This window comes from Variovorax sp. 3319, assembly GCF_031456585.1.
Classification (GTDB): Bacteria; Pseudomonadota; Gammaproteobacteria; order Burkholderiales; family Burkholderiaceae_C; genus Variovorax; species Variovorax paradoxus_P.
On record NZ_JAVDUZ010000005.1, the window covers coordinates 108,339 to 163,391 of the forward strand.

Genomic DNA, 55,053 nt, shown 5'->3' on the forward strand with positions numbered 1-55,053 from the left:
GACCGTGGGCCTGAAGAGGCGCGTGCTCACGGTTCAGGAGTGGCCGGGCGCCGAGGTGTTTGAGCCTTCCCCAGCGCGGATCACGCCGCACACGATCTGGGCCGTGGTGGAGGCGCCGGCGCAGGCCATCCGCAACCACGGGGCCAACAATCTTCACTACGTCGGCCAAACAGTGGAATACGGGCCGGGCACGCGCTTCGGGCGGCATTCGGTGCGTACATACCGCGGTGTCCTATCGCCCAACTCGGTGGGGAACACCGCGCTGTACGGCACCGCGTCTGTGCAGTTGCACCGCCGCTACCTGGAGCCGGCCGGCATGCAGGCCTATCGCATGGGCTGGGTCATCGTCGGCGACGGCACGCAGTTCGTGAAGCAGTTCGGCGGTGCAGACATGCAGGTGTTCGGGCAGACGGCCGTGGCGCGTGGGCCGTACCTCGGGCCGCAGACCGTGAAGCCGGTAGGCTTGGTGCCGCCGGACTTCGGTGTGACCTGGATTTCGCTGCTGCACCGGAGCTTCCCGCTCATCGGCTTCAATGCACTCGGAATGGGCTCCTCGCGCGGTGACCCGCCGTACCAGTGGCAGTCGCTGCATGTGGGCCCGCTGATGCCCACCATACCCAGCGGGTTTGACGCGAAGCTCTTCGGGTCGGCGTGGATCTCGCTGCGCATCCGCGGGCTCGAGCCGCTCGGCTTCGAGGCCTTCGCCAGCGAGTACGACCCCGAGAACTTCGCCGCGCGCATGCACGTGCGCAACGCTTTCATGCCGCCGGGCCCGGCCACGCGCACCTTGGCGCCTGTGGGTGTGGACCTGCCCGCCTTGGGCGTGCCCAATGCCAAGCCCGCGGTGCACTTCATTCGTCCCGACGGCAACGCAGACCAGTACCGGAAAGGAGCCTTCTGATGGACGACATCTCCCTCATGCCGCTGGCCGGCATCAACAACGTGGCCGAGGACGAGGCGATGAAGCGCGGCGGGGACTCGGCCCGGGTGTACCTGCGCGACGCGGTGAACGTGGACATCACGCCGGCGGGCCGGGCGAGCGTGCGCGCGGGCGAGCGGCGCGTTTCGACGGTCCGGTACCGCGACGTGTGGCAGAGCCCGCTGCATCGCGATACCTTCGGGACGCTCGATGGCCAGTGGGTCAAGATCGACCCGGCAAACTGGACTCACGAGACGCTGGCTACCGTGGGCGAGGGAGCGGGGCACGTCGTACTCAACAGCCTGGTGTGCGTTGCTGGACCCGCCGGTCTGTTCACCTACGACGGCAGCGCGGCGCAGCGGCTGACCGTGGAGACACCGCCCGCGCCATTGCTGACGGCCGGAAGCGGCTCCCTGGAGCCCGGCACCTACGGCGCGGCGCTGGCCTGGCTACGCGGCACCCAGGAATCCGCCACCTCCGAGCTCGCCACGGTCGAAGTGGGAGCGAGCGGCGCGCTTGAGGTCGCGCTGCCAATTTGGCTCGACCCCGCGCTCACTGGCGCCCGGCTGTACCTGACACGACAAGACGGTGGTGAGCTGCTGCGCGCCGGAGATTGGCCGGCCGGCACCGCGACGATCCACCTGCCGCTGCTGCCGCAGCTTGGCGCGGCTGCGCAGTTCCGCCACCTGTCGCCGATGCCTACGGGGCGGTTTCTTGCGCAGTGGCGCGGCCGGCTGCTGACCGCCCGTGGCAACGTTCTTCGATGGTCCGAGGCGCTGGCCTATCACCTGCACGACGAGCGGCACGGGTTCGTGCAGATGCCGCAGCGCATCACGTTCGTGCAGCCGGTCGACGCCGGCGTGTGGGTCGGCCAGGTCGATCACGTGGCGTTCCTGCGGGGCAGCACTCCCGATGAGTTCTCGGTGGAGAAGAAGGGCGGCCGTGCGCCTGTGCTAGGCAGCGCCATCCTCGTGTCCCCGGATGCCCTCGGCGCCGATCTCACGTCCGGCGGAAGTGAGGCCGCGGTCTGGCTGGCGGACAACGGCTACGTGGTGGGCACGGCCGCCGGTGCGCTGGTTGAGCTGCAGGCCGGCGTGCTGAAGGGCATAGCGGCGCGGGCCGGGACCTCTGTAGTGTTTGGCCGCCGGCTGCTGACCGCGGTAGCCTGAGGCTTTCATGCCCGGCGAACTGTCGGGCCCATTTAGCTGCGCAGGAGTGCGGCATAGGACCACTGGAGCTTCCTATGACCCTGCGCAACAAGCTGGCCCGCGCGCTCGTTCGGGCCCTCGATCGCGAGATCTTCGACGTCACCGAGACCGGGCTCGCATTTCCGACCTTGGGCGTGCACGCCGCCGGCGAGTACTTCGACCGCATCAACCGTGGCGCCTGGCAGCGCACGCCCAATCTGATCGTGACGGAAGGCCTCGCGCATATCCTGAACGTGGCGCTGGGTGGCAAGGCGAAGCCTGCGGGCGCCTACTTGGCGCTGTTCAGCGGCGCGGCTGCACCTGCGGCGAACTGGACCGCGGCGAGCTTTGCCGCTGTCGCATCTGAAAACGTCAGCCTGACCGAGGGCTACACGAGCCCGACCCGCCCGGTGTGGACGCCGGTCGACACGGCCGGCAACAGCATCGACAACATGGCTGCGGTCGCAACCGTCACGATTGCCACCGCCGGGCAGCTGAATGTCACTGGCGCGGCATTGCTCACGAACAACACCAGGGGCGGCACCACCGGCGCGTTGGTGTCGGCGACGAAGTACGCCGCGGCGCGCGTGTTCCAGAACGCCGACACCTACGACGTGGGCTACCGGCTGAGCCTGACCGTCTGATCCATGCACGCGCCGCGCCCCTATGGGCGCTTTGCCGAGCAGGCGGAGCTGTCCCCCGAAGACGCCGCCGCTGTCGAGCGGCTGGCCAGGGCCGTGACCAACTTCAAGCAGTTGTCCGCGCTGGACAGCCTGAAGCGCGTCGCGGACCTGCCCAGCGGCCGGCAGGCGGTGGCGATCGACATGGGCGGCGTGTTCCGCGTGCTGGTGCTCGAGCGGCACGAGAGCCCAGAGCACGAAGTCACCGGTCTGGCCGAGACGAACGTGCCCATGCTGTTCTCGGGCGTCATCACGCGCGCACAAGTGCTGGAGGGCGAGGGCGTAGGTATCAAGCTGACCGAGCAGACGCGGCGGCGCCTCGTGGGCTACCAGGAGGATGAAGACTTGCCGCCCAAGGATGTGGCACTGCAGCGCTTCCGCATCGACTACCAGGACCGGTTTGCCTACTTTCGCCCCGAATACAGCGGCATCTACACCTTCACCCAATTCGTGAAGCACCGGCCGACCTGGTACAGCGGCGCGATGGCCGAGGTGGCGCAGGTTGTTGGTGGCTACGGCCGGCAGCTGTTGGTCGACCTGCCGGATGACCCGATCGAGCGGGCCCGCATGCGTGTGCCGGAGCGCTTCATGCGAGAGATCCGGCGTGAGATTGCGGGCCTGCGCCTGCCGGGCTACACGGGCTTCCCGGATCGCGAGGGCCAGTTCCAGTATGGCTATCAGCATGCGGAGGGGAACGCCGTGTCCTTCGACAGCGGCAACAAGCCATGGCTGCTGCGCATCAATGCCCGCGGCGTTTTCGCCATGCCCCTTCCGTTGGTGCCGGCTACCACCGCCGCGGCCTTCCGTGACTACGTGGAGGAGGTCGGCGATGGAGAGCTGCTGAAGGTGCTCGACCGCTTCGGAGGCCTTCCCTCGGGAGAGACCTTCCCAAACGACGAGCAGGACTTCGAGGCGTGGCGGCGAGCCGGGGTGTTCATCAAGGTTTGCGACTGTTCAGACTTCTATTCGCACCAAGCCTTCTATGCCGCCGGCGGATGGTCCTTCAACAGCCGCGGGCGCGAGGGCTTCAACACCTGCTGGGACCGAGACGGCACAGGCCTGCTGCGCGCGCACGCCTACAAGATGAAGCTGCAGCTGGGCGTGGCCGCCAACGGCGGGCGATTGAAGGCCTCATGGCAGTTCGACGGCGAAGACGAGACGGCCCGTGCTCAAGGCTACCTGACCCGCCTCTTCGAGCAACTGCGCGACGGATCGCACCGCGCGCGCGCGATCGCGTACAAGGTCCGCCGCGCGACGGCTGCTCAGATTCTGGCGCGAGCCGGAGTGTCGAACGGGCCCGACAAGGACTACTGGGACGCGCTCGAGCTTGAGCCGATCGCCGCTCACCAGGGCAACGTGGCGCAGGTTGGCTCGGGCCCGATGTATTGGCCCGGCAAGAACCCAAAGTCGATGGGGCGCCTGAAATTTCCCGAGCTGAGCGGCAAAGGCTGCGAGTCGTTCGTGATGGTGTCCGATGACTACGCGGGCCCGGCGGTGAAGTGCGACACCATCGTCTTCGGCTGCTACGTCGACGACGAGCTGCAGGTCGTCAAGTATTTCTACGACGAGCGCAAGGTTCAAGAGAAGGTGCAGAGCACCTTCGAGAAGTACATGATCGTCGGGCAGTGGGAAAAGACCGAGACCACCGGGCTTTCCGGCCTGATGGGCTACTTCTACACCTCGGCTTTCGACGACCGGCAGGTGGCGCCGCCGGTCAGCACCACGACCCACATCACCGGCACGGACATGGGCTATGGCCAGCCCGCGTTCGCGACGCCACCGATCCTGTACTGCGTGGGCTCGCTCTCGCGGGCCCGCTACTACATGCACCGCACTACGGTGAAGAGTACGTCGGGCTTCGGCATCGACGTGGCAGCGTGTGTGCCGGTGTTCGAGCGCGACTGCATCCTCTATCCCTACACCGCTGGCACTTCGGGCCGGGCTGAGACTGAAAAGACCGAGCAGTTCGCGATGGCGGACCCGACCTCCTACCAGCTCTGGTGCTACGACAACCTGTTCCATTGGATGGGCCAGACGGACAACCACAACAAGGGCGACCCGCCTTCGAAAGACGGCGTGCCCGTGTACATCGACACGCTGGTCTATTCGCCCACCGAGGTGAGCGACTACGCGGACAGCGGTAACTGGTACAACCTGCCTCCGGGCGGATTCCTCGACGTGACGGCCATTTGCGGCCCCTACACCTCTCGCTCGTCGGGCACGCAGCGCTGGCGGGGTTGTCATCGGAGGCGAGGCTCCGGGCTTCGAGCCGTTCTCCAGTGAGAAGCTGTTCCCCGCTGAGCAGTCGGGACGGCTGAGCGTGTCGATGAAGGGCGCTGGCTCTGTCGTCGCGCACCGGGACATTCCCCACTCTTGGTACTTCGGCTTCTCGCCGGAAGAGCAGACCTACTTCTATCGCGATGCGGTGCATGTGGCCATTGGCGACAGCAGCTACGCGAGCATCTACGAGCAGGACCAGAACGGGCTGCGCCGGCGTTGGGGATACACGGCGCTGGCCGACAACCGCAGCGCGCACCACTTCATCGGGGTCATCAATGAGTAGCTACCGAGACGACATTCAAGAAACCGCCGTTGCCAGCAGTTCCGTGTGGCTCGGGCTGGCCAGCGTGACCGAGGAAATCGCGCGCGCGTCGAGCGCGCTGCTGTTTGGACTCCTGGTGCTGCACACGGACATTGCCGTGGCATCCGACCTGGTGCTCGACCGGCCCGGAGGCATCGTGATCGAGCAGGCGATGCTGAGCGACCAGGTCATCGACGCCCGGACGAGCCGCGAGGCGATCGTGGAGCGCGCTGCCGCCTCCGACCTGACCCTCGGGCGACTGCGAGTCGTCCATGTCGACGGCGCACAGATCAGCGACCAGGTGATTGAGCGCACGGGCTCGTTGGTGATCGAGTCGGCTGTTGCGAGCGACCAGGTGCTGGCGCACCGCAGAGTCAGCAGCGTGGTCCTAGAGGTGGCGCGAATCTCCGACGCGGCGCCCAGCTTTGCCACGTCGCTGGTGCAGGAGACGGCGCAGGCCCAAGACTTCACCACCGGCGTGCTTCACGCGGCGGATTTGGCAGTGTCGGCGGCCGCGGCGACCGACGAGGTCTTCGACGCGCGCCAGACTGGCGCGCCTGTATCCGAGATGGCGCGAGTAGCTGACGAGGTGTTCGACCGACTCCGCGCCGTGGACGTGGTGCGCGACAGCGCGACGGCCGACGACCAGATGGTCGGGGAGCCGCTGCGAACACAGGCCTGGACGGCGAACACCGATTCCTGGGCGATGTCGCGCTATGACCCGGTGCCCTTTGCCGCGCTGGTGGTCATCGACGGCGCGCTCTATGGACTGGCCGAAGACGGCGTGTTCGCGCTCGACACGCCGACCACTCAAAGCGCTGTGCTGCGCACGGCGCCGGTCGACGTCGGGCAGGGCGTGCTGGCGCACCCGCTGCAGGCCTTCCTCGAATACGAACTGGAGGATGGGACCGCCACCATGGAGGTCACGACCACCCAGTCGGGCGAGGCCCAGACCTACGCCTATGCCCTGCAGCCAGAAGCCGCCAAGCGGCTGACCAACGGCCGCTTCGTGTTCGGCCGCGGCCTGCGCGGGCGGCATTTCAGCTTCGCGCTTCGGCTGAACGCCAAGCGAGGGCACATCAACGACCTGAGCGTCAATGTGGCGCCGACGAAAAGGAGAGTGTGATGGGTATTGCACCAGACAGCATCCTGGGTGTGGCGGTCGAGACCGTCACCGAGAAGATGGCCGAGATCGAGAGCTTGGCGAACCGCTACAACGCGATGCTGAGCAGCGCGCTTGCGCAGATCGGCGAGGTAAAGGTAGCGGACGTGCCCGCGCCGACGCGGCCGGCCGCGCCAGTGGCGAACCCGCCGACGATCAACCTCGGCGACGCACCGGTATTCAGCCCGCCAAACCTCTCGATGCCGTCGGCGCCCGACGACATCGACATCGACGCGCTGCTCAACGACCTGGATCTCGGCGACCTGGGCGACTTGCCCGAGCCGCCGACGGCCATCCCGATCAACATTCCGGAAGCACCTGGCATGGCCGACCTCGCGGCGCCGCTGCGGCCAGAGATCGACACCAATGTCGAGCTGCCCGCGGCGCCGGCGATCGTCATGCCGGAGATGGAGGCGCTGGAGCGCATCACGCTCCCTGCCTTCGAATTCCCGGAGTTGCCGACCTTCGACGCCGCACCGCCGAACGCCGATGGCATTACCGTGCCCAACGTCTTCATCAACTGGGCCGAGCCCGCCTACGAGTCCGAGGTCCTGGACGACCTGCAGGCAAAGGTGAAGGCCATGATGGCGGGCGGCACCGGACTACCGGCGCCGATCGAACAGGCCTTGTTTGCCCGTGCGCGCGAGCGCGACAGTGCGGAGACGACGCGCGCGGTGCAGGAAGCGGTCGACACCTGGGCCGCCCGCGGCTTCTCGATGCCGCCCGGCATGCTGGCGAAGCAGTCCGCGGTGATTCGCGAGCAGGGCCGCCTGAAGGCTTCCGAGCTGAACCGGGACATCCTGATTCAGGCCGCGCAGTGGGAGATTGAGAACATCCGCTTCGCGGTGCAGCAGGGCATGGCGCTCGAGCAACTGACCCAGAACCTCTACGAGAACATGGCCAAGCGCCTGTTCGAGGTCGCGCGCTTCGGCGCCGAGAGCCAGATCAACGTGTTCAACGCGCGCGTGAGCCTCTTCAACGCGCAGAACGCCGCGTTCGGGACGCTGGCGCAGGTCTTCCGCACGCGCCTTGACGCGGCGCTGGCCAAGCTGACGGCGTACAAGGCCGCCGTCGACGGCCAGGTGGCGCTGGGGCAGATCAACCAGCAGCGCGTCGAGGTGTTCAAGGCGAAGCTGGCCGGCGTGCAGTCGACGGTCGAGGTCTTCACGTCGCTGATGCGCGGCGCCCAGGTGCGCGCCGACGTCATCAAGAACCAGTTCGATGCCTACCGTGCTGACGTGCAGGCCTTCGCTGAACAGGTGGGCGCCGAGAAGGCGAAGTTCGATGCGTACGAGTCGCGCGTGAAGGGCGAAGCGGCCAAGGCCGGTGTGCTGGAGTCCCAGTCGCGTGCCTATGCGGCCACGGTGCAGGCCGTGACCAATAAGGCCGAAATCAAGGTCAAGGGCGCGCAGATCAAGATGGAAGCGGCGCGCACGAAGGTCTCGAAATTCCTGGCCGACGTGGACGGGTTCAAGGCACGGATCGACGCGAGCCTACGCGAGGTGCTCTACGGCACCCAGGTGTACCAGGCGCAGGTGGAGGGCTGGCGCGCGAAGACCAACGCGGTGGTGGCCGACGCCGAGATGCAGTCTCGCTTTGCCGACATGAACACGCGCACTAACATCGCCTACGCGCAGATGCAGATCAGCGAGTACCAGGCGCGCATTCAGAACGCGGTGCAGCAGGCGCAGATTGCGCTCGAGGCCGCCAAGGCGCTGGGGCAGTTCTCGGCGCAGCTCGCCGCTGGCGCGATGTCGGCCATGCATGTGTCGGCTGGCATCACTGGTGGGGGCTCTGCTACCTCGACTGAAACCAAGTCGTCGGGCACTAGCACCACCTACAACTACCAGTTCTGATGGCCGACGCGGCGTACGCTGATGGCAATTTCTACAGCGGGCACGTTGAGCTCACATACTTGGCATCTACGTTGGCTGTCTTGCACGTCCACGAGCCATTCAAGCCACGCGACCAAGTGATGGTCCCGGCGGGAGCCGCCTGCAACGGGCCGCCAGCAAGATTTCCGAATGTCGCAACGATGGTCGAAGCTGCAGTGGCAGATATGGTCACTTGAGGAACACCTGCACCCGATGTGGCAGCAATTGATGGCGCTGCGTTGCCTCCGGTAGCCTGGAGATTGGAACTGGTGGCTTGAGGGTCACAGTTAAGGGCAGCCGAAGGATCGCCAACACTAGTCTTGCCGCTTAACAAGCAAATATCCACCGCCGGCCGAATGGCACCAGCTTCCGCTACGACCCGTTGGACCTGCGATCGGAAAACATAAGCTTGATATTGAGGAATGGCGATCGCTGCAAGGATTCCGATGATCGCGACGACGATCATCAACTCGATCAGCGTGAACCCGCGTGCTTGTACATTGGCCCGATTCATGGAAGATCTCAAGAAGAATAAAAAAGCCGCCCTGAGGCGGCTTTACGAGCAGTGAAGGCTAAGCTTACGGAGCGACCGTGCAACCGACCGGAACATACTTTTGGTCGGCGTTGGTGGTGCAGGTCCACGTACCGGAGTCGCCCGCGCGAGTCCAAGTAATGGTCTTGGTCTTCAGCGGCTGAGCAGCAGCGTTGCCCAGAACTGCAGTGACGGTGGAGGTGGCGGCGGAAGTGGCGCCCAGTGCAACGGTCGGATAGCCGTTGACATTGGCAACAGCTGCAGGAGCACCAGCTTGAGCCGCACCGGTCAGAAGGGTCGAAGCGCTGGCAGCAGGGTCGCACTCACCAGCAGCAGTGCCCACAGCAGTCTTGCCGTCAAGCAGGCAGGTATCGACGGCCGTCTTCAGGCTGCCAGCTTCGCCCATTGCGCGGGTGAATTGCGACTTCGCAACGTAGGTTTGGTACTGGGGAATCGCAATAGCAGCCAAGATACCAATGATCGCCACAACGATCATCAATTCGATAAGGGTGAAGCCGGCTTGTGCGCGGTTGCGGATAGTGCGAACGTTCATGAGAGTCCTCAGTTTGTGAATTCACCAGGAGCCTTTCTCCCGGAGCGCATATCTAGTTGCAGAAGGTATGCCAGGTGCCAGCGGTGCCTCAAAATCGCGAAAAGTGTGCAAAAGTTCACACTCCAAGGGGCGGGGTGGGCGCAAAATGTCTTATGGACGCTGATGAAGTGCGACAAATTGTGTCTTGGAGTAACAATTTTGTCAGGTGGCCATCGAATTTGCGTATTACGTGATGAGGCGATCGCCGAGTTCAGCGCTCAGGTAAGCGCGCATCCCTGCTTCAAGATGGTTTCGCCCCCACGCGGCGGTCGGATAAGCAGCAGGCCTGGCTATCACGCCTTTTTCCATGCGCAGCACCCCATCGAAGGGAACACCAGATGGTGTCGGCGTGAAGTGCATGTCGAACTCCGACAGGATTGGCCCGGCATGGCTCCAATTGCTGCTGTAAGCTAAAACTGGCCGTGGAGCTCGTCCGGGGACCAAAACCACTGGTTCCCCGTCCAGCATTTCCGGGGAGTCGCCTTGGACCCTCGCGACCCAGAAATCCAGATTGCGCCCTGTTAGGTCCGACACTTTCGGCAGTGCGCCAAGGTCTTCTTCTGGGAGCAGTTCTCCAATCAATTGGTCGATGCTGACGCCAAAGTAGCGTGCCAGCGTCAAGAGGTCAGCGATGCCTGGCTCACCTTCTCCTTGTTCCCAGCGGACAATGGTACGTAGGGTTACCCCCAGCGCCTCACCCAACTGCTTTTGGGTCAGCTTGCGATCGTTTCGTAGCTTCTTTATGTTTGGTACGCGTGTCACGGGCATCCGACTAGGATACCTCTGTGGGGTTGGACAGCGATGGGCTTGCTTCGAAGAATCGAGTGCATGACTTCCCAGAGGCTGCCCATGCTCGGCTTTCGACCACAAATGAAGAGCGACCTATCGCAACACCTTGCCGAGGGAGGCCTCGTGCGGGGTCTCGTCCGTCGCGTGATGGGCATTCCAGAACCGGTCGACGCCGGTGCGGCAGCGCCAGCACCTGCGCCGATCGCGGCACCAGCTCCCGCCCCCGCACCCGAGAAAGCGTTGACCCAGTACGCAGGCATGAGCGCGACAGAGCGGCGCATGAAGGCGGCTGGCCTGAAGGACGGGGGGCCGGTGCGTGGGCCTGGCACCGGCACCTCCGACAGCATTGAAACCGAGGCCCGCCCGGGCAGCTACATCATGCCGGCCGACTCGACCGAGCAGATGGGCGAGCAGGGCGTTGCATCGTTGGGCTTTAGCCCGGAGAAGGTGCCTGTCAATCTGAGCAACGGCGAATTCCAGCTGCCCCCCGAGCAGGTGCATGCCGTCGGTGTGCAGGCGCTCGATGCGATCAAGGACGCAACGCATGCTCCTGCTGGCGCGCCGGGCGGCTTCCGCCCGGGCGGCGAGGACCAGGCGCTCTTTCTTGCCGACGGCGGCCTGGTTGACGAGGAGGCGCGCCGCCGGGCGGGCGGCGCGCCCATGAGAGGGGCGGATGTCAGCGCAAGCGTGCCGGCGCCCCTGCCGATGCTGACCGCGTCCATGGCGCCAAGCCCGCAGGCGCTTCCGGCACCTGCGCCCGTGGCCGCAGATGCACCGCGCTCCGAGACCAATCCGCTCGCGCAAACGCAAGGTGCTGCATTCGGCGTGTTCCGCCGCGAACCGACTGCGGGCACGCGCGGCGGCATGATGCAACCCTATGTGGCAACCGGACCTTCGGCCTTTGAACCGGCCAAGGTGCAGGAAGGAACGGGTCGCCTTGATGCATTCACCGACCCGCGCTCCACGCTGTTCAAGGGCGGCGACAGTGCCGCACCCGCGCCTACCAGCCGCGGGTTTGCCGGTGTCGGCGAGGGATGGGGCAATGGGGCACACCCGGCGGTTGCTGCCCCGGCCGCCGCCCCTGCCGTCCGACCTGCTTCGGCGGCACCCGTCGTTGCGCCGACTACCGCACCAACTTCGGCCGAGACGTCCGCGGACACTCCCGCCGCGAGCCAGGTCATGCCGGGCGTGTTCCGTCAGGGGAACAGCTACGGCGACTCGCCAGCTGCAGCCGCTGCTGGTTTTGCGCCGCGAAGCGGGCCCAGTGGCCAGAACATGGCCGCTGCAGATGCGCTCGATGCTCGCGGCGTGGCGGCGCGAGCCGGCGAGCGCGCGGCCGCCGCCGATGTTGCAGCCCGCGGCTTCAGCCCTGGCAATGGCCTCTCGGTGATCGGAGACGATACGCAGGCAGACCGCCTGCGCCGGAGCGCAATCGCGGCTGCCAGCACGGCATACAGGGGGTCGCCGAACGGGCAACTGACCGCGAATCAGTTGCGAACGCTGGCGGGAATGGACGAAGCCAACGGCCGCAACGCTGTGACGCGCGAAACCACCGCCGCCAACAACGCTTCGGCGCTTGAGCGCGAGGCCATGCAACAGGCCGGCGCGACCGGCCGTACGCTGGCCGGCGAGGCGGGCGCCAATGCGCGTGCAGGTGCCTCCAACGACGTTCAACGGGGAGAACTGGCGCTGCGCCAGGAGGCCCAGGGCTTCCAGACGCGCGGCGCGCAGCGGGTGGAGAAGCTGTACGAGCAATACGAGAAGGCCAAGCCTGAAGAGCGGGCCGCGATCGGCGAGCAGATCCGCACGCTCACCGGCAAGGACCACGCCAACCGCTTTACCGTTGTCGCCGGAGGCCAAGAGGTGGACCCGACCACGCAGCAGCTCACGACGCGACCGGCACGGGTGTTCAACAACCAGACCGGGCAGTTCGTCGATCAGCCGGCCGGCCAAGGGCAGCGCACCGCGATGCCGCCGGGCATGACGCGCCAAGTCGGCACGTCGGGGGGCAAGCCGGTCTACGAGGACTCGCAGGGCAAGCGCTTCATCGGAGGCTAAATTCGGCGCATTCCCGCTTGATTTCGAGGATTCCAATCCGAATTGGTTATCGCAGAGCCAACAGGTATGCCAATTGGGATTGCCGAACTCGATGGCCGAAACGCTCAAAGTAGAGCCGGTTGAAACGTGTAGCGTTACACGCTACAATTGACGAATGATAAGAACATGGCGCCACAAGGGGTTGGAAGAGTTCTACCTAACTGGCAAGAAGAAGGGCATTCAGCCACATCATGCGAACAAACTCAGTCGCCTTTTGGCTGTGCTGAATGCCGCTGCGGTCCCGGAAGCCATGAACCTACCCGGTTTCGGGTGGCATCCGCTAGACGGTGATCTCGCGGGGCACTGGGCCGTGTCGGTCAATGGAAATTGGCGCGTGACCTACAGCTTTGAGGGTGGAGACGCGATCCTGGTCGATTACCAGGACTACCACTGAAAGGAATTGAGATGGCTACTATGTTTAACCCCCCGCATCCGGGTTCGATTCTTCGTGAGGATGTGCTGCCCGCGCTCGGGCTGAGTGTGACTGATGCAGCGACGCAGTTGAAGATTTCGCGCCCGGCTTTGTCCCGTGTGCTGAATGAGCATGCAGCGATCAGTGCTGAGATGGCGATTCGTCTTGCTGAGTGGCTTGGAGGCGACGCCGGCACTTGGATGCGCATGCAGGCAGATTACGACCTGTGGGAAGCGAAGAAGCTGCACAAGGTCAAGATCAAGAAAGCAGAGGTCGCTGCTGCAGAAGACGAGCGCTTCGCACTAGCCGCCTGAGCAGAACGTTCGCGCGGCGCGGCGGCCCCATTGGGGCCGCTTTTTTTTGCCGCGGCGAAGCGCCCCCCGTAGGGTTCGACTCGTCCGCCCTCGGGAGGAAAACTGGCGCAATGGCCAGTTCCGACCTCAAACCCTTCGACGGGCAACTCGACGCCCCACCACAGAACCTCAAGCCGTTCTCGGGTGAGCTCGACTCGCCCGAGAGCCCGAAGCGCTCCGCCCTGGACGTCGCGAAGGACATTGGCGTCACTGCACTGAAGGGTGCCGTTGGGCTACCGCAGGCTGTCGTTGGCCTTGCCGACATTCCTACGGGCGGCCGAGTTGGTAAGGCGCTCGACGACGCAGGTGTCCGTTTCAAGGACACGCAGGACTTCCTCGCCGATCAGTACTCCGATGCCCAGAAAGCCGCGAACAAGAAGGTCGCTGCGGCGGATGGGTTCGTCGGTACCGCCCAGGCGATGATCGAGAACCCGAGCACGATCGCCACCAGCGTGGGTGAGTCCATCCCCCAAATGCTGGGTGGCGCAGGCGTTGCGCGTGGGCTGTTGAAAGTCGCGCCGAAGATCGGTGCCGCTGTCGCCGGCGCCGCCGGCGAAGGTGTGATCGGTGCTGGCTCGCAGGCAGAGCAGATCCGCGGCGAAACCAAGGACGGATTGCTCACGCCGACCCAGGCGGCCTTGGCTGCCGCGACGGGTGCCACGACCGCCGCCTTTGGCGCCGCAGGCGGCAAGCTGGCTCAGCGCCTTGGCATCGGTGATGCAGAAACGATGCTGGCCCAGGGCTCGATCCAAGGTCCTGGTCGCGCATCGCAGCGCTCCCTCGCGCGCCAGGTTGGTGAGGGCGTGCTGTCCGAAGGCGTGCTCGAAGAGGTGCCGCAGTCGATGGCCGAGCAGGCGCTGCAGAACCTTGCCCTGGACAAGCCGGTCGGTGAAGGCGTGGGCGCGGCCGCGGCGCAGGGGTTGCTCGCTGGCGGCGCAATGGGCGGGGGCGCGGCGCTGGTGCATGGTGCCGGGGCCCGCGGCGAGCCTGCGACGGCCGCGCCTGCTGACGGCATGGCGCTCGCGCCGCAGGAGCAACCACCCGCGGCGCCCGCTGAGACGCTTCCGGCCGTGGAAGGCGGGGCAGCCAGCATCCAGCGCACGTTCGATCCCCGCGACCCCGGCAGCCGGCCTCCCCTCGATGTGATGCCGCCGGTTCCTTCGGATGGCATGCCGTTCGAGGCGGGCCCCGCTGGTGCACGCCTCGAGTTCGACACGGGCGAACTTGCGCTGGCCGATCGCGCAGCACCACCGCGCCCTTCAGAAGCGATGGGCCTCGACCCGGCTGCGGGCCCGTTGTCCGCGGGCGCGGTGATCGCGGTAGATTCTGGTGCGCACGGCCAGCTGCTGCAGGATGCGCAGCGCCAGGTCGATGCGGCCGCACTGGCTGAACAAGAGCAAGCCGTGGCGGCGAACCGCGCCGCGCCGCCGGTGCTCGACTACTCCGACCTCGACGAGCGAGACCGCTCGCTCTACGACGACTACTACCGCACGCTGGACCGCGATACCGAAGGGCACATGGCCGCGGCGCTCGTGGACGACGTCCCCGACTTCGCTGACCAGCGCAACGTCACCGATGAACAATTCCTCCGCGCACTCGGCGCGAACGATCAGGAGATTGCAGATGCCATTCAAACTGCCCGCGGAGCCGCGGGCCCGGAAGAACGTGCTGGCGGCCCTATTGCGCCTGCGGCAGATGTCGCCGAAGGCGCGAGACCGGCTGCTGCAGCAGCTCCGATCGAGCAAGGACAAGCCCAGCCCGCGCAAGCAGTAGTCGCACCGCCTGCGGCCACGGCCGTCGCGACTGCTGCTCCAGCACCGGCCAGCGTGCAGGAGGGCATTGCGCGCGCGCGCGGCCGCCGTGCTGAGCAGGCGCCGGCAGCAGCGCCGGCGGCAGCGCCGACTGTGGCGCCAGTTGCGGCGCCTGCAGGTGTGGTTGGTACTGGCCAAGTGCCAGTGGCGAAGCGCGAGAAGGCGGTGCAGCGTGTGCAGCAAGGCAAGGCCTGGTTTCTGTCGCAGGAGAAGGCGGACGCCTTCGTAAACGATTCAGGTCTTGGCGACACGCACCAGGTGGTGCCCGACAACCGGCGGTTCGTGGTGCAACCGAAGTCCACCGAGCCGGTTGCCGCGACTACCTCCGAGGTAGCGCCGCCTGCTGAACCGAGCGGCAAGACGCCAAGCGGGGAGTGGGCGGCGTTCGCGAAGGACTCGGGCACCAGGGGCGTGCCGCGGGCTGAGATGCCGCAGATCAAGGCTGAACACCGCGGCGCCATGACCAACTTCATGAACGCGCGCGGAATCTCGCATGCGGAAGAGACGGTGCCGGCGGCGAGTCTCAAGCCTACGCAGGCCGAGTTCAGCCCGGCGCGCGTGCAGCAGGCGAAGGAGTTCCAAGGGGGCGACCGCGCCATTCTTGTGTCGCGCGACGGGCATGTGCTTGATGGCCACCACCAATGGCTCGCAGCGCGTGAGCGCGGCGGCGATGTCCGCGTCATCCGATTGGACGCACCGATCACCGACCTGCTCGCGGCTGCTCACGAGTTTCCCAGCTCCACAATCGACGCGGCGAGTGCGCGCGGTCCGGTACAAGCGGCTCCTGCGGCTACCGCCGCGCCTGCTGCCGAGCCTGCGAAGCCGGCACGAGGTGTTGTTGCCAAGGCTCGGGAGGCCAAAGCCAAGCGGGAACTGAAGGCTGACCGTATCGCTCGCGAGGCGGAGGAAGCCCGTGCCTCGTACTTCACGCCTGGCAACGTAGTGCGCAGCTACGGGCAAGGCTTCGATGAAGTTATCAGCCACAAGCCAGCCGACCAAGAGGGCAATTGGTCGGTCTCGGTGCGCGCCGTGCGCAAGATCGGCGCGGCGAAGTTTGAACCGATCCCGGGCGAAATTGAGCGTACGCACAGCACGCAGCCAAGCGAACGCGAACTGAAGGTCGGACCGGCGGCTCGCATGGCTGGGACGGCACCGAAGGCGCAGGTTCCGGCCGCGGCACCAACTGTTGCTCCTGCTGAGCCCGCGGCTGATGCCGGCAAGATTGTGGATTTCGGCGAGAAGATCGGCGGTGCACGTAAGGACCGTGCGGAGAAGACGGGTGCGCGCGGCGCAGCCGCGCCGAAGGACGACCGCCCGGCCTGGGCACGTCGCTTCCAGGTGTCGCAGATCGCGAAGAGCCGAGACGGCAGCGAGGACGGGCGATGGGTCATTCGTGATTCGCGTTCGCTCGATTTCATGAAGCAGCCCCGGCAGGTGGGCCGCGAAACCTATGCGACCCGCGAGGAGGCGGAGGCGGCCGTCCCTCTTGCGGCTGTTTCTCTGAAGCACCGCGTGACGTACACGCGAGACGGCAAGTTCGAGATCTGGCGCGACGTGACCGACCGAAAGCGCGTGAAGGTGGTGGAACAGTCCTTCGACACCCGCGAGGACGCACTGCGCCACCTGGCCGAGAACGCCTCGGCGATCATCGAGACCAACACCACTTTCGGGGAAGCGGACCTGCCACGCCCCGCCAGTGAGCAGCGTGTCGGTGCCGAGCGCCGCACCGGCGACGTGAAGGACGGCGACTTCGGCAGCACGTTCGGCTTCCGTGGTGTGGAGTTTGGCAACTGGAACAACCAGGCCGACCGGCAGCAACTGCTGAACGATGCATACGACGGCCTGCTGGACTTGGCCGATGTCATGGGCATCCCGCCGCGGGCCATCAGCCTGGACGGGGAACTGGCGTTGGCGTTCGGCGCCCGAGGCAGCGGCTTGAGCGGCGCGCGGGCGCACTACGAGCCTGAAAAGGCGGTCATCAACCTAACGAAGATGAACGGCGCTGGCTCCCTGGCGCACGAGTGGTTTCATGCGATGGACCACTACTTCGGGCGGCAGGATGGCAAGGCGCCCACCGAGTGGGTGACGGACAAGGACGGCACGCGCTCGCTGAAGGTGAACAACGACTTCGAGCGCAATGCCGCCAGTGGTGGCACGCGCGGAGAGCGGTCGGGCATGCGGGCGGAAGTGCAGGACGCGTACCGCAACTTGATGAACACCATCACGCGCAAGGCCGAGCAGTACACCGAGGACACGGCAAAGGCGGACAAGTTCGTCGGCACTGCGCGCAGTGAGGTGGAGGCCCGGCTGGCGGGCATCCGCAAATACCTCGCCGAGAAGCTGCCTGACTACTTCAAGCGCAACAACAAGCCGGCTACAGCCGAGCAGTTGGCCGAGTTCGACACCCTGGCCCAACAGATCATCAACGGCGAGGCACTCGAGCTCCGTGTGCAGTCGAAGAACCCCAAGGCCGCCGCGCGCCTGGCTGGATTCCGCTGGACCAATGACGTGCTGGAGAAGATGAGCGGCATCCTGAAGGCTGTGCGCGGCCAGGCTGGGTTCAGCGCAGATCAGAAGGGCACGCTGGATGCGCTGCGCGGCGACATGCAGCGCTACAGCCAGCGCCTGAAGATGCTGGCCGACGCACAGGGGAGCACCGAGAAGACGCGGGCCGTGCCCACTAGCTTTGCCATGGATGCGCGTGAGTTGGACCAGGGCCGCGGGCAAGACTACTGGACTACGCCGCACGAGATGGCCGCGCGAGCCTTCCAGGGCTACGTGGAGGACAAGATTGCAGAGCGTGGAGGCACGAGCCCATTCCTCAACTATGGCCCGGAGAATGCCGGCATCCTGACGCCTTGGGGGGTCAAGCGGCCGTTCCCGCACGGCGCCGAGCGTGTCGCCATCAACAGCGCGCTGGACAAGCTGGTCGACGTGATCCAGACGCGGGAAGGCGAGGGCGGCAACATGGCGTTGTTCCGCCGCTCCGACGACGGCCTGGCCAACATGACGCCGGCAGCCGCCGCGGCCATGCGTGCGCTCAGCCGGATGCCGTACTCGCCGAGAGCGCGCAGCCAGGCCGTGCAGAGCGTGCAGAAGACTGTCGATGCGGTTCGTGCGAACTGGGGCAATGCACCTGATGTGGTGGTGGCGTTCGACATGAACGATGCAGTCGTGCCCGAGGCAGCGCGTCGCGCCGACCTGCGTCAGCGCAGCGGCGGTGCACGCGGTGCGCCCGAGGGCTTCTACTACCGCGGCAAGGCCTACCTGATGGCATCGCGGCTGGCCAGCCAAGAGGACGCGGCGCGCGTGCTCTATCACGAAGTGCTCGGCCACCATGGGCTGCGCGGGCGGTTCGGCAAGCAGCTCGATGGCGTGCTCAACCAGATCGCGACGATGCGTCGCGCAGACGTGGACGCCAAGATCCGCGAGTACGGCCTGCGGGGCGTAAACAAGTTGGACCGCCGCGCGGCCGCCGAAGAGGTGCTGGCGGAGATGGCGCAGAACACGCCCGAACTGCACTTCGTGCGGCGCGCCGTGGCTGCCATCAGGACCTGGTTGCGCGCGCACGTGCCGGGTTTCCGTGGGCTGCGACTGACCGACGACGAGATCATCCGCAACTTCATCCTCCCAGCGCGCCAGTTCGTGGAGCGCGGTGCCGGTGCCGCCAAGCCAGGCGCGCAGCTCGCATTCAGCCGCGCAGAGGGCGTCGACGCGGATGCAGAGAGCCGCGTGTTCCTCGATGGCGCGCCGGTGGCGGAGATGAGCGGGAAGGAGTTTGCGTCCGACGGCGTGCCGCTGACCGAGAAGGTGACCCAGTTCTACGCGAGCACCGGCAACACGGAGGTGGACGTGGCGGGCATCGGCCTGGTGTCACTGGACCGTCAGGCGGTGAAGAGCAGCTTGTTCCACGGCATTGGTCGCGACAAGGCAACTGCCTTTGCTGCGGTGCCCGACGTGTTGAAGAACGGCAAGATCATCCACGCCGAGGCGATGGAAGGCTCGCGCGACGCTGGCATAGTCTACCACGTAGCCGCGCCGGTACGCATCGGCGATCGCGACATGGTGGAGGTGGTGCTGGTGAGGGCGGACTCGAATGCCAAGCGCATGTACGTGCACGAGGTAGTCCTGAAAGAAAAACTCCGGCAGACCGCCTTCAAAACTGGTGCAGATGCAGCGGAAGCTGGGGTGCAGGCCAGAGCGGGTGCCGGAGCAATCCGTAGTGTCCTCGATCGCATCTACAGCGTCAACCCAGCGGCCGAGGCCGCCGCGACCGATGACCAGACCGAGACGCCGGCGTTTCGTGCCTGGTTCGGGGACAGCAAGGTGGTCGACGCCGACGGCAAGCCGCTCAGGGTCTTCCACGGCACCGACCAATCCTTCACAGCCTTCGATGACGAATTCATTGGCGAGGGGAATGGAAACAGCGATTGGGGCAACGGCTTCTACTTCACCGACTCGAAGCAGGCGGCAGACGGCTATGCGCAGGGCGACGAAGGTCGAACACTCGAGGTCTACCTGTCGATCAAGAACCCCGCCCCGATGGAGGTGGTCAACGACGTCATGGAGCAGCCAGGGGCCGAAATGGACGCGGACTATGTCCGGCAGGAGCTGGCCAGCCGCGGCTACGACGGCATCATCGTGAACCACAAGGGCGGCGAGCGTGAGTTCGTTGCCTTCCAGCCGACGCAAATCAAGAGCGCGAACGGCAACATTGGCACCTTCGACGAGTCGAACCCGGACATTATGTTCAGCCGGTCGACCGTGGGCGAGTACGCGCGCACCGCGGCCGCCGAGTTGAACAAGACGTTCTCGGCGCCGGGCCGGCTCAGCTGGTGGCACAAGACGATCGGCACCATGTACAACCTGGCCGAACGCTCGCCGGCATTCAAGCCCGTGTTCGACGCTGCGCAGGGCTTCGTCGACGACGTGAGCCAATATGCGACCGACGCGGCCGAGCTGGCGCCCAAACTACTGCCGAAGCTGGAGACCTGGCGCGACATCAAAAAATCGCCAATCGCGGCCGCCGACAACACAGCGGTGGCCAAGCCCGTCTTCGAGGGCACGTTGACCTGGGCGCGAGACGAGCAGGGCCTGCCGGTGCAGGTGCAGACCCTGATCGACGCTGCCGCCGGCCTCACCGCCGAGCAGAAGGCCCAGCGCCTGCTGCGCAACGGCCAGATCGATGAGCGCATGCTGAAGGCTTGGCAGGGTATGCCGCTCGACTCCTACGAGAAGGCAGTGGCATCGCGCTACGAGTCGCGCATGCTGCAGCCCGGCGTGGTCTGGAGCGACGCCGAGCTGCGCAGCATGTTCCAGTTGAGCGACGACCAGATCGCGCTGTATCGGGAGTTCCGGGATGCCACGAACCGCAGCCTCGACACCATGGCGCGCGCCGACATGCTGCGCTTCGCAGGCGACGACGCGAAGGGCCTGCGCACGATGGTGATGGACGCGCCGGACGCGCAGACGGCGGCGGTGCTGATTCGCGACCACCTCGCGCAGTTGGCCAGCGACCAGCCGGACCGTTCCACGCTGCTGATGAACACCGCCAATGGCATCATCGATCGGGCCGATAAGGTGCGCGATCTGCAGGCCCGCGGCTACGCGCCTCTGTCGCGTTTCGGCCGCTACACCGTCGACGTGGTGGACGCGAAGGGCGAGCGACAGTACTTCGGACTCTTCGAGACCGCGCGCGAGGCGAACACGATGGCCGCGAACATGCGTGGCGAGTTCGGCGACGCTGCAGTGAGCCAAGGGACGCTGTCCGAGGAGGCCTTCAAGATGTTCGCCGGCGTGACGCCCGAGACGCTCGAACTCTTCGGCAGCGCCCTGGGCTTGGACGCGACCGGCGATCGCGCGCAAGACCAGGCGTTCCAGGAGTACCTCAAGCTCACGAAGACCAACCGTAGCGCGATGCGCCGGCTGATCCACCGCAAGGGCACCGCTGGCTTCAGCGAAGACGTGGGCCGTGTGCTGGCTTCGTTCATCTACAGCAATTCCCGCCAGACGGCGGCCGGCCTGAACATGGGCGACCTGGGCGAGGCGGTCAACGCGATCCCGAAGGAACAGGGCGAGCTGAAGGACGTGGCTGTGCGCCTGGCCGAGTACGTGAAGAACCCGCAGGAGGAGGCGCAGGCCGTGCGCGGCCTGTTGTTCGCGCAGTACTTGGGCGGCTCGATCGCATCGGCATTCGTGAACATGACGCAGCCAGCCGCCGTGACCTTCCCGTGGCTCAGCCAGTACGGCGGCGCGCGCAAGGCGGCCGCGGCGCTGGGGACTGCCGCCAAGCACATGGCCACTAAGGGCTTTCAGTACGAGCCGGATCTGGCGAAGGCGCTGAAGACCGCGGAGGAGGAGGGCGTGGTCAGCCCCCAGGAGGTGCACCAGCTGATGGCGCAGGCCCGCGGCTCGGGCTCGCTGCGTGCCGGCGACGGCACGCGGCTGGGCGAGGCACGCGCGGCCGGCCAGAACGCGCTGGCGCGGCTGTCCCTCGCATGGGGCAAAGTCTTCGGCGCGGCGGAGCAGGTGAACCGCCGCATCACCTTCATCGCCGCGTTTCGGGTGGCGCGCGATCGCGGAGAGACTAACCCTGCGGGCTTCGCCAATCGGGCGGTGAAGGAAACCCAGTTCGTCTATTCGAAGGCATCGAAGATGCAATGGGGACGCGGCGCCGTGGGCGGCACGCTGATGACCTTCAAGACCTATTCCATTGCCTATCTCGAGCTGCTGCACCGCATGTACACCCAGGGCGGCCCCGAAGGGAAGCGCGCCGCGCTTCTGGCGCTGGGCACACTGATGATGATGGGCGGTTCGGGCGGGCTGCCCTTCGCGGAAGACCTCGAGGACCTGGTCGACGGTCTTGCGCAACTGCTGGGCTACAACTTCTCGGCGAAGAAAGCGCGGCAAGAAGTTCTCGACGCCATGCTGCCGAAGGGCATCGCCGACTTCCTCGAAAAGGGCGTGAGCGGTCTGCCGGGCGCGCCACTGGACGTTTCGGGTCGGCTGGGCATGGGGAACCTGGTCCCGGGCACCGGGCTGCTGCAGCAGAAGACGAACCATACGCGCGACGTGCTGGAGATCGTCGGACCGGCCGGAGACTTCGCGAGCCGCATCTTTTCGGGCGCACTCAAGGTGGCGACGGGCAATGTGGGCGCCGGCCTTATGGAGGTTTCACCCGCGGCCGTGCGCAACGCTGCCAAGGGTGCCGACATGGCCGTGACCGGCATGTATCGGGATGCAAAGGGCTACAAGGTGCTGGACACCAACCACCTCGAGGCGGCGCTGAAAGCGATCGGATTCCAGCCGCAAAGCGTGGCCACCATCCAGGAGGCCAACAGCCTCAACCAGCAGGCGAAGGGTTTCTACAACCTGCGAGCACAGGAGATTCGCGCGCAGTGGGCGGCGGGCATCTTCGAGAAGAACGAGGACAAGGTGAGCGATGCGCGCGCGGCGGTGGCTGACTGGAACGCCAAGAACCCTGAGCAGAAGATGATCATTCGCATCCCCGACATCATGCGCCGGGTGCGGGAGATGCAAAAGTCCAAGGACCAGCGCATCGCTGATACCGCAGCCAAGGCGATGCGCGCTCAGATGCGCGAGGAGGCGGCTCGGGCGCGTGCTGAGGCTGCGTAGCGCGTCGAGGCTGTGGCCGCAGCCTCACGAGGTGCCCGACATCAGGTCGCAAGGGCTATGAGGTCCGGACTGTTGAGCAGTTCGTCGGCAAGGCGGCGAAGCATGCGAAAGTGATTGTTTTCGAGGGGCACCTGTGTTGTCGCGCCATCGGCGTTCGTCGTGTTCAAAAGCCACAGGTGTTCTCTGAAGGCTTTCAGGTCGTCATCTGCTTCATCAACGTGAGCACCGCCATCCTTGTGTGCCGCGGCGAGCGCAACCTGCGCGCGGTTAAAAGTCACTCCGTCGCGAAAGAAAATGGCTTCATTCCACCAAGCATCGGCGGCAATCGTAGGCGAGCCCGGAGGCACTGGCGTCGGGCGGATCGTATTGCCAAAATTCTGGCCTGCGAGAAGCTCGGCATAGTCGAAGTTGTGATTCGGAGGTAATGCCCGCGCAGTGGTCGTGACCTGCAGGGTGGCTTTTTGACCGAGTTGCTTCAGCAGCGACTTGCTTTTGCCGGTGTCGTGAAAGAGGACGCGGAGGGTCACTCCGATCCGGATCGCCTCCAACCCCGAATCGTCAGAGTCAAAGGCCGCGCAAGAGTTTTTGAGGAAAACTAGCTGACGCTTCAGGTGTTCGAGCAATTCCTGCTGGGTGAGAGCCATGGTGTGTTTCGACGGTTGGTGATCGCAAATTATGCGCAGACAACCGCTGGCATCCCCCTCTAGGGTTCGACGCCGAACGCCTGCCTCGAAATCATCGGGGCATGCGAAACGAAACCATCGACACCTTGGCCGCCGTCGGCGGGAAAGCATCCGTGACCGGGGTTGGCATGACCGGCGTAGGGTGGTTCCTCTCCAACGAATTCTTCGGGCTGGTCGGCGCTCTAGTCGCCGTCGGCGGCCTGGTGCTGGCGTGGTACTACAAGCGCGAGGCCAACTACCGGCAACTGGTCGAGCACGAACTACGTGTTGCGCGCCTGCGCCGCGGCATGAAGTCGGACACCGACCTTGGCGAACTGGGCAGGGTCGACTGATGAAGAGCGTGCGCACCGCGGTTGCCGCGCTCACCCTCTCGGCCGCAGGCTTCGCTGCCTGGGTGCAGCACGAGGGCTCAGGGCTCGTTGCCGTTCGTGCGGATGGTGTGGTGGTGTTGAAGCCCTACGTTCCGACTCAGGGCGATGTGCCCACCATTGGGCACGGCTCGACTCGCTACGAGGACGGCACGCGGGTGACACTGGCGGACCCGCCGATCACGCGCCGGCGCGCCGCGGAGCTGGCGCGCAACTTGAACCTGGCCGAAGAGCGCCGCTTCGCTGAGTCGCTGCCTGGTGTGCAGCTGACGCAGGAAGAGTTTGACCTCTACATGGATTTCATTGGGCAGTACGGCATGCCCAACTGGTTGAGCTCGAGCATGCGTGGCGAGCTGCTGGCCGGCCGGACGCGCGCTGCGTGCGATGCGCTGCTGCGCTATCGCTTCCAGGCCGGTCGCGACTGCGCGTTGCCGCAGAACTGGGGCCCGAAGGGCTGCAAGGGTGTGTGGCTGCGCCAGCAGGCGAGGCACGGCGCCTGCATCGATGCCCATTAGGAGAAGCGATGCTGCCCGACCTCAAGACGCCTCTGCTGTGGATTCTCGGTGTCGCTCTCGTGGGCGCCTTGGCCACGGCCGGCGTTGAGCGCACCCGTGCTGCTGGCGCACACGCTGATGCCGCCTCGGCACAAAAGGATCTCGCCGACTACCGCGCCACGCAGGCCGAATCCGGCCGCTTGGCTGAACGGGCCGCCCGTACCCACGAACAGACCTGGCGCGCTCGCGTCGATGGAGTGATTCAAGATGGTCAAGAACAAATTGCCCGTGCTCGGGACGATGCTGATCGTGCTGGCGCTGCTGAGCGCCGGATGCGCGCACAACTCGCCGCCTTCCGCGCCGCCGTCCGTGCTGCCAGCGCAGCGCCCACCATTGCCGGCGGAAGCCCGCCAGCCGAAGCCGCCCTCGATCTGCTTACCGACCTGCTCAGCGGGAGTGGAGCGGCTCTTCGGGAACTGGGGCGATTCGCTGACGCTGCCCACGGAGCCGGCGCTATCTGTGAGCGTTCCTACGACGCAATGACGATGGAGTAGGGCGCAGGCTCAATCTCGACGCATGTCGAGCTCTATTTGAGCGTCAAGTTGTTGCTTTGCCTGGTCGCGTTTCGCCGTTGCGGCTTCGAGCGCTGATGCCAATCTGACAACCTCTCGCTCGCATTCGTCGAATTCTTCTTGACGCTTTGTCAACGTTGCTTCGTGTCGCGCATCTTGTGCCATGCTTCCCATCTCTCGGTCCTCTTCAACTGTTCGTGCTGAATGACCTTAGCACACACTTTGGCGGTGCTGGTTGTGCGCTCGCACAGTATTTCGCGAGGGCCGCTGCCGCCTTGGACGGCCCCGTTGGTCTTCAGCGATGTGGCGGCGAGGCGCGTCGGCCTGGTGAGGATCCCCTCGGTGCCGCAGCGCGGCCGGTCAATGTGATTTCTTCCCATTTCCTACTTGTCGCCGGATCGCCGTCCGACATGCTGGGTTGGGCGTCGGAATATTCTTTGAATCCCCGCGAGGGGCGATGCGGGAAGCGCCATCCCTAGAACGAAACGCATCGAACAAAGATAAAAATCATGCCTTTGCTCTACTTGCTATACCTGCAAACCGTTGCTTTGCCGAAGGTGGTGACCAGACCTGAAGACGTTCAGTATGTGAGCGTTTTGAAGGCAACGGGGCTTATCGAAGCGGACATAGCGACCGCTTTGGACCCCGTAGGCAAGTACCACGTGGCTCGGACGGCCACGGTCACCCGCATCACCGAAGACGGCATTGTTGAAATCAACAGGTTGCTCGAAACTCCGCGGCGCAATGCAAGGACACTGCAGATAGCCCGGAACATGGCGCGGCGCCCTTCATTGGCCTGAGCGCCTACGGCTAACTGAACGGCAGTCTGGTCCGGCCAACTGGCCGTCTCTCAGAGTCACCTGATCCCCCCGCGTCAATCTCTTTGAGTCTCGCGAAGGTTGAGGGCGGCCGGGTTGCTGCGCCTCCTGACCTCTCGCAAATACAAAGACTCGGCCTCGCGGGCGAGCAGCATGAGCGTGTCGCTCGCTCGCTGCTCCAGTTGAGAAACGGCGGGGCGGGTCTGGGGGCTGACCAGCTGACGTGCGACAGCGCGTTGAAACTCGATGGCCACCACACGCAAGTGGGAGGCATGCCGCCGAAGCTCCTGAAGGGTCGATAGGCGTTCATTCATTGTCCGCCTCTCGGCAATGAGCGTGCCCGTGTTGACGGTGAACGGCAGCTCCGAGTGTTCGTCAGGGCGGATCTGGCGGCAAAACTTGCCGAAAAGCCTGCAGCAAAACTGCGCCGTGCGCTCCTGGTTCCGGCCGGCCGTGGATCGAAAGAGTGAAGCAGGCCCCGTGCGAGCAGTGGCTTCATGGGGCCGATAATTTGCTTTTAGCTGCAGCCTGGAACCAACATGAGCACCTACTACGCGAGCCACGGATTTAGCACCAACGATGTGTCAGGAGCGTTTGCGGTTGGCGTGCTGCGCGACCTGCATGTGAACGCACACGCTTTTCAAGGCTTTCCGTCAATTTCGATTCGAGACACCGAGGATGGATTCGATGTTTGGCTCGAGTTGGGTGGTCTCACCTCCGCAGTGCTGACGGTCCCCTTCAAAGAAGGAAAAAAGCTCGCAAAGGATTTTCAGAAGAAGCGCGAACTCTCGTCCGAATGGATGGGTAAGTTGCAGACGTTACTTGCCGCAATGGAGGGTGCTTATGGAAGCCGAAAGAGGGCAGAAGGCGTGTTGTAAAGTGCGGGAACGGAGGCTCGGCAGCCCGCGCCAGAGCGCATCGAAAAGTCTGATACAGTTCCCACAGGCACAGTCAGAACCCGCATGGATGTTGGTTTGTCACTACAGATTGTGATTCTGGTCGTCGTGGGTTCGAGTCCCATCAGCCACCCCAAAATACTTCCCTGACTGCTATTGCGCAATAGCGTCGTGGGGACCACAACGCCGGGCCAGTCCCGGCGTTGTCATTTCTGGCCGTTGTTGCCGTTGGGGCTTAACCCCTTGTATTCCTTCTTTTTGTTCGATAAAAGCGTCCGGATCTGGTGCGTTTTTTCATTGTGCGCCGTCGCGAGCCGCCGCCACATCCCGGGTTTTTCTTGTAGCGGCATGCTTGTTTTAAATTGGAACTGAATTAAAATCCGCCCGTTTCCAATTTTCAGGAGTCCATAATGGCTTCGACCCTTGCCGATATCAATTCCCAGATCAAGAAGCACGACGAACTGATTGCGCAATTGCGCAAGCAGGCGGAAGACCTTCGCAACCAAGAACGTGCGGGCGTCATTGAAGAGGTGCGCAAGAAGATCGCGGAATACGGTTTGACCGCTTCGGATCTGAAACTCAGCGCACGCGGTGTGTCGGTCAAGCGCGGCAACGCGGCTCCCGGAACCAAGTCAGCGGCTAAATACCGCGGCCCGAGCGGCGAAACCTGGTCAGGTGGCCGTGGCCGCAAGCCGCGTTGGGTTACCGAAGCTCTGGCGGCCGGCAAGTCGCTTTCCGAGTTCGAGATCAAGTAAGCGTTCCAAAGGGCGCTTGCCAATAAAAAAGCCCGCGTCTGCGGGCTTTTTTATTGCGTGAGTGGAACCAACCGGGCGGGGCACGCTCAGTTCACCATGACGAGTTTTCCTTTCACCCCACGTGAGCCCATGTGGGCGTAGGCCGCTTTCAATTGCGCCATGGGCATGGTGCTGTCGATCACTGGCTTGATCTTTCCCTGACCGTACCACTGCGCCAATTCGGCCATCATTTGTGCATTGGCCTTGGGCTCGCGCTTGGCGAAATCGCCCCAGAACACGCCGACCAGCGACGCGCCTTTCAGCAGCGTGAGATTCAATGGCAACGATGGAATCGGACCCGAGGCAAAGCCAACCACCAAATAGCGGCCGCGCCAGCCGATCGAGCGAAATGCCGGCTCGGCAAAATCGCCGCCCACGGGGTCGTAAATGATGTCCGGGCCCTTGCCATCGGTTGCAGCCTTGATGGCCTCCCGAAAACCGTTTGGAAGCGCGTGCGTCGTGTAGTTGATGGTGACGTCTGCTCCAATGGAACGGCAAAGCTCGCATTTCTCGTCGGTAGAGGCGGCCGCAATCACTTTTGCACCGGCAGCCTTTGCAATTTGTATGGCTGCGGTGCCAACACCGCCAGCTGCGCCAAGCACGAGCACGGTTTCGCCGGCTTTCAGTTGCGCCCGGTCCATCAGTGCATGCCACGATGTGGCATAGATCATGATGAACGCCGCGGCGTCGACGTGGCCAAAGCCTTCGGGCAACGGCATGCAAAGCGCTGCCGGTGCCAGGGTATGCGTTGCAAAGCCGCCAGTGCCCGAAAGGCACGCCACGTTCTGTCCGACCGAAAGGTGAGTCACGCCTTCGCCCACCGCCTGGACGATGCCAGCGTATTCCGAGCCCGGCACAAATGGCAGGGGCGGCTTGATCTGATATTTGTTCTGGACGATCAGCAGATCGGGAAAATTCAGGCTGGCGGCCCTGATTTCGATCAGCACCTGGCCCGGACCCGGCGTTGGTGTGGGCAGTTCTTTCCAGGTCAGCGCATCGACGCCGGTGGGGTTTTCGCAAAGCCATGCGTGCATGCTCGGGTCTCCTTGGATGAGTCGTGTGTGGGCAATGAATGCGAGGCGATGATAGGGGGCGCGGCAGGGCGCCGTTGTCCCTGCTGCGACGCACCCGCCGCCTACAATCCGGGTCACCGAAAAGCACCATGAAGATACTAATTTCCAATGACGATGGCTTTCAGGCACCGGGCATCGTCGCATTGCACGACGCCCTGAAAGACATCGCCGATGTCGAGGTGGTTGCACCCGAGCACAACAACAGCGCCAAGTCGAATGCGCTCACCCTGGCTGCGCCGCTTTACGTGCACAAGGCCCACAACGGTTTTCGCTACGTCACGGGCACGCCGGCCGATTGCGTTCATATCGCGCTCAAGGGTCTGCTCGGCTACCGCCCCGACCTGGTGGTGTCGGGCATCAACAACGGCGCCAACATGGGCGACGACACCATCTACTCGGGCACCGTCGGAGCGGCCATGGAGGCCTACCTGTTCGGCATTCCGGCCATTGCCTTCTCGCAAATCGAAAAGGGCTGGGCGCATGTGGATGCGGCTGCACAGGTGGCACGCCGCCTGGTGCAGCAGATCGAGCGCGAGCGCTTGCTCGATGGCGGCGCTTTCCTGCTCAACGTGAATGTGCCCAACCGGCCCCTGGAGGAACTCAAGCCGACCAAGGTTTGCCGGCTCGGCCGCCGGCACGCGGCCGAAAAGGTAATTACGCAGGAAAGCCCGCGTGGCGACACGATGTACTGGATTGCGGGCGCGGGCAGCGCCAAGGACAGCGGCGAGGGCACCGACTTTCACGCAACCGCTGCCGGCCATGTCGCGTTGACGCCGCTGCAGATCGACCTGACCGATCACGCCAACCTGGGGCAATGGCGCGAGACGGTTGCCCGTCTCGGCAATTGAGCATGGCCACGCAACGGCCTGGTTTTCCTGTTCGCCTGACACCCACCGCTTCAGCCGCCACGAGGGGGCGCCTGCCCGCCGTGCCGGCAAAGCCGATGGTGCCGGCCACGCCTTCAATGGCTTCCGACGCCGTGCGTGCGCGCATGGTGCAGAAACTTGCCGCGCAAGGCATTACCGACCCTCGCGTGCTGCGCGCGCTGGGCGCGGTGGAGCGGCATCGTTTTGTCGACAGCGCCCTGGTCAACCAGGCGTATGAAGACACGAGCCTGCCCATCGGCCTGGGTCAGACCATTTCCAAACCCAGCGTGGTGGCTCGCATGATCGAACTCCTGCTGGGTGCGCCCGCACTCGCAGGCAAGCCGCAAGACCGCCTTGGCCGCGTGCTCGAAATCGGCACCGGCTGCGGCTACCAGGCTGCGGTACTGAACCACGTGGCCGCAGAGGTCTACAGCATCGAGCGCTTGCGCGGGCTGCACGAGCGTGCGCGCACCAACCTGCGCCACTTCCGGCTTGCAACCGTGCACCTCATGCTTGGCGACGGCATGGTCGGCTACGCCAACGGTGCGCCATACGCAGGAATCATTGCCGCCGCGGGTGGCGAAGCGGTCCCGCAAGCCTGGACCGAACAACTCGCCGTGGGCGGACGCATCGTCGCGCCCACGCAATCGGCCGGGGGCGGACAGGCCCTCGTCGTCATCGATAAAACCGCCCGTGGACTGGAGCGCCGCATTCTTGAGGCGGTTCACTTTGTCCCCCTAAAATCGGGCATCGCTTGAAGGAACAACAAATGCAGGGTTTTGGCAATCGGAGTTGGTGCGCTGGTATCACGTTGGCCGTTGTGCTCGTGATCGCGGGCTGCGCCGCACCGCGGGGGCCGGCGCCGGTCGAAGACCGAGGCACGATGACGCGCGCGCCCAATTCGGTATCCGGCGGCCCGCTCATCACCACCGATGCATCGGGCAAGCCGCTCCCCGGCATCGAGAACTATGGCAAGCCAGGCTATTACGCGGTGCGCCCTGGTGACACCATTCGCCGCATCGGAAACGAAACCGGTCAAAGCTGGCAGAACATCGTTCGCTGGAACAATCTAGAGAACCCCGACCTGATCGAAGTCGGCCAGGTGCTGCGCGTGGTTCCTCCGGTGGGTCCGACGTCCACCACGGTGGCGGCTGCGGCCGCCCCCACGGAAGGTGCCGTCACCAAGCCCGTGACTCCGCCTGCGGTACTGCCCGCGTCGCCCGCGAGTGCGGCGGCCAGCAAGCCGGCAGTCACTGCATCCCCGTCGGCACCTTCCGCAAATTCGGGTGACGAGGATCTCGGCTGGATCTGGCCTGCACACGGTACGCTCATCGCAGGTTTCGACGACGCCAAGAACAAAGGCTTCGATATCGGCGGCAAGGCGGGCGATGCAGTCCTGGCCGCGGCCGACGGCCGCGTCGTCTATGCAGGCGCGGGTTTGCGTGGCTATGGCAACCTCATCATCCTGAAGCACAACAACACCTACCTCACGGCGTACGCGCACAACCAGACGCTGCTCGTGAAGGAAGACCAGTCGGTGCAAAAGGGCCAGAAGATCGCCGAAATGGGCAACAGCGACGCAGACCGCGTCAAGTTGCACTTCGAAATTCGTCGCCAGGGCAAGCCTGTCGATCCGGCGCGCTACCTTCCGAGCCGGTAATGCCATGGCTGCCTCTCGCCCCCGTCGCACACTGCCTGTGCGCGGGTCGGCGGGCCGAGGCGGAGCAGCACAAAACAATCAAGAGATCGCCCCTGCAAATCGTGGTCGCGCAGCCGCAGACGTGGCTGCAGTTGCCGGACCCGTCGGCGGCGAAGGCGCGGATGCGCTGACGATTTACCTGCGACAGGTGCGGCGCACCGAACTCTTCACCCCTGAAGAGGAATACCGGACTGCTTGCTCCGCGCGAGCCGGCAATTTTGCGGCTCGGCAGTCGATGATCGAGCACAACCTGCGACTGGTTGTGAACATCGCCAAGGCGTATCTGGGCCGCGGCGTGCCACTCTCCGACCTCGTCGAGGAAGGCAATCTGGGCCTGATGCACGCCATCACCAAGTTCGAACCCGAGCGTGGTTTTCGTTTTTCAACCTATGCGACATGGTGGATTCGGCAATCGGTCGAGCGCGCGGTCATGACGCAATCGCGCGCAATACGCCTGCCTGTGCACGTGGTGCGCGAACTGCAGCAGGTGCTGCGGGCCCGCCGCACGCTCGAAGGCGATTCAGGTTTCCTGTCGCGCCGACCCGACGGTGTGCGCGTGGAAGATATCGCCGCGTTTCTGGGGCGCGAGGTTCAGGCGGTTGCGGAGCTGTTGGCGCTTGCGGAGGCTCCGCGCTCGCTCGATGGCGGCGATGCGCATGGCGATGAAGGCTTTACCCTGGCCGACACCGTGGCGTCCGACGACGAGGGGGGCGACCCCACCGACGTCACCCACACCCATGAGGTCGAGCGTCTGCTCGATAAGTGGGTTCACGCCCTTGACGCACGTGAGCGAGAGGTGCTCGAAGGCCGCTATGGCCTGCATGATCGGGAGCCCGAAACGCTCGAGGTGCTGAGCGTTCGACTCGGCCTGACGCGGGAGCGGGTGAGGCAGATCCAGAACGAGGCGCTCGCCAAGATGCGCCGCCAGCTGATCCGATCCGGAGTGGGACGCGATGCCTTGTTCTAGGCTGATCCGTCGAGGTACGGGGAAGCGCGGCCGGCGCTGAGACAATCGGGGAATGACGGAATCCATCGAAGAAAAGAAAGTCCCCACCAAAGCTCCCGGGAAGACGCCGGCGACCGCTCCCGATGAATGGCTCAAGGTCGAATCGCTCGACCTGGACGCACAGGGCGTTGCGCACAATGCCGAAGGCATGGTCGTGTTCATTGAAGGCGCGCTGCCTTTCGAGGAAGTGCAGTTCAACGTTCACCGGCGCAAGAACAACTGGGAGCAAGGCACGGTCACGGCCATCCGGCGTGAATCGTCGCAGCGCGTCCAGCCGGGTTGCCCGCATTTCGGTTTGCACACCGGCGCTTGCGGCGGCTGCAAGATGCAGCACCTGGATGCGGCCGCGCAAGTGGCTGTAAAGCAGCGGGCCCTGGAAGACAACCTGTGGCACCTCGGCAAGGTAAAGCCCGAGAACGTGCTGCGGCCAATGGAAGGGCCGGCATGGCATTACCGCTATCGCGCCCGGCTGTCGGTACGCCACGTGATCAAGAAGGGGACGGTGCTGATCGGCTTTCACGAGCGCAAGAGCCGTTATCTTGCAGACATGCAGGTCTGCCCGGTGCTGCCGAAGCAGGTCAGCGACATGCTGATGCCGTTGCGCGCACTTATCGGCTCGATGGATGCCCGCGAGACCTGTCCGCAGATCGAACTCGCCTGCGGCGATGCGCCCGGCACCACAGCGCTTGGCACCATCGCCCTGGTGCTCCGGCACCTGGAGCCCCTGTCCAATGCCGACATCGACCGGTTGAAGGCCTTTGCGGCGCAGAACGCCGGAGTGCAGTGGTGGCTGCAGGCCAAGGGCCCCGAAACAGTGAAGCTGCTGGAAGAGGGTGGTACGCCGCTGTCGTACGAACTGCCCGAGTTCGGCGTCACCATGCCTTTCAAGCCGACGGACTTCACGCAGGTCAATCCGCACATCAATCGCGCGCTCGTGGGCAAGGCGCTGCGTCTTCTCGATGTGCAGCCGCAAGAGCGCGTGATCGACTGGTTCTGCGGGCTGGGCAATTTCACCTTGCCATTGGCCAGCCGGGCGCGCGAGGTGCTGGGTATTGAGGGCAGCGGCACCCTGGTTGCACGTGCTGGAGACAACTTCAAGAAGAATCAGCCAGCGACACCGGCCCGGCGGGCGCTTTCGCCTACCCGCTTTGTCGCGCGCAATCTCTTCGATATGACGCCCGCCATGCTCGTGGCGGATGGCAGTGCCGATAAGTGGCTGGTCGACCCGCCGCGCGAAGGCGCCTTCGCGCTCGCCAAAGCGATGGCCGATTTGCATCTGCAGCCGGAATTGAGGACGAGCGGCTGGACGCCGCCAAAGCGGATTGTGTATGTGAGCTGCAATCCGTCCACCCTTGCGCGGGACGCCGGCCTGCTTGTGCATCAGGCCGGATACCGCTGCACCTTTGCCGGCGTGATCAACATGTTTCCGCATACGGCGCACGTGGAGTCGATTGCGGTGTTCGATCTGGCATGAAAAAGGGCCCCTCAGGGCCCTTTTCAATTGGCGCCGAAGGCGCCGCTCGTTCGAAGATCAGTCGCGTTCGCCGCCGGCAATTCCCAGCAGTGCCAGCAGGCTCTGGAACACGTTGAACAGGTCGAGGTAAAGCGCGAGAGTGGCGCTGATGTAGTTGGTTTCGCCGCCGTCCATGATCTGCTTCAGGTCATAGAGCATGAAAGCCGAGAAGATGGCGATGGCTGCCACCGAGATGGCCATCATGCCGGCGCTCGAACCGACGAAGACGTTGATGATGGAGCCCACCATCAGCACCATGGCGCCCACGAAGAGCCACTTGCCCATGCCGGACAGGTCGCGCTTGATCACCGTGGCCAGCGATGCCATGACGAAGAACACGCCGGCGGTGCCGCCGAAGGCAGTCATGATGAGTTCGGAACCGTTCTTGAAGCCGAGCACCATCGCGATAAGGCGCGAGAGCATGAGGCCCATGAAGAAGGTAAAGGCCAGCAGCACAGGCACGCCGGCGGCCGAGTTCTTGGTTTTCTCGATGGCGAACATGAAGCCGAAGGCGCCGCCGAGGAAAACGATGAGGCCCAGGCCGCCCGTAAGGGAGCGGGTAATGCCGGTGCTGACGCCGATCCAGGCGCCCAGCACGGTAGGTAGCAAGCTCAACGCAAGCAGCCAGTAGGTGTTGCGCAGGACGCGTTGGCGCTCAGCCTGCGGCAGCACCTGGCCGTAGCCGGTGGAAGTGTCGAGGGTGGTAACGCGGTCGTTCATGGCCGTAGCTCCTTTGGTTGCTGCAATGACGCAGTTGGGCGCATTCTAGGGGGCTGCAAGAGGGGGGCGATACAAAGACCGTATGGATGATGGTCCTAAGAGCGGCAGGGCCCACCGCTCCATTGGCCCTTTGGCCGTTATGCTCTTGGCTTTTACAGCAACCGACGCCCAATATGAAGACCAAGTCCTTCCTCGAACTCGCCGACGTCAAGGCCATTGCCGCGGCTGCCGAAGCAGAAGCCCTCAAGAACAATTGGGCTGTGACCATTGCGATTTCCGACGATGCCGGCAACCTGCTGTGGCTCCAGCGCCTGGACGGGGCTGCGGCCCTGTCTTCGCATATTGCCCCGGCCAAAGCCCATACGGCGGCCATGGGTCGCCGCGAAAGCAAGGTCTACGAAGACATCATCAATGGCGGCCGCACTGCGTTTCTCACGGCGCCTGCGGTGCAGGGCTTGCTGGAGGGCGGCGTGCCCATCGTGAAGGACGGCCAGGTCATCGGCGCCGTTGGTGTAAGCGGCGTGAAGTCGAATGAAGATGCCCAGATTGCCAAGGCGGGCATCGCAGCGCTCGGCCTCTGAGCATCGCCCCTGTGCGCTGTTCAGTGCGCGAGGCAAAACGCCGACTTGCAGGTCGGCGTTTTCTTTTTCGGGTGCTCAGCGTGAAAAAAAGCTTGGCTAGTCGGCGAACCGTTGGCTAGCAAAAAACGACCCTTCGGAGATGAATCTCCTGGAGTCGCCCCACGATGAAACTTGCGTGAAGGGCGGGCTGATGCTTACTTGGTAAGAATCAGCTTGCCGAGTTTGGTTGCCTGCAGACGATAGAGAGAACCGTTGTGCATGATGCCCACGGTCTTGCTCCCCTTGAGAAGCTCCGTGCTCTCGACCATCGGCGCCGGGCGGGAAGCCTGGATGGACGCATGTCCGCCACCCGATTGGTCGAGCGACGGATGGCTCAGAACAGAAAAGGTGTTCGGTTTGGCTTGCATCTGAAAATCCTCTTATCGAAGCGATGAGTGAATGATAATGATTCTCAATAAAAAGTCAATCGCGTCGATCAGGTTTTTTAATAAACCTTCAGCGGCTCACTTGGCGTCGGGTTCGGTGATGAAGCCGATCTTGCGTACGCCCGCCTCCCGCGCTGCCGACATGGCCTTGGCTACGCGTTCGTAGCGAACCTCTTTGTCGCCGCGAATGTGCAGCTCGGGTTGCGGGTTCTTGGCGGACTCGGCGGCGAGCCGGCCAGGCAACTCGGCGTCGGCGATCTTCTGCTCGTTCCAGTAGTAGCTCCCGTCGGCGGAAATGCTGAACAGGATGTTCTCCGGCTTGGCCTGTTCGGGCTCGCTCGTGGCGCGCGGCAGGTCGATGTTGACTGCGTGTTTCATCACCGGCACGGTGATGATGAAGATGATGAGGAGCACCAGCATGACGTCGACCAGCGGCGTCATGTTGATCTCGTTCATTACCTCATCGGGTTCGTCCTGGGTGCCAAAAGCCATGATGCTCAGCCCTTCTTCAGCGGAACCACGATGGCGTCGCCGCTGCCGCTTTGCACGCGTGCGCCGGTCACGAAGTAGGCGTGCAGGTCATGGGCAAAGCTGTTGAGCTTGGTCAGCACGAACTTGTTGCCGCGGACCAGCGCGTTGTAGCCCAGCACTGCCGGAATCGCCACCGCCAGACCCAGCGCCGTCATGATCAAAGCTTCGCCGATCGGGCCCGCAACCTTGTCGATAGTCGCCTGGCCAGCAGAGCCGATGCTCATGAGCGCGTGGTAGATACCCCAGACGGTGCCGAACAGGCCGATGAACGGAGCAGTCGAACCGACGGAAGCCAGAATGGCGAGGCCGGTTTGCAGGCGCGCCGTGAACGCATCGATACCGTTGCGCAGGGCGCGCGTGATCCAGTCGCTTACATCGAGCGCGTCGTGCAAGTGAGCCTTTGTGTTGCGATGGTGCGCAGCCGCCTCGCGGCCTTCGAGTGCCAGCGCGCGAAACGGGTTGCTGTCGTCCTTGCCGAGCTTGTTCAATGCGGTGGCGAAATCTTCGCTGTGCCAGAAGTCCTGCGAGTGCTTGGCAAGGCGCTTGTATTTGATGACATCGAGGGCCTTGATGATGATCACGATCCACGACGCCAGCGACATGCCGATCAACAGCACCGCGACGGCCTTGGTGACGAAATCGCCCTGGTTCCAGACGTTCATCAAGCCGAATTGGGAATCCATACAAAGTTGCTCCAGAGAAAATTAGTTCAGTTTGAATGAGAAAGGCGCCCGCAGCAGGTAGGTCGTCTGCGCGTTCCCTCCTGTTTGCCTGAAGGGCGTGACCTGGGCGGTTCGGGCGGCACTCAGCGCTGCCTCGTCCAGGCGTTCGAATCCGCTGGATTTGTAGAGTTCGACCCGTTTGGCGAAGCCTTCGCTGTCGAAGTAGATCGAGACGACGGTGGTTCCCGACTCGCCGAGGCGTTTGCTCATGCTAGGAAATACCAGCTTGGGCTCTCTGACGTAGCGGGTCTGGCCCTCAGAGATCTCGATCATTCGCGGCGCCGGCGGCGCGGGTGGCGCCGGCGGCGGAGCGGGCGGCGCAGGCGGTGCCGGAGCTTCGACCGGAGGTGCAGGCGGAGGCGGCTCGGTCACGCCCACGGGGGCGCTTGGTGCGGGCGTCGGCTTCGGTTCGCGTATTGCCACCGGCCTGGGAGGAGGCTTGACCGCTTCAGGCTTGCGTTGCGGCGGGGGCGGGGGCGGAGGGGGAGGTGGCGGCGGAGCGGGCTTGGGCGGCTCGACGAACTGGCTCAATATTTCGACGGGAATCACCACTTCGGCAGCTCGACGCAACAGGCCGCTTTGGAGCGCCCAGAGCGCTGCTGCATGAAACAGGATCACGCCTCCGGCAATGAGTGCGTTGCGCGAAAGGCCCAGAACGGAGGGTGGGGGAGCAAAGCGGTCAGACACGATCAACCAATTCGAATGCGGACACGCGTGGAGCGTGCCCCGATTGCAGCAAAACCGCTACGACTACTGTTTACTTACGAAAGATCCACCAGACCGAGCCTGCGACAAGAATCAGGCTGCCGCCGAGCGCCGAGAAGAGTTCCATGCCTTGCTTTCCGAAATGGAGGTGGCAAGCTGGATCGCACTCGTTCCCGATTCGCGGTTCAACGCGGCGACAGGATGCGAGGCACTGCATTGCGCAACGATGTCTCGCGCACAGCCTTCACATTGGCCACATTGGGTGGCCACGCCAAGCTCGAATTGGACTTCGTCGAAAGTCAGGCCCGCCCGCACGTGACGTGCGATTTCACGGTCGGAGACTCGGCGGCAGACGCAAACGATCATGGCGGTGAAAGCAGCAGTTGGCTGGCTGGTTTGGTTCGGACAATTATAAATACGAATCTCTCGCATTTTCAATAACTATCCCGGCGAGAGGCCTTTCGCAGTGTTTTGGGAGCAAGTCGCATTTTCGCCACAGCGAATCTAAGTGCGAATGATTACGACTACGTTCGAACTACACTCCAGCCAAATTTTCGGCAAGCCAAGCACTTCGACCGCGCGTCGTCGGACCCAGCCAGCCATTCAAAACTAGCCGTTTCCTGGCTTTCTGGAGGTTATCTTGGCCAATGTCGCCCGTCAGCGCGCTCGCATGTCGCGCTCCGTGTCTTCCTCAGTTATTGCGGCGGGCGCCGCGACAGGCGGGCTGCCGCGAGAAGCGGCAATGCTTCCTTTTGGAGCCTTGATGCTTGCCGCCTCCGTCAGTAGCTGGGCGCAAACGGCGCCGACAACAGTGCAGGGCGGAACGCTTGGCACCATCACGGTCACCGAACAGGCGGAGACGCAGGGCAAGGACCAGGTCCAGACCAAGAAAACCAACATTGGCAAGGGGACGCAAGAGATTCGCGATATTCCGCAGTCGATCAACGTCATTACCGAGAAGCTGATCGACGACGTCAAGCTCGATACCCTCAAGGATGCCTTGCACTATTCGGCCGGCATTACCTTTGCGGCGACTGAAAACGGGACAGACCAGGACATTCGGCTGCGTGGTTTTCCGGTGGCGACGGTTGGCGACCTGCTGATCGACGGCATGCGCGACCCATCGCAATATGACCGCGACACTTTCAACCTCGAGCGCATCGAGGTGCTGCGCGGTTCAGCTTCGATGATTTTCGGACGCGGCTCCACAGGTGGCGTGATCAACCAGGTCTCCAAGAAGCCGCTGCTTGCAGACCAGACGGATGTGGAGGCCACTGCGGGCACGCGCGGCTACTACCGCACGACGGCCGACTTCAACGTGCGCACCGGCGAAACATCGGCACTGCGAATCAACGCGATGTGGAACAAGGCCGACAACGGCGGCGCCAAGATCGACAAATACGGCATTGCGCCTTCGTACAGTTGGGGCATTGGCACGGACAACGAATTCACGGTGGGGCTGTTCCACCTGAACGTCGACAACGTTCCGTTGTCGGCGGTTCGCTGGGTGGCCACCGGCCGGCAGGGCATTACCGGCTACACCGCGGCCGGTGTACCAACCATCGGCAGCCTGGGAACCCTTGCACCGGTGAAGCCGGGCAGCTTTTACGGCACCGCTGCCGACAAGGTCCTCGGCAAGGCCACTTACGGAGCGGCCTCATGGCTGCATCGCTTCGACGACGGCGGCGAGCTGCGCACGCAGGTGCGATCGGGCACCTTCGACCGCAACCAGTGGTCTACCGCCGCAGGCGCCAGTACCACGCTAGGCGCCCCCACCACGCTGGCCAACTTCAGCGAATACACGTTGCTCACGCGCAGCGGCCTCACGCCGCGCAAGGACGAGTACAAGGGCACTTACTTGCAAAGCGACTACAGCAAGGAGTTGAACTGGGGCGGCGTAAAACACCAATTGCTGGCCGGTGTCGACGCCTCGAAGGAAGAGGCGAGCCGCTACCAGAACGACGCCTTCTTCAACAACAGCTTCCGCGGGCGGGCGCTGGGCTCGCGAGCCAACACCTTCGTCGGCACGCCAAACGATGGCGCAGGCTTGAGTGGCACTTTCGTCGAGCCGGTGTACCGCGATTCGAGCGCCTATTCCGCGAAATCGATTGGCGTCTATCTGCAGGATCTGGTTCAGGTTGCGCCCGACTGGAAAGTTCTGGGTGGCCTGCGCTACGACCGGCTCAGCGGCGATTTCGACCAGTACAACTATTCGAACCCGGCGTGCGTGAGACCGACTCCGGCCCCCCGCGGCTATACGCAAACGGCGAACTGCAGCGATCCTCGTGAACGCTATTCCGCCGGAAGCCCGTTGCCAACCGTCACCAGCACCCACTTGTCCCAAGGTGCCTGGAGCTACCGCGCCGGCGTTCTGTACCAGCCCTCGACCACGCAGTCGTATCACCTGTCGTACAGCACCTCGTTCAACTCGTCGGCCGACACCTATCAGTATGTGTCGCCCCAGACCGCGGGGACCCCGCCGGAGAAGAGCCGCAACATCGAACTGGGCGCCAAGCTCGACTGGCTCGATGGCAAGCTCTCAACGCGCGCCGCCATCTTCCGCACGGAAAAGACCAACGAGCGCACCACCGACTCGGACTTTGCAGGGAGTTCCTATCTGTTGTCGGGCAAGCGCCACTCCCAGGGCCTTGAGCTGGACGTGGTGGGCCGCCTCACGTCGCAGTGGGAGGTTTATTTCTCGTACTCCTACATCCCGACGGCAACCATCGACAAGGTCGGCAGCACTGCCACTCCGGGAACGGTTGGTTCGCGTGTGGGCCTGACGCCCAAGCACAGCGGAGCCGCATGGGTCAGCTACCAGGCCACGCCCAAGTTCCGCATTGCGGGGGGCGTGCGCGGCGCGTCCGAGAACCGGCCGCTGCAAGGCGCCAGCGGCGCCGCCAGCCTGGCCAACAGCACACCCGGCTATGTTGTCGGCGACATGATGCTCGAGTACAAGTTCACGCCCGATCTGTACGCACAGCTCAACATCAACAACGTGACGAACAAGCTCTATGGCGATCAGCTCTACCCCGGCTTTGCCATTGCCGGCGCGAAGCGCACTGTGCTTGTAACGGTTGGAGCGCGGTTCTAAGGCCTGTTGAGTTTCTAGAATAGCCAAAGCAGTTCTTCCTTTCACATGCTCTTGCACATTCGCGAAGTGCTCTCGCCCGACGAGGTTCGTCAGGCGAGGGAAATTCTGGGCCAAGCTCCCTGGGAGGACGGCCGCCTGACCGCGGGCGAGCAGTCCGCCAAGGCGAAGAACAATGAGCAGTTGCGGGAGGACTGCGAAGAGACCCGCGCCGTTCAGCAACTGCTGCTGCGCGGCCTGGAGCGGCACCAGGTTTTCTTCTCGGCTGCGCTGCCGAAGCAGATTTCACCGCCGCTGTTCAATCGCTACGGCGGTGCGTCCAACAGCTTTGGCAATCACGTTGACAGCGCGGTTCGTTTTCTTCGCGACGGTTCGGGGCGGGTGCGCACGGATATTTCGTGCACCGTGTTCCTGGCCGAACCCGATGAGTACGACGGCGGCGAACTCGTGATCGAAGACACGTTCGGCGTGCAGCGAGTCAAGCTGCCGGCCGGAGACATGGTGCTCTATCCGGGCACCAGCGTTCATCGCGTGTTGCCGGTAACGCGGGGCTTTCGCACTGCCAGCTATTTCTGGATCCAGAGCATGGTGCGCAGCGACGAGCAGCGCCGCCTGCTGTTCGACATGGACAACCACCTGCGGCATCTTCGCAGCCAATTTGGTGAGACAGACCCCGGCGTGATCGGTCTCACCAGCACGTACCACAACCTGCTGCGCATGTGGCTCGACGTTTGAGCCGCTGCGTGGTGCCTGCAAACGCCAGGAGATTCATTCATGAACAAGTCACTTCTTTTTGCCGCGGCCACTGCAACTGCAATTCTCTGGTCAGCGTCCGCATCTGCTCAGTTCGTCGACCACGACGCCGTCAAATGCGCTGCGTTGCCCAAGGAAGAAATGCGCCCGCAAATGGAATTGCAGCGCAAGCTAACCGGCGAAGGCTGGAAGGTTCGCCAGATCAAGAACTTCAACGGCTGCTACGAGGTTTACGGCTTCGACGAAAAGGGCCAGCGCACTGAAGCATTCTTCGATCCCAAGACCTTCGAGAAGGTCGGACAGGTGAAGCAGCCATCCTGAGGATGCGCGAGATGCGTGCGGTTCCGGCGCGTCCGTCGGCGCAAGTCTGGGCGTTCTGGCTGCGCGCAACACATTGGGCACTGGTCATGGCCATTGCTATGGCGTGGTTCAGTGGAGAAGGGCTGCTGCGGCAGCACGAGCTGGCGGGCTACGCGGCGCTGGCCCTGATTGCCGGCCGCTGCATCGGCGGGTGGCTGGGCGGGCGCTATGCAAGGTTCAAGCAGTTTGTGCGGGCGCCCTCGCAGGTGCTGCGCTATGCGGCCGACGTGCTCGCACGGCGCGAGAAGCGCTACCTTGGCCACAACCCTCTTGGCGGCTGGATGGTCATTGCCCTGCTTGCCACGGTAACGGCTGTCGGCGTTACGGGCTGGATGTATACGCTCGATATGTTCTGGGGATTGGCGTGGGTGGAATGGCTCCACCGCACATTGGCCTGGACACTGGTGGCACTGATCGCCCTGCATCTGGCCGGGGTGGCCTTCACGAGCTGGCGGCACAGGGAAAACCTGGTCGGCGCCATGCTCAGCGGGCGCAAGCGTCCTGAAGAGCCGGGCGACGTAGCCTGACGGCTACGCCTGCCATGTCGGAAAGCTGGAGAAGTTGAAGGCTGCTCCGCAGCCCCGCCGAAATTCAGCCGAGCTCGCCCATCTGCGATTGCAGGTAGTTCTGCAACCCGACCTTGTCGATAAGGTCGATCTGGGTTTCGAGAAAGTCGATGTGCTCTTCCGTGTCGTCCAGGATTTCTTGCAGCAGATCGCGTGAAACGTAGTCGCGAACCGTTTCGCAATAGGCGATGCCGTCCTTGATGGTTGCTTGCGCACCGGTTTCGGCGCCCAGGTCGCAGCCCAGCAGTTCGGGCACGTCTTCACCGATGTTCAGCTTGCCAAGATCCTGCAGGTTGGGCAGGCCGTCGAGCATGAAGATGCGGTCCATCAGCTTGTCGGCGTGCTTCATTTCGCCGATCGACTCTTCATATTCCTTCTTGGCCAGCTTGTCCAAACCCCAATGCTTGAGCATCCGGTAGTGGAGGAAGTACTGGTTGATTGCAGTGAGCTCGTTCTTGAGCTGCGCCTGCAGGTGTTCGATGACCTTGGGGTCGCCCTTCATGATTATTTTCCTTGTTCTGAAAGTAGGGATTGTGAGAGGGGCGAGCGAGCTCTTGCAAGCAATCCCATGCTGCACTGGTCTGCATGCGTTTGATGGTGATACACGTTCGTATTCGACGGCGGGGCGAAGGTGGCCGCGCCTTTGTCTTTCATAGGTCGCAGTGATGCAGTTGATAGTTCATTACTATCACTTTATCCTATTTGGTAGTTATACTCATGGCTCGCAGTTTTTTTGTCCACCCGCAGCATCCAAGGAATCAACATGTCCCTGATCAACACCCAAGTCCAACCGTTCAAGACCCAGGCCTACCTCAACGGCAAGTTCATCGATGTGTCCGACGAGACGCTCAAGGGCAAGTGGTCCGTGCTGATCTTCATGCCGGCGGCCTTCACCTTCAACTGCCCGACCGAAGTCGAAGACGCGGCCGATAACTACCCCGAGTTCCAGAAGCTGGGTGCCGAGGTCTACATCGTGACCACCGACACGCACTTCTCGCACAAGGTCTGGCACGACACGTCGCCTGCCGTCGGCAAGGCCAAGTTCCCGCTGGTGGGCGACCCCACCCACACGCTGACCAACGCTTTCGGCGTGCACATTCCTGAAGAAGGCCTGGCGCTGCGCGGCACGTTCGTGATCAACCCCGAAGGCATCATCAAGACCGCCGAGGTGCACTCCAACGAAATCGCTCGCGACGTCAAGGAAACCCTGCGCAAGCTGAAGGCAGCTGTCTACACCGCCGCCCATCCGAACGAAGTCTGCCCGGCCAAGTGGAATGAAGGCGACAAGACCATCGCCCCCTCGTTCGACCTCGTCGGCAAGATCTAAGCGTCCCGCGCGAAAGCCCGGGCGCTCACGAGGCCCCGGGCTTTTTTGCCCCCAGTTGATAGTTTTCAGTTATCGAAAGAGAGTCCCTCATGCTCGACGCCAGCACCAAAGCCCAATTGAAGAGTTACCTCGAACGCGCCACGCAGCCGATCGAGATCGTCGCCTCGCTCGACGACAGCAAGGCCTCGGGCGAAATGCTGTCGCTGCTGAAGGACGTTGCAGAAGCGTCGCCGCTGGTCAAGCTGACCGAAAGCCGCGACGACAACCATCGCAAGCCTTCTTTCTCGGTCAACCGCCCGAGCGAGAACCACGGCCCGCGTTTTGCCGGCCTGCCGATGGGCCATGAATTCACGTCGCTGATCCTTGCGCTGCTGCAGATCGGCGGCTATCCCCCGAAGGTCGAAGAAGCCGTGCTGGAGCAGATCCGCGCGCTCGACGGCGACTTCGAGTTCGAGATCTATGTCTCGCTCACCTGCCACAACTGCCCCGACGTAGTGCAGGCGCTGAACCTGATGGCCATTCAGAACCCGCGCATCCGCACGACGATGATCGAGGGCGGCACCTTCCAGGAAGAAGTGAAGGAACGCCAGGTGATGGCGGTGCCTACGGTGTTCCTGAATGGCACCGAGTTTGGCCAGGGTCGCATGAGCCTGGAAGAAATCCTCGCCAAGATCGACACCAGCGGTGTCGAACGCGAGGCGAAGAAAATTGCCGCCAAGGACCCGTTCGACGTGCTGATCGTTGGCGGTGGTCCGGCAGGTGCCGCGGCTGCCGTGTATGCGGCGCGCAAGGGTATCCGCACCGGCGTGGCATCGGAGCGCTTTGGGGGGCAGGTGCTCGACACGCTCGGCATTGAAAACTTCATCTCGGTGAAGGAAACCGAAGGGCCCAAGTTCGCCCATGCGCTTGAAGAGCACGTGCGCGACTACGACGTCGACATCATGAACCTGCAGCGCGCCAAGGCGCTGGTTCCGGGCAAGGACCTCATCGAAGTGCAACTCGAGAGCGGCGCCTCGCTTAAAAGCAAGTCGATCATCATCTCGACGGGCGCACGCTGGCGCAACATCAACGTGCCCGGCGAGCATGAGTTCAAGAACAAGGGTGTGGCTTATTGCCCGCACTGCGACGGCCCGCTGTTCAAGGGCAAGCGCGTCGCGGTCATCGGCGGCGGCAACTCGGGTGTTGAAGCGGCCATCGATCTGGCCGGTATCGTCGGCCACGTCACGCTGATCGAGTTCGACACCGCGCTGCGTGCCGACGCCGTGCTGCAGCGCAAGCTCAAGAGCCTGAAGAATGTCGACGTGTTCACCAACGCGCAGACCACCGAGATCACCGGCGACCAGAAGGTCAATGGCCTGGTCTACAAGGACCGCGCGACGGGCGAACTGAAGAAGGTCGAGCTCGAGGGCGTGTTCATCCAGATCGGCCTGGTGCCCAACACCGATTGGCTCAAGGGAGTGGTCGAACTGACGAAGCACGGGGAGATCGTGGTCGACGCGCGGGGACAGACCTCGGTGCCTGGCGTGTTCGCGGCAGGCGATGTGACCACCGTACCGTTCAAGCAGATCATCATCGCGGCCGGCGACGGCGCCAAGGCCGCGCTGGGTGCGTTCGATCACCTGATCCGGACCTCTGCCCCCGTGGAGCAGGCCGCGGCGTAAAGACCGGCCGAGGCGGCCGGCTGACGGCCGCCTCAGTACGTCAGCCGTTCGGGCTTCAGTTCCTGCAGGATGGTGGTGGCAATTTCCTCGATCGACTTGGTCGTGGTCGAGAGCCATCGGATGCCGGCCCGGCGCATCATGGCTTCGGCTTCGCTTACCTCATTGCGGCAGTTTTCGAGGCTGGCATAGCGCGAATCCGGTCGGCGTTCATTGCGGATCTGGCTCAGCCGCTCGGGCTGGATGGTGAGCCCGAAAATCTTCTTGCGATGGGGCATCAGCGCCGGCGGTAACTGTCGGCGCTCGAAATCTTCCGGAATCAGAGGGTAGTTGGCCGCTTTCAGGCCGTGCTGCATGGCCAGGTAGAGCGAGGTCGGCGTCTTGCCGCTGCGGCTCACGCCCACCAGGATCACGTCCGCCCCCTCGAGGTCGCGGTTGCTCTGGCCGTCGTCGTGTGCCAGGCTGAAGTCGATGGCCGCTATGCGGGCGTCGTACTCCTTGCTCTTGCTAACGTCGCTGAAGCGGCCGATGCGGTGGTTCGACTTCACCGCCAGTTCAATCTCGAGCGGGCGCACAAAGGTGCCGAACATGTCGAGCAGCATGCCTTTGCAGCCGGTTTCGATCACCTCCAGCACTTCCATGTTGGCCAGCGTCGTGAAGACGATGGGGCGCACGCCCTCAAGTTCGGCCGTGTGGTTGATCTGCCGTACTGCCTGGTGCGCCTTGTCGACCGTGTCGGTAAAAGGCAGCCGAACATGGCGCGGTTTCATCTCGAACTGGGCGAGCACGGCGTTACCGAAAGTTTCGGCAGTGATGCCGGTGCCGTCTGAAATGAAGAAAACAGTGCGTGTATGCATGGTGTAGCTCTCGCGGCCTTGTCCTGCGGCGCGTGCAATCTCGCCACGCCTACAATCCGGGCCATTATCGGGAATCCGCTTTCCCTCGACCCAATTCTTTCCATGCACGCCGCGCCAGCACCCAAAGCAACGACAACGATCGTGCTGCCCCGCCTGCATGCAGCACCGGTTTCAACTTCTGGAGCTTTCCCATGTCTGCACTTTTCGACGCGACCGCCCTGGTCGTACCGTTTGAAAACCTGAGGATGACCGACGTCGAGTCGGTCGGCGGCAAGAACGCCAGCCTCGGCGAAATGATCTCGCAGCTGCCCCAGGGCGTGCGGGTGCCCACGGGTTTTGCGACCACGGCCCACGCATTCCGCCAGTTCCTGGCCCATGACGGATTGGCCGACAAGATCAGCAAGCGCCTTGCGGCCCTGGACACCGACGACGTGCGGGCGCTGGCCGTCGCGGGCGCCGAGATTCGCGCCATGGTCGAGGCCCAGCCTTTCCCGGCCGATCTGCAGAAAGCCATTGCCGACGCTTTTGCGAAGCTGAGCGCAGGCAATCCGGCCGCGTCGTTTGCGGTGCGTTCCTCGGCTACCGCCGAAGATCTGCCGGACGCTTCGTTCGCAGGTCAGCAAGAGACCTTCCTCAACGTGGTCGGCATCGACGACGTGCTGCACAAGATGAAGGAGGTCTTCGCCTCTCTCTACAACGACCGCGCAATCAGCTACCGCGTTCACAAGGGCTTTGCGCACGACGTGGTCGCGCTCTCGGCGGGTGTGCAGCGCATGGTCCGCTCCGACCTGGGCGCCGCCGGCGTGATGTTCACCATCGACACCGAGTCGGGCTTCGAAGACGTGGTGTTCATCACCTCGAGCTACGGTCTGGGCGAAACGGTGGTGCAGGGCGCCGTGAACCCCGACGAGTTCTACGTGCACAAGCCGACGCTGCGCGCCGGCAAGAAGGCCGTGATCCGCCGCAACCTGGGCTCCAAGCTAATCCAGATGGAGTTCGCGACGCCCGAAGAGAAAAAGGCCACCGGCAAGCTGGTGAAAACCACCGACGTCAAGGCCGAGCAGCGTAACCGCTACTCGTTGAGCGACGCGGACGTCGAACAGCTCGCCAAATACGCGCTGGTCATCGAGGAGCATTACGGCCGTCCCATGGACATCGAATGGGGCAAGGACGGCACCGACGGGCAACTCTACATCCTGCAGGCAAGGCCTGAAACCGTGAAGAGCCAGCAGCAGGGCAAGGCCGAGCAGCGCTACAAGCTGCTGGGCAAGGGGGCAGTGCTGGCCGAAGGCCGTGCCATTGGCCAGAAGATCGGCACCGGCCCTGTGCGGCTCGTGCATAACATCAGCGAGATGGACAAGGTGCAGGCCGGCGACGTGCTGGTCACCGACATGACCGACCCCAACTGGGAGCCGGTGATGAAGCGCGCCGCCGCAATCGTCACCAACCGGGGCGGGCGCACCTGCCACGCAGCCATCATTGCGCGCGAACTCGGTATTCCGGCCGTGGTGGGCTGCGGCGACGCCACCGACCTGTTGAAGGAAGGCACGCTGGTGACCGTGAGCTGCGCCGAGGGCGACACCGGCTTCATCTACGACGGCTTGCTTGAAACCGAAGTGACCGAAGTGCAGCGCGGCGTGATGCCCGAGATCGACATCAAGCTCATGATGAACGTCGGCAACCCTCAGCTGGCGTTCGACTTCGCGCAGTTGCCAAACCATGGCGTGGGCCTGGCGCGGCTCGAGTTCATCATCAACAACAACATCGGTGTGCACCCGAAGGCCATCCTCGACTATCCGAATGTCGACAACGACCTGAAGAAGGCCGTCGAGTCGGTGGCTCGCGGCCATGCCTCGCCGCGCGCGTTCTACGTGGACAAGGTGGCCGAAGGCATTGCAACCATTGCCGCGGCCTTCTGGCCCAAGCAGGTGATCGTGCGCCTGTCGGACTTCAAGTCGAACGAGTACCGCAAGCTGATCGGCGGCAGCCGCTACGAGCCGGAAGAAGAAAATCCGATGCTCGGCTTCCGCGGCGCAGCCCGCTACTTGAGCAAGGATTTCGGCGAGGCCTTTGCCATGGAATGCGAGGCGCTCAAGCGCGTTCGCAACGACATGGGGCTGACCAACGTGCAGATCATGGTGCCTTTCGTGCGCACGCTGGGCCAGGCCGAGCGCGTGACCACGCTCCTCGGCGAGCACGGCCTGAAGCGCGGCGAGAACGAGCTCAAGCTGATCATGATGTGCGAGGTGCCGAGCAACGCCGTCCTGCCCGAGGAGTTCCTGAAGTTCTTCGACGGCTTCTCTATCGGCTCGAACGACCTGACCCAGCTCACGCTCGGCCTTGACCGCGATTCAGGCCTCGAACTACTGGCAGCTGACTTCGACGAGCGCGATCCGGCGGTCAAGGCCTTGCTGAGCCGGGTCATCAAGGCCTGCAAGGCCGAAGGCAAGTACGTTGGCATCTGCGGCCAAGGCCCCAGCGACCATCCGGACTTTGCACTTTGGCTCGCGGAACAGGGAATCGAGTCGATTTCTCTGAATCCGGACAGCGTCATCGACACCTGGCAACAGCTCGCCAAGCGCTGAACCTTACGGAGGGAGGCGGGGCTTGCACCCGCCTTCGGCAACTCGCGGGAACTCCCCATTGGGGAAATTCCCGCCTTCGCGCTGGGTAAATGAATCAAAATGTGTTCTTAATGTCAAACTTGTGACCTCATAAGTTGGGCAATTCGCTTGCGGTATTGCGCATGGCGAAAAACGCTCGTATCCGCAACCGGCGGTATATCGTGGAAGAAACATCATGATTCTTGTCAAGACAGAAGCCGGACAGCAGGTCTTCAAGGACCGCTCGGTGTCACTCTCGCCACGCCAGCGCACGGCTTTCATCCTGTTCGACGGCAAGCGGTCGGTCGAGGATGTACTTGCCGCGGGAAATGGAATTGCGCGAGAAGAAATCGACCAGATGATCGATCTGGGACTGCTCCAGCCAGTCGCAGGGGCCAAGACAGCGCCGACCAAGGCGCCCGAGCCCGCGACTCCGGCCAAGACGGCAACAGCCAAGTCGCCAGAGCCCTCCACAGGGAGCAAGGCGCCCGAGGCTGCGAAGCCCAAGGCGGCTGAATCCGCTGCGCCGGCTGCCGCGCGCAGCAGGCAGCAGCGCTACAAGGACGCCTATCCCATTGCCACCCAACTGACCGGTGCCCTCGGGCTCATGGGCTTTCGGCTCAACCTGCAGGTGGAAGGCACGACCAGCTATGAAGACCTCGTCGCGCTGGCGCCCAAGATACGCGCCGCCGTGGGGCCCGAGAAGGCGGCCGCCCTGGATCGGGCCCTGAACGACTGAGCCTGGACCAGCGCCGCGCCAATACTGCTACAATAGCCGGCTTTGCCTTGCCACACTGCGCCCGACGCTGCAGGTGGCTTTTCCTCTTCTACGGAAGAATCCACAAGGAGTGCCATGCGTCACTACGAAATCATTTTGCTGATCCACCCGGATCAGAGCGAACAAGTTCCGGCCATGCTGGAGCGCTACAAGGGCCTGATCACGGCCGGCGGCGGCAAAGTCCACCGCGTTGAAGACTGGGGCCGCCGTCAGCTGGCTTACCAGATCAACAAGCTCAACAAGGCGCATTACCTGTGCGTCAACATTGAAGCCGAACAAGCCGTGATGGGCGAACTCGAACACGCGTTCAAGTTCAACGACGCCGTGCTGCGCCACCTCACCGTCCAGAAGAAGAAGGCCGAAACCGGTCCTTCGTCGATGATGAAGACGGTCGAGCGCGAAGAAGCCCGCAAGGCCCAGCAGGCCGAGTACGCCGCCAACAACAGCTGATAGCGGCGTGACCGCTGCCGCTGCTGCGGCAACCGGGGTCAATCAGCTGTTGCTGACAGCCTCCGTTGCCGAACTCGGAACCTTGCGATACACACCTGCAGGCCTTCCCGCCATCGACCTGAAGCTCGAACACGAGTCGACGCTCCAGGAGGCAGGGAAAGCCAGGCAGGTGAAAACGGCCCTCAAGGCTGTTGCCTTCGGCGCCATCGCCGAACGGCTCGCAACGCAGTCGATGGGGAGTCTCTGGTGTTTTCAGGGATTTCTCGCGACACCGGGCAACGGCAAGCATCCGGTCCTGCACATTCAGGATTTTCAGCAAAATTAATTTTCGACAAGAGGTCCCTCAATGGCCACGTTCAAGAAATTCAACAAAGACAAGCGCCCGAAGCGCAACACCCAGTCGCTGCTGTTCAAGCGCAAGCGCTTCTGCCGCTTCACCGTCGCTGGCGTCGAAGAAATCGACTACAAGGACATCGACACGCTGCGTGACTTCATCAGCGAAAACGGCAAGATCATTCCCGCACGCCTGACCGGCACGCGCGCGATCTACCAGCGCCAGCTCAACACCGCGATCAAGCGCGCACGCTTCCTCGCGATGGTGCCGTACAGCGACCAGCACCGCGTCTAAGGAGCAAGCACCATGCAAATCATTCTTCTGGACAAGGTTGTCAACGTCGGTGGCCTGGGCGATATCGTCAAGGTCAAGGACGGCTACGCACGCAACTTCCTGATTCCGTCGGGCCGCGCCCGCCGCGCCACCGCTGCCAACAAGGCCGAGTTCGAAGCCAAGCGCGCCGAACTCGAAAAGGCTGCGGCCGCCAAGCTGGCCGAATCGCAAGCCCAGGGCGAAAAGCTCGGCGGCACGACCATCAAGCTGACCCAAAAGGCTGGCGTTGACGGCCGTCTGTTCGGCTCGGTCACCAACGGCGACATCGCCGAAGAGTTGGGCAAGCAAGGCTACAAGGTTGCCAAGTCGCAAGTGCGCCTGCCCAACGGCCCGATCAAGGTCGTTGGCGACAGCACCGTGAGCGTTGCACTGCACACCGACGTGGTGGTCGATATCACCGTGACGGTCTACGGCGAAACCGCCTGATCGTCATTGCGGCGCCTTGTGCGCTGCCGCAAAAGCCGCCTCCGGGCGGCTTTTGTTTTTGTGCCAACAGTTTTCCAGTGCCTTGCACTGGAAGATCACCGTTTATTCACAACCTTGTCCACACGCATAACGCCGTGCGCGGCTTAGCATGCAGGGTTGCAAGGGAAGTCCATGTCCGCCGTTTTCTCCTATGCCGACAATGACCCGTCGGCCGACCGCCAAGTCGCCAAACTCCGCATTCCACCTCATTCGATCGAGGCGGAGTCGAGCGTGCTCGGCGGCTTGCTGCTCGACAACGGCGCATGGGACCGCATGGGCGACCTGCTGGTGGACGGCGACTTTTATCGCCACGAGCACAAGCTCATCTACGCTGCCATCGGCGGGCTGATCAATGCCAGCAAGCCGGCCGACGTCATCACCGTGTACGAGCAACTGCAGGGCCTGGGCAAGGCCGAGGAAATCGGCGGACTGGTCTACTTGAACTCGCTCGCACAGTATGTGCCGAGCGCAAGCAACATCCGCCGCTATGCGGAGATCGTGCGCGAGCGCTCCATCCTGCGAAAGCTGGTGTCCGCAAGCGACGAGATCGCGACCAACGCCTTCAACACGCAGGGCAAGTCGGTCGACAAGATCCTGGATGAGGCCGAGCAGAAGATCTTCAACATCGGCGAAGAAGGCACGCGGATGAAGCAGGGCTTCCAGAGCATGGATGCCTTGGTTGTCGAGCTGCTCGACCGTGTGACCGAGATGGCCGAGAACCCGAACGACATCACCGGCGTGCGCACGGGCTTCTACGAGTTCGACAAGATGACCTCCGGCTTGCAGCCGGGCGACATGATCGTGCTGGCCGCGCGTCCTTCCATGGGCAAGACCTCGCTGGCCATCAACATCGCCGAACACGTCGCGTTGAACGAAGGGCTGCCTGTCGCAGTCTTCTCGATGGAAATGGGAGCCTCGCAGTTGGCGGTGCGTATCGTCGGCTCCATTGGCCGCATCGACCAGGGACACCTGCGCACCGGCAAGCTCAGCGACGAAGAGTGGCCGCGCCTGACCGAAGCCATCGAGAAGCTGCGCAATGTGTCGCTGCACATCGACGAGACGCCGGGCCTGTCCACGAGCGAGCTACGCGCCAATGCACGCCGGCTTGCGCGCCAGTACGGCCGCTTGGGCCTGATCGTGGTCGACTACCTGCAGCTCATGTCGACCAGCATGAGCGGCGACGAGAACCGCGCGACCGCGGTGGGCGAAATCTCCCGCGGCCTGAAGATGCTTGCCAAGGAGCTCAAGTGCCCCGTGATCGCGCTGTCGCAGTTGAGCCGCGGCGTTGAAAGCCGCACCGACAAGCGCCCCATGATGAGCGACTTGCGCGAATCCGGCGCCATCGAGCAGGACGCGGACATCATCATGTTCATCTACCGCGACGACTACTACGACAAGAACAGCAAGGAGCCGGGCGTGGCCGAGGTGATCATCAGCAAGCACCGGAACGGGCCCACGGGCACCGTCAAGCTGGCCTTCCTGAAGCCGCTCACCAAGTTTGAGAACCTGGCCAGCTACGGCAGCAGCGACGACTACTGACGCTGCGGAATTGTTGTGGCTGCTGCTGTTTCTGCAGCTTTGCATTCGCCCGCAGCCCGCGCCTTCAGCTGGCGCATCATGTCCGCCAGTGTCTTGCCCGCTTCGTCGCGAAAGCGCTCTGGAAGCACGTCGACCGCATCCATGCGATCGAGGCGAAAACCTCGAAAGTCGTTGCGCAGTTCGCACCAGGTCGAAAGCGTCCAGACCTTGCCCCAGTAAAAACAGCCGAGCGGCCGTACCGTGCGCTCGCTCGCATCGCCCGATACGTCGCGATAGCTGAGGCGCAGCTTCTGGTGCGCTTCCACGGCCTCGCGCAAGATCTGCAGCCTTGCACGTATCGTGTCGTCCAGGCCCAAGGCGGGGGCGTAGAGTGCAAGGGCCTCTGCCGAGACCCGTGCAGCCGCCGGCAGCACCGAAAGAATCTTGCCCAGCCCCGATTCGATGTTGCGGGCCAGTGCCGGATCGACCCAACTCTGCGCAAGCCGCGCAGCTGCCACGAGGGCGGAAGCCTCTTCCTGGGTGAACATCAGCGGCGGCAGTTCGAAACCCGCGCCGAGCCTGTAGCCCACACCGGCTTCGCCTTCGATTGGCACTCCCTGGTGCTGCAGATCGGCCACGTCGCGATACACCGTGCGCTCCGACACTTCCAGGCGCTGGGCCAGGAAGGCCGCCGTGGTGAGCCGGCGGCCGCGGATGATCTGTACCAGCTGGAACAGGCGATCGGCGCGGCGCATCAGGGTGTGCTGGCCAAGTTCGGCAGGTGAGGGTGGCTGGCGAGCCTGGCGCGCAAGCTGTTCTTGATGCTCATGAAACTCCGATATGGATCGCCACTTTGTCGGGCCCGTCGTACGCTTCGAAATCGCTGCGATAGCGGCGCGTGATTGTCGGGTTTGCCTCGAAATACTGCCAGATACGCTGCCAGGTATCGATCACCATATGCGGCATTTCGCCCTGGGCCGTAAAGACGAGGTAGTCGCCGGGTTCAATGCCGACGGCCTCCTTTCCGGCCGACACGGCCACGCCTACCGTCAGGTCGAAAGCACCGTTGGCGTCGGATTCGTACCCGGAGTAGACGCCGAAAATGCGGGCGTCTTGCGTGCGGTGCGGTGTGGCGCGGTATGTCTCTTCCGCAAAGAAGCGATTCCACAACGCGCCGATGCGGGCCGTGCTGCCGTCATTTTCTTCGCGGTTTGTGGTGCGGCACGTGAGTCCTGCAACCTGGAATGCGCCATGGCGCTGGCGGACGGGTTCCATCTATTTTTTCTCCTCGTGAGTGTTGTTGAGGCGACCGCACTCAGAGCGCAAGCGCTTTCAGTTCGGCCTTCATCGCTTCTGCGATCAGCGCCATGTCGGCGTCGGCCACGTCGAACATGCCGAAGCGAAACTTGTAGCCCCATAGTTTCGGGTTCTCGATAAAGGCGAGGCGTTCGATCAACGGCGCAATGGGCGCTTCCTGCGCTGCCTGGAACGCCACATCGCGGCGCCACGGAACAAAGCCGTTGCCCATGTCGAATTCGTAAGGCTCGCCCGGCAGCACGATGCCGATCGAAACGAAGCTCTGCAGCTTGTCCGTGCCCCCGAACACGGTGGCCGGCGAATAGTAGGCCACTCGGTCGCCAGCCGAAACCCGCTTGAGCGGGCCCAGCTTGCCGTGGCCGACCTGCATGAAGCCAAGCGGCTTGTGGTCGCGTCCGCGCCGCGCATGTTCTGCGCTTGCGACCGCGATCCAGTTGCGTTGTGCCATGGTTCAGGCAAGCGCGTGAAGGCCGACTTCGTTGCCCTCGGTGTCGCGCATGTGGGCGATGAAACCCATGCCCTCGGGCAACGCCGACTTGGGAGCGACGATCTGGCCGCCTGCCGCCTCGATGCGGGCAAGCACGGCATCGATGCTGGGCATGCAATCAAGATAGATGCGGATGCCGCTGCCTGCATGCGCGCTGGCGTTCGCGCCGGCCTGCAGGGCGCCGCCCGTGGCCGGATCGTCGTAGGGGAAGACGGCCAGGGTTTCACCTCCGAAGTCCTGACGGCGAAGTTTGCGGTCGAGAACGTTTTCGTAGAAGGCTTGTGCACGGTCGATATTCGCGACCGGAATTTCGAACCAGCTGATGGCGTTTGGCATGAAGTGCTCTCTTTCGTTTTTGCGTTGAAGCCTCGATGGTGCGGACAGGCTCCTGACAACGTCGTGTCAGGAGCCTGTCACCGTGACGAAAAAGAGAAAGCCCGCGACGCTCCTGGGAGCATGCGCGGGCTTGATCCGCAGCAGCCTGCGAAGGCGGTTTAGAGCACGTCGCTCGCGAAGTCGGCAAGCCGCGAGCGTTCGCCGCGCGCGAGCGTGATGTGCCCGCCGTGCGGCCAACCCTTGAACTTGTCGACCGCGAAGGTCAGGCCCGATGAGCCTTCCGTCAGGTACGGCGTGTCGATCTGTGCAAGGTTGCCCATGCAGATGATCTTGGTGCCGGGGCCGGCACGGGTGATCAGCGTCTTCATCTGCTTGGGTGTGAGGTTCTGCGCTTCGTCGATGATCACGTACTTGTTCAGGAACGTGCGGCCGCGCATGAAGTTCATGCTCTTGACCTTGATGCGGCTGCGGATCAACTCGTTGGTGGCCGCGCGGCCCCATTCGCCGGCGCCGCCGCCGTCGCCCTTGGCCAGGAACTCGAGGTTGTCGTCGAGCGCACCCATCCACGGGCCCATTTTTTCTTCTTCGGTGCCGGGTAGGAAGCCGATGTCCTCGCCCACGCTCACCGTGGCGCGGGTCATGATGATCTCGGTGTAGCGCCGGTCGTCGAGTACCTGCGTCAGGCCCGAAGCCAGCGCCATCAGCGTCTTACCGGTGCCGGCGGTGCCGG

55 protein-coding genes (2 of these 55 running past the window's edge) are annotated in these 55,053 nt (G+C 63.7%); 36 read left to right on the plus strand and 19 right to left on the minus strand.

Annotation, left to right across the window (positions count from 1 at the left end; genetic code table 11):
• The 7 genes from J2X67_RS12000 to J2X67_RS12030 form a co-directional block, all read left to right on the plus strand.
• Positions 1 to 901 carry the end of a hypothetical protein gene (locus J2X67_RS12000; RefSeq protein ID WP_309953275.1) on the plus strand. It extends 2,429 nt beyond the left edge of the window, so the window shows 901 of its 3,330 coding nt (coding positions 2,430-3,330); the start codon falls outside the window, past its left edge; the stop codon is at positions 899 to 901.
• Entirely contained in the window at positions 901 to 2,088 is a 1,188-nt protein-coding gene (locus tag J2X67_RS12005) for a hypothetical protein (protein WP_309953277.1), read from the plus strand. The genes J2X67_RS12000 and J2X67_RS12005 overlap by 1 nt, the downstream gene beginning before the upstream one ends.
• Before the next feature lie 74 nt (positions 2,089 to 2,162).
• Positions 2,163 to 2,750: a hypothetical protein gene (locus J2X67_RS12010; RefSeq protein WP_309953279.1), complete on the plus strand. Its 588-nt coding sequence runs from the start codon at positions 2,163 to 2,165 to the stop codon at positions 2,748 to 2,750.
• A 3-nt stretch (positions 2,751 to 2,753) separates the two neighbouring features.
• Entirely contained in the window at positions 2,754 to 5,069 is a 2,316-nt protein-coding gene (locus J2X67_RS12015; RefSeq protein WP_309953280.1) for a hypothetical protein, read from the plus strand.
• A 43-nt stretch (positions 5,070 to 5,112) separates the two neighbouring features.
• On the plus strand, positions 5,113 to 5,349 hold the full coding sequence (locus tag J2X67_RS12020) for a hypothetical protein (RefSeq protein WP_309953282.1): 237 nt from the start codon (positions 5,113 to 5,115) through the stop codon (positions 5,347 to 5,349).
• Positions 5,342 to 6,493, plus strand: coding sequence for a hypothetical protein (locus tag J2X67_RS12025; protein WP_309953284.1), 1,152 nt, complete (start codon positions 5,342 to 5,344; stop codon positions 6,491 to 6,493). Before J2X67_RS12020 ends, J2X67_RS12025 begins: the two co-directional genes overlap by 8 nt.
• Positions 6,493 to 8,385 carry a hypothetical protein gene (locus J2X67_RS12030; protein ID WP_309953285.1) on the plus strand — a complete coding sequence of 631 codons (1,893 nt, stop codon included), beginning with the start codon at positions 6,493 to 6,495 and terminating at the stop codon, positions 8,383 to 8,385. Before J2X67_RS12025 ends, J2X67_RS12030 begins: the two co-directional genes overlap by 1 nt.
• Before the next feature lie 31 nt (positions 8,386 to 8,416).
• On the opposite strand, the gene J2X67_RS12035 is transcribed toward J2X67_RS12030, so the two are convergent.
• From J2X67_RS12035 to J2X67_RS12045, 3 genes are all read right to left on the minus strand, one after another.
• On the minus strand, positions 8,417 to 8,917 hold the full coding sequence (locus tag J2X67_RS12035; RefSeq protein WP_309953286.1) for a pilin: 501 nt from the start codon (positions 8,915 to 8,917) through the stop codon (positions 8,417 to 8,419).
• Between the two features lie 64 nt (positions 8,918 to 8,981).
• Positions 8,982 to 9,488, minus strand: a complete 507-nt coding sequence (locus J2X67_RS12040) for a pilin (protein WP_309953288.1) — start codon at positions 9,486 to 9,488, stop codon at positions 8,982 to 8,984.
• A 225-nt stretch (positions 9,489 to 9,713) separates the two neighbouring features.
• Positions 9,714 to 10,289 carry a helix-turn-helix domain-containing protein gene (locus J2X67_RS12045; protein WP_309953290.1) on the minus strand — a complete coding sequence of 192 codons (576 nt, stop codon included), beginning with the start codon at positions 10,287 to 10,289 and terminating at the stop codon, positions 9,714 to 9,716.
• Positions 10,290 to 10,439: 150 nt separating this feature from the next.
• Between J2X67_RS12045 and J2X67_RS12050 the strand changes: the two genes are divergently transcribed.
• The 4 genes from J2X67_RS12050 to J2X67_RS12065 all read left to right on the plus strand — a co-directional run bounded on the left by J2X67_RS12050 (position 10,440) and on the right by J2X67_RS12065 (position 22,624).
• Positions 10,440 to 12,374: a hypothetical protein gene (locus J2X67_RS12050; protein WP_309953292.1), complete on the plus strand. Its 1,935-nt coding sequence runs from the start codon at positions 10,440 to 10,442 to the stop codon at positions 12,372 to 12,374.
• 154 nt (positions 12,375 to 12,528) lie between these two features.
• Positions 12,529 to 12,807 (plus strand): type II toxin-antitoxin system RelE/ParE family toxin, encoded by a 279-nt coding sequence (locus J2X67_RS12055; protein WP_309953294.1) that lies wholly within the window; start codon positions 12,529 to 12,531, stop codon positions 12,805 to 12,807.
• A gap of 11 nt (positions 12,808 to 12,818) precedes the next feature.
• A complete protein-coding gene (locus J2X67_RS12060) occupies positions 12,819 to 13,139 on the plus strand; it encodes a HigA family addiction module antitoxin (RefSeq protein ID WP_309953296.1) in 321 nt (106 codons plus the stop codon).
• 110 nt (positions 13,140 to 13,249) lie between these two features.
• Positions 13,250 to 22,624: a PLxRFG domain-containing protein gene (locus J2X67_RS12065; RefSeq protein ID WP_309953297.1), complete on the plus strand. Its 9,375-nt coding sequence runs from the start codon at positions 13,250 to 13,252 to the stop codon at positions 22,622 to 22,624.
• A gap of 41 nt (positions 22,625 to 22,665) precedes the next feature.
• Here the strand turns inward: J2X67_RS12065 and J2X67_RS12070 are convergent, their stop codons facing one another.
• Positions 22,666 to 23,268 carry a hypothetical protein gene (locus tag J2X67_RS12070; RefSeq protein ID WP_309953299.1) on the minus strand — a complete coding sequence of 201 codons (603 nt, stop codon included), beginning with the start codon at positions 23,266 to 23,268 and terminating at the stop codon, positions 22,666 to 22,668.
• Between the two features lie 101 nt (positions 23,269 to 23,369).
• On the opposite strand from J2X67_RS12070, the gene J2X67_RS12075 reads away from it, so the two are divergent.
• The 4 genes from J2X67_RS12075 to J2X67_RS12090 all read left to right on the plus strand — a co-directional run bounded on the left by J2X67_RS12075 (position 23,370) and on the right by J2X67_RS12090 (position 25,541).
• Complete coding sequence (locus J2X67_RS12075; RefSeq protein WP_309953301.1) at positions 23,370 to 23,639, plus strand: holin; 270 nt, start codon at positions 23,370 to 23,372, stop codon at positions 23,637 to 23,639.
• A complete protein-coding gene (locus J2X67_RS12080) occupies positions 23,639 to 24,190 on the plus strand; it encodes a glycoside hydrolase family protein (protein ID WP_309953303.1) in 552 nt (183 codons plus the stop codon). The genes J2X67_RS12075 and J2X67_RS12080 overlap by 1 nt, the downstream gene beginning before the upstream one ends.
• A gap of 8 nt (positions 24,191 to 24,198) precedes the next feature.
• Positions 24,199 to 24,723: a DUF2514 family protein gene (locus J2X67_RS27740; RefSeq protein WP_354328426.1), complete on the plus strand. Its 525-nt coding sequence runs from the start codon at positions 24,199 to 24,201 to the stop codon at positions 24,721 to 24,723.
• A gap of 527 nt (positions 24,724 to 25,250) precedes the next feature.
• A complete protein-coding gene (locus tag J2X67_RS12090; protein WP_309953307.1) occupies positions 25,251 to 25,541 on the plus strand; it encodes a hypothetical protein in 291 nt (96 codons plus the stop codon).
• A 74-nt stretch (positions 25,542 to 25,615) separates the two neighbouring features.
• On the opposite strand, the gene J2X67_RS12095 is transcribed toward J2X67_RS12090, so the two are convergent.
• Positions 25,616 to 25,873, minus strand: a complete 258-nt coding sequence (locus J2X67_RS12095; protein WP_309953309.1) for a hypothetical protein — start codon at positions 25,871 to 25,873, stop codon at positions 25,616 to 25,618.
• Positions 25,874 to 26,098: 225 nt separating this feature from the next.
• Here J2X67_RS12095 and J2X67_RS12100 point away from each other — a divergent pair, with 225 nt between their 5' ends.
• Both J2X67_RS12100 and J2X67_RS12105 read left to right on the plus strand, forming a co-directional pair.
• The gene (locus J2X67_RS12100) at positions 26,099 to 26,437 is read left to right on the plus strand and encodes a hypothetical protein (RefSeq protein ID WP_309953311.1); all 339 of its coding nucleotides are present in this window, start codon (positions 26,099 to 26,101) and stop codon (positions 26,435 to 26,437) included.
• 428 nt (positions 26,438 to 26,865) lie between these two features.
• Positions 26,866 to 27,210 (plus strand): H-NS histone family protein, encoded by a 345-nt coding sequence (locus J2X67_RS12105; protein WP_309953313.1) that lies wholly within the window; start codon positions 26,866 to 26,868, stop codon positions 27,208 to 27,210.
• Positions 27,211 to 27,296: 86 nt separating this feature from the next.
• Here J2X67_RS12105 and J2X67_RS12110 read toward each other — a convergent pair whose 3' ends face one another.
• A complete protein-coding gene (locus J2X67_RS12110) occupies positions 27,297 to 28,283 on the minus strand; it encodes an NADPH:quinone oxidoreductase family protein (RefSeq protein WP_309953668.1) in 987 nt (328 codons plus the stop codon).
• A gap of 128 nt (positions 28,284 to 28,411) precedes the next feature.
• On the opposite strand from J2X67_RS12110, the gene surE reads away from it, so the two are divergent.
• The 5 genes from surE to rlmD are packed head-to-tail and all read left to right on the plus strand — an operon-like array spanning position 28,412 to position 33,367.
• On the plus strand, positions 28,412 to 29,170 hold the full coding sequence (gene surE / locus J2X67_RS12115; RefSeq protein WP_309953315.1) for a 5'/3'-nucleotidase SurE: 759 nt from the start codon (positions 28,412 to 28,414) through the stop codon (positions 29,168 to 29,170).
• A gap of 2 nt (positions 29,171 to 29,172) precedes the next feature.
• Positions 29,173 to 29,946, plus strand: coding sequence for a protein-L-isoaspartate(D-aspartate) O-methyltransferase (locus J2X67_RS12120; protein ID WP_309953316.1), 774 nt, complete (start codon positions 29,173 to 29,175; stop codon positions 29,944 to 29,946).
• An 11-nt stretch (positions 29,947 to 29,957) separates the two neighbouring features.
• Positions 29,958 to 30,848, plus strand: a complete 891-nt coding sequence (locus J2X67_RS12125) for a peptidoglycan DD-metalloendopeptidase family protein (protein WP_309953318.1) — start codon at positions 29,958 to 29,960, stop codon at positions 30,846 to 30,848.
• Between the two features lie 4 nt (positions 30,849 to 30,852).
• A complete protein-coding gene (locus J2X67_RS12130; protein ID WP_309953319.1) occupies positions 30,853 to 31,854 on the plus strand; it encodes a sigma-70 family RNA polymerase sigma factor in 1,002 nt (333 codons plus the stop codon).
• A gap of 52 nt (positions 31,855 to 31,906) precedes the next feature.
• Positions 31,907 to 33,367: a 23S rRNA (uracil(1939)-C(5))-methyltransferase RlmD gene (gene rlmD / locus J2X67_RS12135; protein WP_309953320.1), complete on the plus strand. Its 1,461-nt coding sequence runs from the start codon at positions 31,907 to 31,909 to the stop codon at positions 33,365 to 33,367.
• Positions 33,368 to 33,424: 57 nt separating this feature from the next.
• On the opposite strand, the gene J2X67_RS12140 is transcribed toward rlmD, so the two are convergent.
• Entirely contained in the window at positions 33,425 to 34,126 is a 702-nt protein-coding gene (locus J2X67_RS12140; protein ID WP_309953321.1) for a Bax inhibitor-1/YccA family protein, read from the minus strand.
• A 173-nt stretch (positions 34,127 to 34,299) separates the two neighbouring features.
• Here J2X67_RS12140 and J2X67_RS12145 point away from each other — a divergent pair, with 173 nt between their 5' ends.
• The gene (locus J2X67_RS12145; RefSeq protein WP_028258861.1) at positions 34,300 to 34,707 is read left to right on the plus strand and encodes a heme-binding protein; all 408 of its coding nucleotides are present in this window, start codon (positions 34,300 to 34,302) and stop codon (positions 34,705 to 34,707) included.
• Between the two features lie 194 nt (positions 34,708 to 34,901).
• On the opposite strand, the gene hemP is transcribed toward J2X67_RS12145, so the two are convergent.
• The 5 genes from hemP to J2X67_RS12170 form a co-directional block, all read right to left on the minus strand.
• On the minus strand, positions 34,902 to 35,114 hold the full coding sequence (hemP, locus tag J2X67_RS12150) for a hemin uptake protein HemP (protein ID WP_309953323.1): 213 nt from the start codon (positions 35,112 to 35,114) through the stop codon (positions 34,902 to 34,904).
• Between the two features lie 96 nt (positions 35,115 to 35,210).
• Entirely contained in the window at positions 35,211 to 35,624 is a 414-nt protein-coding gene (locus tag J2X67_RS12155) for a biopolymer transporter ExbD (RefSeq protein WP_309953324.1), read from the minus strand.
• A gap of 5 nt (positions 35,625 to 35,629) precedes the next feature.
• Positions 35,630 to 36,346 (minus strand): MotA/TolQ/ExbB proton channel family protein, encoded by a 717-nt coding sequence (locus J2X67_RS12160; RefSeq protein ID WP_281150100.1) that lies wholly within the window; start codon positions 36,344 to 36,346, stop codon positions 35,630 to 35,632.
• Between the two features lie 21 nt (positions 36,347 to 36,367).
• A complete protein-coding gene (locus tag J2X67_RS27745; protein WP_409050493.1) occupies positions 36,368 to 37,075 on the minus strand; it encodes an energy transducer TonB in 708 nt (235 codons plus the stop codon).
• Between the two features lie 108 nt (positions 37,076 to 37,183).
• Positions 37,184 to 37,456: a (2Fe-2S)-binding protein gene (locus tag J2X67_RS12170; protein WP_309953325.1), complete on the minus strand. Its 273-nt coding sequence runs from the start codon at positions 37,454 to 37,456 to the stop codon at positions 37,184 to 37,186.
• Between the two features lie 397 nt (positions 37,457 to 37,853).
• Between J2X67_RS12170 and J2X67_RS12175 the strand changes: the two genes are divergently transcribed.
• Genes J2X67_RS12175 through J2X67_RS12190 form a run of 4 tightly spaced genes read left to right on the plus strand, consistent with a single transcriptional unit; the run spans position 37,854 to position 41,821 of the window.
• Positions 37,854 to 40,184, plus strand: coding sequence for a TonB-dependent receptor domain-containing protein (locus J2X67_RS12175; RefSeq protein ID WP_309953327.1), 2,331 nt, complete (start codon positions 37,854 to 37,856; stop codon positions 40,182 to 40,184).
• Positions 40,185 to 40,229: 45 nt separating this feature from the next.
• The gene (locus J2X67_RS12180) at positions 40,230 to 40,916 is read left to right on the plus strand and encodes a Fe2+-dependent dioxygenase (RefSeq protein WP_309953328.1); all 687 of its coding nucleotides are present in this window, start codon (positions 40,230 to 40,232) and stop codon (positions 40,914 to 40,916) included.
• Between the two features lie 39 nt (positions 40,917 to 40,955).
• Positions 40,956 to 41,255, plus strand: a complete 300-nt coding sequence (locus J2X67_RS12185) for a PepSY domain-containing protein (RefSeq protein WP_309953329.1) — start codon at positions 40,956 to 40,958, stop codon at positions 41,253 to 41,255.
• Between the two features lie 11 nt (positions 41,256 to 41,266).
• Positions 41,267 to 41,821 (plus strand): cytochrome b/b6 domain-containing protein, encoded by a 555-nt coding sequence (locus tag J2X67_RS12190; RefSeq protein ID WP_309953330.1) that lies wholly within the window; start codon positions 41,267 to 41,269, stop codon positions 41,819 to 41,821.
• Between the two features lie 64 nt (positions 41,822 to 41,885).
• Here J2X67_RS12190 and bfr read toward each other — a convergent pair whose 3' ends face one another.
• Complete coding sequence (bfr, locus tag J2X67_RS12195) at positions 41,886 to 42,362, minus strand: bacterioferritin (protein ID WP_307701845.1); 477 nt, start codon at positions 42,360 to 42,362, stop codon at positions 41,886 to 41,888.
• A gap of 261 nt (positions 42,363 to 42,623) precedes the next feature.
• Here bfr and ahpC point away from each other — a divergent pair, with 261 nt between their 5' ends.
• Together ahpC and ahpF are read left to right on the plus strand one after the other, a co-directional pair.
• Entirely contained in the window at positions 42,624 to 43,187 is a 564-nt protein-coding gene (gene ahpC / locus J2X67_RS12200; protein ID WP_007830764.1) for an alkyl hydroperoxide reductase subunit C, read from the plus strand.
• Between the two features lie 89 nt (positions 43,188 to 43,276).
• On the plus strand, positions 43,277 to 44,848 hold the full coding sequence (gene ahpF, locus J2X67_RS12205) for an alkyl hydroperoxide reductase subunit F (RefSeq protein WP_309953335.1): 1,572 nt from the start codon (positions 43,277 to 43,279) through the stop codon (positions 44,846 to 44,848).
• A 32-nt stretch (positions 44,849 to 44,880) separates the two neighbouring features.
• Here the strand turns inward: ahpF and J2X67_RS12210 are convergent, their stop codons facing one another.
• Positions 44,881 to 45,702: a pyruvate, water dikinase regulatory protein gene (locus J2X67_RS12210; protein WP_021006527.1), complete on the minus strand. Its 822-nt coding sequence runs from the start codon at positions 45,700 to 45,702 to the stop codon at positions 44,881 to 44,883.
• 191 nt (positions 45,703 to 45,893) lie between these two features.
• Here J2X67_RS12210 and ppsA point away from each other — a divergent pair, with 191 nt between their 5' ends.
• The 7 genes from ppsA to dnaB all read left to right on the plus strand — a co-directional run bounded on the left by ppsA (position 45,894) and on the right by dnaB (position 52,204).
• On the plus strand, positions 45,894 to 48,287 hold the full coding sequence (gene ppsA, locus J2X67_RS12215) for a phosphoenolpyruvate synthase (protein ID WP_309953336.1): 2,394 nt from the start codon (positions 45,894 to 45,896) through the stop codon (positions 48,285 to 48,287).
• Positions 48,288 to 48,501: 214 nt separating this feature from the next.
• Entirely contained in the window at positions 48,502 to 49,044 is a 543-nt protein-coding gene (locus J2X67_RS12220; protein WP_309953337.1) for a hypothetical protein, read from the plus strand.
• A gap of 114 nt (positions 49,045 to 49,158) precedes the next feature.
• A complete protein-coding gene (gene rpsF, locus J2X67_RS12225) occupies positions 49,159 to 49,533 on the plus strand; it encodes a 30S ribosomal protein S6 (RefSeq protein ID WP_126748861.1) in 375 nt (124 codons plus the stop codon).
• Positions 49,534 to 49,540: 7 nt separating this feature from the next.
• On the plus strand, positions 49,541 to 49,858 hold the full coding sequence (gene priB, locus J2X67_RS12230; protein WP_242631045.1) for a primosomal replication protein N: 318 nt from the start codon (positions 49,541 to 49,543) through the stop codon (positions 49,856 to 49,858).
• A 21-nt stretch (positions 49,859 to 49,879) separates the two neighbouring features.
• Positions 49,880 to 50,161: a 30S ribosomal protein S18 gene (rpsR, locus tag J2X67_RS12235; RefSeq protein WP_007830781.1), complete on the plus strand. Its 282-nt coding sequence runs from the start codon at positions 49,880 to 49,882 to the stop codon at positions 50,159 to 50,161.
• A gap of 12 nt (positions 50,162 to 50,173) precedes the next feature.
• Complete coding sequence (rplI, locus tag J2X67_RS12240; RefSeq protein WP_126748862.1) at positions 50,174 to 50,626, plus strand: 50S ribosomal protein L9; 453 nt, start codon at positions 50,174 to 50,176, stop codon at positions 50,624 to 50,626.
• A gap of 171 nt (positions 50,627 to 50,797) precedes the next feature.
• Positions 50,798 to 52,204: a replicative DNA helicase gene (gene dnaB, locus J2X67_RS12245; protein ID WP_157613155.1), complete on the plus strand. Its 1,407-nt coding sequence runs from the start codon at positions 50,798 to 50,800 to the stop codon at positions 52,202 to 52,204.
• Here the strand turns inward: dnaB and J2X67_RS12250 are convergent.
• The 5 genes from J2X67_RS12250 to J2X67_RS12270 all read right to left on the minus strand — a co-directional run.
• Positions 52,198 to 52,938: a YafY family protein gene (locus J2X67_RS12250; protein WP_309953339.1), complete on the minus strand. Its 741-nt coding sequence runs from the start codon at positions 52,936 to 52,938 to the stop codon at positions 52,198 to 52,200. The two genes, dnaB and J2X67_RS12250, sit on opposite strands and share 7 nt — an antisense overlap.
• A 70-nt stretch (positions 52,939 to 53,008) precedes the next feature.
• A complete protein-coding gene (locus tag J2X67_RS12255; RefSeq protein ID WP_309953340.1) occupies positions 53,009 to 53,458 on the minus strand; it encodes a GyrI-like domain-containing protein in 450 nt (149 codons plus the stop codon).
• Between the two features lie 40 nt (positions 53,459 to 53,498).
• Positions 53,499 to 53,948: an EVE domain-containing protein gene (locus J2X67_RS12260; protein WP_309953341.1), complete on the minus strand. Its 450-nt coding sequence runs from the start codon at positions 53,946 to 53,948 to the stop codon at positions 53,499 to 53,501.
• Between the two features lie 3 nt (positions 53,949 to 53,951).
• Positions 53,952 to 54,323, minus strand: coding sequence for a VOC family protein (locus J2X67_RS12265; protein WP_309953343.1), 372 nt, complete (start codon positions 54,321 to 54,323; stop codon positions 53,952 to 53,954).
• A gap of 158 nt (positions 54,324 to 54,481) precedes the next feature.
• Positions 54,482 to 55,053: the end of a PhoH family protein gene (locus tag J2X67_RS12270; RefSeq protein WP_309953344.1), read on the minus strand. The gene runs 1,243 nt beyond the window's last position; the window shows 572 of its 1,815 coding nt (coding positions 1,244-1,815); its start codon lies beyond the right edge, outside the window; it ends in the stop codon at positions 54,482 to 54,484.

What these genes read in the sequence shown, in the direction of transcription:
- J2X67_RS12005 (WP_309953277.1), top strand. Translation starts at nt 901, where the DNA reads ATGGACGACATCTCCCTCATGCCGCTGGCCGGCATCAACAACGTGGCC.
- J2X67_RS12010 (WP_309953279.1), top strand. Translation starts at nt 2,163, where the DNA reads ATGACCCTGCGCAACAAGCTGGCCCGCGCGCTCGTTCGGGCCCTCGAT.
- J2X67_RS12015 (WP_309953280.1), top strand. Translation starts at nt 2,754, where the DNA reads ATGCACGCGCCGCGCCCCTATGGGCGCTTTGCCGAGCAGGCGGAGCTG.
- J2X67_RS12020 (WP_309953282.1), top strand. Translation starts at nt 5,113, where the DNA reads ATGAAGGGCGCTGGCTCTGTCGTCGCGCACCGGGACATTCCCCACTCT.
- J2X67_RS12025 (WP_309953284.1), top strand. Translation starts at nt 5,342, where the DNA reads ATGAGTAGCTACCGAGACGACATTCAAGAAACCGCCGTTGCCAGCAGT.
- J2X67_RS12030 (WP_309953285.1), top strand. Translation starts at nt 6,493, where the DNA reads ATGGGTATTGCACCAGACAGCATCCTGGGTGTGGCGGTCGAGACCGTC.
- J2X67_RS12035 (WP_309953286.1), bottom strand. Translation starts at nt 8,917, where the DNA reads ATGAATCGGGCCAATGTACAAGCACGCGGGTTCACGCTGATCGAGTTG.
- J2X67_RS12040 (WP_309953288.1), bottom strand. Translation starts at nt 9,488, where the DNA reads ATGAACGTTCGCACTATCCGCAACCGCGCACAAGCCGGCTTCACCCTT.
- J2X67_RS12055 (WP_309953294.1), top strand. Translation starts at nt 12,529, where the DNA reads ATGATAAGAACATGGCGCCACAAGGGGTTGGAAGAGTTCTACCTAACT.
- J2X67_RS12060 (WP_309953296.1), top strand. Translation starts at nt 12,819, where the DNA reads ATGGCTACTATGTTTAACCCCCCGCATCCGGGTTCGATTCTTCGTGAG.
- J2X67_RS12065 (WP_309953297.1), top strand. Translation starts at nt 13,250, where the DNA reads ATGGCCAGTTCCGACCTCAAACCCTTCGACGGGCAACTCGACGCCCCA.
- J2X67_RS12070 (WP_309953299.1), bottom strand. Translation starts at nt 23,268, where the DNA reads ATGGCTCTCACCCAGCAGGAATTGCTCGAACACCTGAAGCGTCAGCTA.
- J2X67_RS12075 (WP_309953301.1), top strand. Translation starts at nt 23,370, where the DNA reads ATGCGAAACGAAACCATCGACACCTTGGCCGCCGTCGGCGGGAAAGCA.
- J2X67_RS12080 (WP_309953303.1), top strand. Translation starts at nt 23,639, where the DNA reads ATGAAGAGCGTGCGCACCGCGGTTGCCGCGCTCACCCTCTCGGCCGCA.
- J2X67_RS27740 (WP_354328426.1), top strand. Translation starts at nt 24,199, where the DNA reads ATGCTGCCCGACCTCAAGACGCCTCTGCTGTGGATTCTCGGTGTCGCT.
- J2X67_RS12090 (WP_309953307.1), top strand. Translation starts at nt 25,251, where the DNA reads ATGCCTTTGCTCTACTTGCTATACCTGCAAACCGTTGCTTTGCCGAAG.
- J2X67_RS12095 (WP_309953309.1), bottom strand. Translation starts at nt 25,873, where the DNA reads ATGAATGAACGCCTATCGACCCTTCAGGAGCTTCGGCGGCATGCCTCC.
- J2X67_RS12100 (WP_309953311.1), top strand. Translation starts at nt 26,099, where the DNA reads ATGAGCACCTACTACGCGAGCCACGGATTTAGCACCAACGATGTGTCA.
- J2X67_RS12105 (WP_309953313.1), top strand. Translation starts at nt 26,866, where the DNA reads ATGGCTTCGACCCTTGCCGATATCAATTCCCAGATCAAGAAGCACGAC.
- J2X67_RS12110 (WP_309953668.1), bottom strand. Translation starts at nt 28,283, where the DNA reads ATGCACGCATGGCTTTGCGAAAACCCCACCGGCGTCGATGCGCTGACC.
- surE (WP_309953315.1), top strand. Translation starts at nt 28,412, where the DNA reads ATGAAGATACTAATTTCCAATGACGATGGCTTTCAGGCACCGGGCATC.
- J2X67_RS12120 (WP_309953316.1), top strand. Translation starts at nt 29,173, where the DNA reads ATGGCCACGCAACGGCCTGGTTTTCCTGTTCGCCTGACACCCACCGCT.
- J2X67_RS12125 (WP_309953318.1), top strand. Translation starts at nt 29,958, where the DNA reads ATGCAGGGTTTTGGCAATCGGAGTTGGTGCGCTGGTATCACGTTGGCC.
- J2X67_RS12130 (WP_309953319.1), top strand. Translation starts at nt 30,853, where the DNA reads ATGGCTGCCTCTCGCCCCCGTCGCACACTGCCTGTGCGCGGGTCGGCG.
- rlmD (WP_309953320.1), top strand. Translation starts at nt 31,907, where the DNA reads ATGACGGAATCCATCGAAGAAAAGAAAGTCCCCACCAAAGCTCCCGGG.
- J2X67_RS12140 (WP_309953321.1), bottom strand. Translation starts at nt 34,126, where the DNA reads ATGAACGACCGCGTTACCACCCTCGACACTTCCACCGGCTACGGCCAG.
- J2X67_RS12145 (WP_028258861.1), top strand. Translation starts at nt 34,300, where the DNA reads ATGAAGACCAAGTCCTTCCTCGAACTCGCCGACGTCAAGGCCATTGCC.
- hemP (WP_309953323.1), bottom strand. Translation starts at nt 35,114, where the DNA reads ATGCAAGCCAAACCGAACACCTTTTCTGTTCTGAGCCATCCGTCGCTC.
- J2X67_RS12155 (WP_309953324.1), bottom strand. Translation starts at nt 35,624, where the DNA reads ATGGCTTTTGGCACCCAGGACGAACCCGATGAGGTAATGAACGAGATC.
- J2X67_RS12160 (WP_281150100.1), bottom strand. Translation starts at nt 36,346, where the DNA reads ATGGATTCCCAATTCGGCTTGATGAACGTCTGGAACCAGGGCGATTTC.
- J2X67_RS12170 (WP_309953325.1), bottom strand. Translation starts at nt 37,456, where the DNA reads ATGATCGTTTGCGTCTGCCGCCGAGTCTCCGACCGTGAAATCGCACGT.
- J2X67_RS12175 (WP_309953327.1), top strand. Translation starts at nt 37,854, where the DNA reads ATGCTTGCCGCCTCCGTCAGTAGCTGGGCGCAAACGGCGCCGACAACA.
- J2X67_RS12180 (WP_309953328.1), top strand. Translation starts at nt 40,230, where the DNA reads ATGCTCTTGCACATTCGCGAAGTGCTCTCGCCCGACGAGGTTCGTCAG.
- J2X67_RS12185 (WP_309953329.1), top strand. Translation starts at nt 40,956, where the DNA reads ATGAACAAGTCACTTCTTTTTGCCGCGGCCACTGCAACTGCAATTCTC.
- J2X67_RS12190 (WP_309953330.1), top strand. Translation starts at nt 41,267, where the DNA reads ATGCGTGCGGTTCCGGCGCGTCCGTCGGCGCAAGTCTGGGCGTTCTGG.
- bfr (WP_307701845.1), bottom strand. Translation starts at nt 42,362, where the DNA reads ATGAAGGGCGACCCCAAGGTCATCGAACACCTGCAGGCGCAGCTCAAG.
- ahpC (WP_007830764.1), top strand. Translation starts at nt 42,624, where the DNA reads ATGTCCCTGATCAACACCCAAGTCCAACCGTTCAAGACCCAGGCCTAC.
- ahpF (WP_309953335.1), top strand. Translation starts at nt 43,277, where the DNA reads ATGCTCGACGCCAGCACCAAAGCCCAATTGAAGAGTTACCTCGAACGC.
- J2X67_RS12210 (WP_021006527.1), bottom strand. Translation starts at nt 45,702, where the DNA reads ATGCATACACGCACTGTTTTCTTCATTTCAGACGGCACCGGCATCACT.
- ppsA (WP_309953336.1), top strand. Translation starts at nt 45,894, where the DNA reads ATGTCTGCACTTTTCGACGCGACCGCCCTGGTCGTACCGTTTGAAAAC.
- J2X67_RS12220 (WP_309953337.1), top strand. Translation starts at nt 48,502, where the DNA reads ATGATTCTTGTCAAGACAGAAGCCGGACAGCAGGTCTTCAAGGACCGC.
- rpsF (WP_126748861.1), top strand. Translation starts at nt 49,159, where the DNA reads ATGCGTCACTACGAAATCATTTTGCTGATCCACCCGGATCAGAGCGAA.
- rpsR (WP_007830781.1), top strand. Translation starts at nt 49,880, where the DNA reads ATGGCCACGTTCAAGAAATTCAACAAAGACAAGCGCCCGAAGCGCAAC.
- rplI (WP_126748862.1), top strand. Translation starts at nt 50,174, where the DNA reads ATGCAAATCATTCTTCTGGACAAGGTTGTCAACGTCGGTGGCCTGGGC.
- dnaB (WP_157613155.1), top strand. Translation starts at nt 50,798, where the DNA reads ATGTCCGCCGTTTTCTCCTATGCCGACAATGACCCGTCGGCCGACCGC.
- J2X67_RS12250 (WP_309953339.1), bottom strand. Translation starts at nt 52,938, where the DNA reads ATGCGCCGCGCCGATCGCCTGTTCCAGCTGGTACAGATCATCCGCGGC.
- J2X67_RS12255 (WP_309953340.1), bottom strand. Translation starts at nt 53,458, where the DNA reads ATGGAACCCGTCCGCCAGCGCCATGGCGCATTCCAGGTTGCAGGACTC.
- J2X67_RS12260 (WP_309953341.1), bottom strand. Translation starts at nt 53,948, where the DNA reads ATGGCACAACGCAACTGGATCGCGGTCGCAAGCGCAGAACATGCGCGG.
- J2X67_RS12265 (WP_309953343.1), bottom strand. Translation starts at nt 54,323, where the DNA reads ATGCCAAACGCCATCAGCTGGTTCGAAATTCCGGTCGCGAATATCGAC.